Source organism: Micrococcus sp. KRD026 (genome assembly GCF_017168445.1).
Classification (GTDB): Bacteria; Actinomycetota; Actinomycetes; order Actinomycetales; family Micrococcaceae; genus Micrococcus; species Micrococcus luteus.
Genome location: NZ_JABFBA010000031.1, coordinates 1 through 56079, shown reverse-complemented (window position 1 = coordinate 56079; position 56079 = coordinate 1). Strand labels below are relative to the sequence as shown.

Here is a 56079-nt window from a genome sequence, read left to right as displayed (position 1 = left end):
GGGTGCCGATCGCGCGCAGCCGCGCGTCGACCTCCGTGTCCACACGGGAGACGAAGAAGGAGGCCACCGAGTGGAGGCGGCGGACGTCGTGCCCGTTCGCCCGGGCCTTCTCCAGGCCGGTGAGCCAGGCGTTGAGCACCCGGCGGTAGCGGGGCAGGGAGAAGATCAGGGTCACGTTCACGCTGATGCCCGCGCCGAGCACGTCCGCGATGGCGGACAGGCCCTCCACGGTCGCGGGGATCTTCACCATGAGGTTGGGACGGTCGACGGCCGCCGCCAGCTCGCGGGCCTGCGCCACGGTGCCGGCGGCGTCGCGGGCCAGGCGCGGATCGACCTCAAGGGAGACGAAGCCGTCCGCCCCGCCGGTGCGCTCGTGGACGGGCGCGAGCACGTCGGCGGCGCGGCGCACGTCCTCGGTCGTCAGGGCGACGACGGCCTCGTCCACCGAGGCGCCGGCCGCGGCGAGGTCGCGCAGCTGTCCCTGGTAGGCGCCCGCGTCCGCGAGGGCGACCGCGAAGATGGACGGGTTCGTGGTGACGCCGGTGACCGAGCGGGTGGCGATCAGCTCTTCGAGCGTGCCCTCGTCCAGCCGCGTGCGGGAGAGGTCGTCGAGCCAGATCGACACACCGGCCTGGGCCAGCGCGGCGGTGTTCGGGTTCTGCGGGGTGCTCATGGTCTGCGGGTGCCTTCCCTTCGGGGTGGACGTGCTCGGGGCGCCGTGGGCGCCGGGCCTCAGAGGAGGCCGCGGGTCACCTCGGCGACGTGCTCGCCAGTGAATCCGTACTTCTCCATCAGGCGGGCGCCGTCGGCCGACTCGCCGTAGTGCTCGAGGCTCACGCGGGCGCCCGGGGAGGAGGCCGTCACCGTGTGCTCGAACCACGGCATCGCGATGCCGGCCTCGACGGAGACGCGGACCGGGGCGTCGGGGCCGTCGGGCAGGACCTCGGCCCGGTAGGCCTCGTCCTGCTCGGCGAACCACTCGAGGCAGGGGGCGGAGACGACGCGGGTCGGGACGCCGTCGGCCTGCAGCAGCGCGCGGGCCCGCACGGCCACGGAGACCTCGGAGCCGGTCGCGATCAGCAGCGCGCGGGCCGGCGTCGGCGCGCCGTCGGCATCCGTGGCGTCGATGAGGACGTAGGCGCCGCGGGCCACGCCCGAGGCGGGGGCGAAGCCGTCCGTGTCCCGGGGGAGCACGGGCAGGCTCTGCCGGGACAGGACGAGCCCGGCCGGGCGGTCCCGGTGCTCGAGCACCGTCCGCCACGCCCACGCGGTCTCGTTGGCGTCGGCCGGGCGGACGACGTCGAGCCCGGGGATGGCCCGCAGGGCGGCCAGGTGCTCCACCGGCTGGTGCGTGGGGCCGTCCTCGCCGAGGCCGATGGAGTCGTGCGTCCACACGTACGTGCTCGGGGTGCCCATGAGGGCGGCCAGGCGGACGGCGGGGCGCATGTAGTCGGAGAACGTCAGGAACGTGCCCACGTACGCGCGGGTCAGGCCGCCGATCGTGATGCCGTTGACGATCGCCCCGGCCGCGAACTCGCGGACGCCGAAGTGCAGGGTGCGGCCGTACTCGTGGCCCTGCCACGTGGCGGTGGAGCGGCGGGCCGGGATGAAGGAGGGCTCGCCCTTCATGGTGGTGTTGTTCGACCCGGCGAGGTCGGCCGAGCCGCCCCAGAGCTCGGGCATGACCGGCGCGAGGGCCGTGAGCACCTCTCCGGAGGCCGCGCGCGTGGCCAGGCCCTTCTCGTCCGCGTCCCAGGACGGGAACGCGTCCGCGAAGCCAGCGGGCAGCTCTCGTCCGGCCAGTCGGTCGTACAGCCGCGCGTTCTCCGGGTTCGCCTCGCGCCAGGCCTGGAACGCCACCTCCCAGCCGCGGCGGTACTCTGCCGAGCGCTCGGCGATGGACCGGGCGCGGGCCAGGAGCTCGGGGTCGACGTCGAAGGTCTTGGTCGGGTCCAGCCCGAGGCTCTCCTTGAGGCCGGCGACCTCGTCCGTGCCGAGCTTGGAGCCGTGGATGCCGCCGGTGTTCTGCTTCGTGGGGGAGGGCCAGCCGATCACGGTGCGCAGCTTGATCAGCGAGGGCCGGCCGGTCTCGGCCTTGGCCGCGACGAGGGCGTCGTACAGGGCCTCCACGTCCTCCGTGTACTCGGTCACGGCGTGGCCCTGGGCGCCGTTGGTCCAGTCGACCTCCTGCACGTGCCAGCCGTAGGCCTCGTAGCGGCGGACCACGTCCTCGGTGAACGCGATGTCCGTGTCGTCCTCGATCGAGATGCGGTTCGCGTCGTAGACGACGACCAGGTTCCCGAGCTCCTGGTGCCCGGCCAGCGAGGAGGCCTCGGCGGCGACGCCCTCCTGGATGTCCCCGTCGGAGGCGAGCACGAACACGTGGTGGTCGAACGGGGAGGTGCCGGGGGCGGCGTCGGGGTCCATCAGCCCGCGCACGCGGCGCTGCTCGTACGCGAAGCCGACGCCCATCGCCAGGCCCTGGCCCAGCGGACCCGTGGTCACCTCGACGCCGTGGGTGTGGCCGTACTCCGGGTGGCCCGGGGTCCTGGATCCCTCGGTGCGCAGCCCCTGGATGTCCTCGATCTCGAGCCCGGCGCCCGCGGCGAACAACTGCAGGTACTGGATGAGCGAGGCGTGGCCCGCGGAGAGGATGAAGCGATCCCGGCCCTCCCAGCGGTCGTCCGTGGGGTCCAGGTGCATGACGTTCTGGTACAGCTGCCACGCCACGGGGGCCAGCGAGATCGCGGTGCCGGGGTGGCCGTGCCCGGCCTTCTCCACGGCGTCCGCCGAGAGCGCCTTGAGCGTGTCCACCATCCGGCGGTCCTGCTCCGAGTAGACGAACCCGCGGGCCGGGGCCACCCGGTCCAGGGTCGGGGGGGTGGACGGCTGCGCGGCGTCGGTCACGGGTTCTCTCCTGGCGGATCGGGAGCGTCGGGGTGCGGCCCCGGCCGACGCCGGGGCGTCGCGGCGCGGGGCCGTCGTCCCAGCCTAGCCGCGCGACGGCGGGGCGGGCCCGACCGGGCGCCTCATGACATGCTTCGCCCCCGGGCGAACAGCCGTTGACACGAGTAGACTGGGTCAAGGCCTGACCGCAGGCGGACCGCCCGAGTGGCCGATCCGAACCCCGGGACGGGCACGCCCACCGTCCCCTCACCGTGAGAAGCAGATGTCATCCTCCCTGGAGTCGCCGTCCGCCGCCCGCGTCGCCGCCGCCGAGCCCGGCGTCGTCGACCGGTCCCCGCTGCCCCTGCGCCGCAAGGTCCGGGCGTACGTCGAGCTGACGAAGCCCCGGGTGATCGAGCTGCTGCTGGTGACCACGCTGCCGACCATGATCTTCGCGCAGCGCGGCTTCCCGGACGTGCTCACCATGATCGCCACGCTCGTCGGCGGTGCGCTCGCCGCCGGCGCCTCCGGCACCTTCAACTGCTACATCGACCGCGACATCGACCGGGTCATGAAGCGCACCGAGAACCGGCCGCTCGTCACCGGCGAGGTCACCCCCCGCGAGGCCCTCGTGTTCGCGTGGGTGCAGACGGTCGTGTCCATCCTGATCCTCGGGTTCGGCGCCAACTGGCTGGCGGCCGGCCTGGGTGTGGCCGCCATCTTCTTCTACGTGGTCGTGTACTCGCTCGTGCTCAAGCGCCGCACGGAGCAGAACATCGTGTGGGGCGGCATCGCCGGCTGCTTCCCCGTGCTGATCGGCTGGGCGGCCGTGCGCGGGACCGTCGAGTGGCCGGCCATCGTGCTGTTCCTCGTGGTCTTCCTGTGGACGCCCCCGCACTACTGGCCGCTGTCCATGAAGTACAAGCGCGACTACCAGCAGGCCGACGTGCCGATGCTCGGCGCCATCGCCTCCGCGCGCCACGTCTCCAACCAGGTCGTGCTCTACGCGTGGGCCACCGTGGCCTGCTCCCTCCTGCTCGTGCCGATGGGCTGGGCCGGCATCGTCTACACCGCGGTCGCGCTCGTCGTCGGCGGCTGGTTCATCTGGGAGTCCCACGTGCTGCAGGTGCAGGCCCAGCGCGAGGACTTCGAGGACCGCAAGGCCATGAAGGTCTTCCACCTCTCCATCACCTACCTGACGCTGCTGTTCATCGCCCTGGCCGTGGACCCGTTCGTGGGTGCGCCGCTGATGCACTTCGGCGCCTGAGCGCCGGTCCGCCCCCAGCGCTCCCCGGGACGCCGACGACGACGGCCCCGCACCAGCCGGTGCGGGGCCGTTCGCGTGCGCGGGGCGTCAGCCCGCGGCGACGGTGCGCGCGGGCGTGGCGGTCTCGACCGCGGCACCGGGTCCGGCCGTGACGTAGCGGGCGACCTGCCGGTCCCAGGCCTCCGTCGCCGACGCCACGAGCAGTGCCGAGCCGAGCATGTGCAGCAGGACCACACCGATCGGCAGGCCCGTGAAGTGCTGGGTGTAGCCCACGGCGGCCTGGAACACGAGGGCGAGCAGGAGCCGCAGCACGGCGGCGCGCTGCAGGCGGGAGGCGCCGGCCGCGCGGCGCACCGTGAAGAACAGGACCAGGGCGGCCGCCAGGAGCAGGTACACCGGGATCACGTGGATCCGGGTGACCAGCAGCGGGTCGAACTCGTGGCGCGGCGAGCCGGGGTCGCCGGAGTGCGGGCCCGTGCCGGTCACCACGGTGCCCAGGTACACGGCGGCCCACGTCAGCGCGAACGCCGCCCAGGCGGCGGCACGGGACCGGACGGTGGTGGCGCCGTCCACGAGGGGCACGCCCGCCCGGCCGGCGCGGCGCTCGGCGGCGATGCGCACCACGAGCAGGGTCGCCACGGCGACCATGATCGAGGACACGATGAAGTGACCGGCCACCCACCACGGGTTCAGATTCGTCAGGACCACGACGCCGCCCACGAGGGCCTGCGCGGGGATGCCGGCCAGCAGGCCCACGGAGAGCCAGAAGGGGCTCCGGTGGGTGCCGCGCAGGTTCCACAGGGACAGGAACATGGCGGCGGCGATGACCACCAGGACGAACGTCAGCGTCCGGTTGCCGAATTCGATGTAGCCGTGGATGCCCATCTCTGGGGTGTTGGTGAGGGACTCGGGTGAGCACTTGGGCCACGTGGGGCAGCCCAGGCCGGAGCCGGTGAGGCGCACGGCGCCGCCGGTGACGATGATGCCGATCTCGGACGCCAGGGACGCCACGGCGAGGGCCATGGTGGCCTTCGTGAGGCGCTGCGGCAGGCGGGCGGCGAGCCCGGCCGGGGCGGTCCCGGCCGCGGGGGTGGTGGTGGACACGGTGTCCTTCCGATCGTTCGATGCAGGGGGACGGGGAACGGCTCAGGGCCGCCAGCGGAACCAGCGGAGCGCGGCCGCGACGGCCACGGCGCCCCACAGGGTGAGCACGAGCAGGGGGACGGGCGACCAGGCCCCGTCCAGGAGGGCGGCCCGCAGGGCCGTGCCCAGCGCGCCGGAGGGGAGCAGGTCCACGCCGGGCACCCGCGCGGGGAACACCGTGCCGCCGACGGCGCCGAACAGCACCCACAGCAGGTTGGCGACGGCGAGGGTCGCCTCCGGCCGGGCCGTGCCGGCGAGCAGCAGCCCGAGGGCCGTGAAGGCGGCGGCCCCCAGCGCGAGGGCGACGAGGGCCGGCAGGATCCCCTCGGGGTCCGGACGCCAGCCGAGCGCCAGGCCGACGCCGCCGATCACGCTCACCTGCACCAGCAGGAGGGCCACCACCGCCAGGGCCTTGCCGGCGACGAGGCCGAGCGTGCCCAGCGGGGTGGTGGCCAGGGCGGCGAGCACGTCGTAGCGACGCTCGAAGCCCGTGGCGATCGCGGTGGCCGTGAACGCGGAGCTGATCACGGCCAGGGCGAGCACGCCGGGCACGGCCACGTCCAGGCCCGAGCGGCCGGGGGCGTCCAGCAGGCCGGTGACGTGCACGCCCACGAGCGCGAGCAGGGGCAGCACCACGGTGACGAGCAGCTGCTCGCCGTTGCGCAGCGCGGTGCCGGTCTCGTAGCCGGCCTGACGCAGGACGCGGGCGGCCAGCGGGGCGGCGCCGGCGTGGGCTCCGGTGCCGGCCGGGGCGCGGTGGTCGACGACGGGCGTGCTCATGCGGCGGTCTCCCGGAGGATCTGCTCGAGGCGCAGTCCGGCGCGCTCGAATCGGGTGGGCATCAGGGCGTGCTCCCGCCAGCTCGCGGCGAGGACGGCCAGGTCGTCCGGGCCGCGGACGCCGGCCACGCGCAGGCGGGCGGACTCGTCGAGGCCGGCCGCGCGCAGCGGCGCGGGCAGGGTGTCGGCCCAGGCGCGGACGGCGTCGGGGGAGGCGTCGCCGAAGTCCACGTCGACGACGTCGCCCTCGGCCACGCGCGTGAGCTCGGCCAGCGAGCCGGAGCGCACCACGCGGCCGGCGCGCAGGATGGCGACGTCGTCCGCGAGCCGCTCGGCGTCGTCGAGCAGGTGCGTGGTCAGCAGCACGGCGGCGCCGCGGTCGGTCTGTTCACGCACGACGTCGTGCACGACGGGCCGGGTCTCCGGGTCGAGGCCCGCGGTGGGCTCGTCGAGGAACAGCATGTCCGGCCGGCCGACGAGGGCGGCCGCGAGCGCGACGCGCTGGCGCTGGCCACCGGAGAGGCGGCGCAGGGGGCGGCCGGCGACCTCGGCGATCAGCAGGCGCTCCAGCAGCGGCTCGACGGGCAGCGGGTCGCGGTACAGGGACGCCACGTGGCCGACGAAGCGGCGGGCGGGGATCGCGGGCGGCAGGCCGCCCTCCTGCCACATCACGCCGATGCGGGCGCGCAGGTCGGCGGAGGCCCGCCACGGGTCTGCGCCGAACACGCGCACGGTGCCGGCGTCGGGCCGGTCCATGCCGTGGCAGAGGCCGAGGGTGGTGGACTTGCCGGCCCCGTTGGGGCCGAGCAGCACCGTGACGGCGCCGGCACGGGCAGTGAGGTCGACGCCCCGCAGGACGGGGGTGCGGGACCGGCCGCGGCCGAGGCTCCGGTGGACGTCGCTCAGGCGCAGGACGGGCTCGTCGCGCGGCACGGGATCCGGGGTCAGGGGAGGTCGGGGCACTGTGCCAGTCTAGTCCTCGGGCCCTGCGACCCCGGCTCGTGGGGCCGGGGGTGCCCGGGCCTGCGGCGGGTTCCGCCGTGGGCGTCATCAAGCCAGGTGAGCCTCACTTGAACCGTTCCAGATCAATAGGTCATGATGGCGTGGTGTATTCGGATCAGTCTGCGTCGCCCCCCGCTCCGGCCCCGGCCGAGGGCACGCGCGAGCGTGTGCTGCAGCTGGTCCTGACGCGTGGACCCGTGAGCGCGGCCGAGATCGGCCGCGAGCTGGAGCTGACCGCGGCCGCCGTGCGCCGCCATCTGGACGCGCTCGAGGAGGACTCGCTCGTCGAGGTCAAGCGGGTCACCGCGGCCCGCGGCGCGGGACGGCCCTCCCGCCGCTACGTGGTCACCTCGCACGCGCAGGAGCACCTGCCCAAGGACCACCTCGCCGTCGCCCTGGACACCCTGGCCCGCCTCGAGGAGCTCGGCGGGGAGGAGGAGGTGCGCCGCACCGCGCGCCACGCCTTCCGCGAGATCGAGGAGCGCTTCACGGCCGCCGTCGACGGCCGGGAGACCGCGCTGCAGGACCGCACCCGGATCCTCGCGCGGGTCCTCGACGAGGCCGGCTACGCCGGCACGCTGCGCCACTTCGGCGCGGGCCTGGCGCCCACCCTCCGCGCGGACCAGGTCTGCCAGGGGCACTGCCCGTTCCAGGGAATTCCCGCGCGCCATCCGGAGTTCTGTGAAGAGGAGACCGCGCTGTTCGCCCGCCTGCTCGAGGTGGACGTGCGCCGGCTCTCGACCCTCGCCGCCGGCGCCCACGTGTGCACCACACATGTGCCGCTGGGCCGCGACTGAGCCGCGCGGGCCTCGCCCCGGCTCCCGCCGACCACCCGACCGACCCCGACCGCAGTGACTAGTGAGAGAGGCTGAGATGACCGACCAGATCGTCCAGCGGGACTCCGCGGAGACCGCCGACCCCGGCGTGATCCAGGAGATCCTCGACAAGAACCCCGAGCTCAACGCCATCGGCGCCTACCAGTACGGCTGGGCCGACTCCGACGCGGCCGGCGAGAAGGCCGTCCGCGGTCTGAACGAGGACGTCGTGCGCGACATCTCCGGCAAGAAGGACGAGCCGGAGTGGATGCGTGACCTGCGCCTCAAGGCCCTCAAGTACTTCGAGCGCAAGCCGATGCCGGCGTGGGGCCCGGACCTGTCCGGCATCGACTTCGACAACATCAAGTACTTCGTGCGCTCCACCGAGGGCCAGGCCAAGACCTGGGAGGACCTGCCCGAGGACATCCGCAACACCTACGAGCGCCTGGGCATCCCCGAGGCCGAGCGCGAGCGTCTCGTGGCCGGCGTCGCCGCCCAGTACGAGTCCGAGGTCGTCTACCACCAGATCCGCGAGGACCTGGAGGAGCAGGGCGTCGTGTTCCTCGACACCGACACCGCGCTCAAGGAGCACCCGGAGATCTTCGAGGAGTACTTCGGCAGCGTGATCCCGGTCGGCGACAACAAGTTCGCCTCCCTGAACACGGCCGTGTGGTCCGGCGGCTCCTTCGTGTACGTGCCCAAGGGCGTGCACGTGGAGATCCCGCTGCAGGCCTACTTCCGCATCAACACGGAGAACATGGGCCAGTTCGAGCGGACGCTGATCATCGCGGACGAGGACTCGTACGTGCACTACATCGAGGGCTGCACCGCCCCGATCTACCAGTCCGACTCGCTGCACTCTGCCGTCGTCGAGATCGTGGTGAAGAAGAACGCCCGCGTGCGCTACACCACCATCCAGAACTGGTCCACGAACGTGTACAACCTCGTGACCAAGCGCGCCGTGGTCGAGGCCGGCGGCACCATGGAGTGGATCGACGGCAACATCGGCTCCAAGGTGACCATGAAGTACCCGGCCGTGTACCTGACCGGCGAGCACGCCACCGGCGAGACCCTCTCCGTCGCGTTCGCGGGCAAGGACCAGCACCAGGACACCGGCTCCAAGATGGTGCACATGGCCCCGCACACGAACTCCTCGATCGTGTCCAAGTCCGTGGCCCGCAGCGGCGGCCGCGCCGCCTACCGCGGCCTGGTGCAGATCGCCGAGGGCGCGAACGGCTCCGCCAACTCGGTGGTGTGCGACGCCCTGCTCGTCGACACGGTCTCCCGCTCCGACACGTACCCGTACATCGACATCCGCGAGGACGACGTGACCCTCGGCCACGAGGCGACCGTCTCGAAGGTGTCCGAGGAGCAGCTCTTCTACCTCATGAGCCGTGGCATGTCCGAGGACGAGGCCATGGCCATGATCGTGCGCGGCTTCATCGAGCCGATCGCCCGCGAGCTGCCCATGGAGTACGCGCTCGAGCTCAACAAGCTGATCGAACTGCAGATGGAAGGATCGGTGGGCTGACATGACCGACACCGTGGAGAACACCCAGCGGACCATGATCCCGGGCATGGGCGAGGAGGGCGAGAAGCTCACTGCCGCGCAGAACCCGGCCGCCCGGGCCGGGGGCCGGGAGCGCAACGCCGCGGGCTCGCGCGCCGATCGCCTCAGCTCCTTCGAGCTGTCCGACTTCCCCGTGCTCACGGGGCGCGAGGAGGACTGGCGCTTCACCCCGCTCAAGCGCCTGGGCGGGCTGCACCTGCCCGAGGGCGACGACGCGCGCCTGACCGGTGCCGCGCCCGCCGTGACCGTGGCCGAGCAGGCCGGCGTCACGGTGGAGACCGTGGCCCGCGACGACGCCCGCGTCGGCTCCGTCCTGACCCCGGACGACCGCGTGTCCGCCGCGGCCTGGAACTCGGTCTCCGAGGCCACCGTCGTGACGATCTCCGGCGAGGTCGCCGAGCCGGTGCGCATCGACGTCGTCGGCTCCTCCGCCGACCCGGCCGCGATGCACCTGACCGTGCTCGTGGAGGAGAACGCGCAGGCCGACGTCGTGATCGCCCACCGCGGCACCGCCGTGCTGGCCCAGAACGTCGAGTTCGACGTGCGCCGCGACGCCCGCCTGAACGTGGTCGCGCTGCAGGCCTGGGAGGCCGACGCCGTGCACGTCTCGGCCCAGCAGGCCTCGGTCGCCACGAACGCGCACTTCAAGCACGTGGCCGTGTCCTACGGCGGCGGCGTGGTGCGGCTGACCCCGACCGCGCGGTTCGCCGCCGAGCGCGGCGAGGCCGAGATGTACGGCCTGTACTTCGCCGACGCCGGTCAGCACCTCGAGAACCGCCTGTTCGTGGACCACAACCAGCCGGACTGCGTCTCGAACGTGCTCTACAAGGGCGCCCTGCAGGGCACGGACGCGCGCACCGTGTGGGTGGGCGACGTGCTGATCCGCAAGGAGGCCGAGGGCACGGACACGTACGAGAAGAACCAGAACCTGCTGCTCTCCGACGGGGCGCGCGCGGACTCGGTGCCGAACCTGGAGATCGAGACCGGCGTGATCGAGGGGGCGGGCCACGCGTCCGCGACCGGCCGCTTCGACGAGACCCAGCTGTTCTACCTGATGGCCCGCGGCATCTCCGAGACCGAGGCCCGCCGCCTGATCGTGCGCGGCTTCCTCAACGAGATCATCCAGAAGATCGGCATCGGCGACGTCGAGGACGAGCTGACCGCCGTCATGGAGGACGAGCTGCGCATCGCGCAGCTCTGACCGACGCCCCGCAGACCCCACCGCCTTCCACCCGAGGAGAACCACCATGGCAACCCTGCAGATCACCGACCTGCACGTGCAGATCGAGACCGAGAACGGCCCCAAGGAGATCCTGAAGGGCCTCTCCCTGACCATCGAGACGGGCGAGACCCACGCGATCATGGGCCCGAACGGCTCCGGCAAGTCCACCCTGGCCTCGACCATCGCCGGCCACCCGCGCTACGAGGTCACCTCCGGCTCCATCACCCTCGACGGCGAGGATGTGCTGGAGATGAGCGTCGACGAGCGCGCGCAGGCCGGCCTCTTCCTGGCCATGCAGTACCCCGTGGAGATCCCGGGCGTCACCATGACCAACTTCCTGCGCACCGCCAAGACCGCGCTCGACGGCCAGGCCCCCTCGCTGCGCACCTGGACCAAGGACGTCAAGGGCGCCTTCGAGGCCCTGCAGATCGACCCGGCGTTCATGAACCGCAACGTCAACGAGGGCTTCTCCGGCGGCGAGAAGAAGCGCGCCGAGATCCTCCAGCTCGAGCTGTTCAAGCCCAAGTTCGCGATCCTCGACGAGACCGACTCCGGCCTCGACGTCGACGCGCTGCGCATCGTCTCCGAGGGCGTCAACCGCGCCCAGGCGCAGAACGAGATGGGCACCCTGCTGATCACCCACTACACGCGGATCCTCAACTACATCAAGCCGGACCACGTGCACGTGCTGGTGGACGGCCGCGTCGCCGAGTCCGGCGGCCCGGAGCTCGCCGAGCAGCTCGAGGCCGAGGGCTACGCCCGCTTCGAGAAGGCCGCGGCGGGGGCCTGAGATGACGGAGACCACGAACCAGGCGCCCACGGAGGACATCCGTGAGGCCCTCAAGGACGTGATCGACCCGGAGCTGGGCGTCAACGTCGTGGACCTGGGCCTGCTCTACGGGCTGCACTACGCCGACGACGGCGCGCTGCTCGTGGACATGACCCTGACCACCGCGGCCTGCCCGCTCACGGACGAAATCGAGGACCAGGTCTCCCGCGCGATCGGCACCATGGTGGACGAGTGGCGGCTGAACTGGGTCTGGATGCCCCCGTGGGGCCCCGAGCGGATCACCGAGGACGGCCGCGACCAGATGCGCGCCCTCGGCTTCAACATCTGATCCGGTCCGGACGACGACGGCGGCCCGTCACCTTCGCGCAGAAGGTGACGGGCCGCCGTCGTGGTGGGGGAGTGCGGACGGGCCGGCAGGCGCCCCGGCGCTCCCGGCTCAGATGTCCAGGGAGGAGGCCCGGAACGTGTCGCACTGGCGGATGTCGGGCTCCTGCTGGGAGCTCTGGTAGCCGCGCATGAACCAGGCCATGCGCTGCTCCGAGGTGCCGTGCGTGAACGCCTCGGGGTCCACCCGGCCGGTGTGGGTGGACTGGATGCGGTCATCGCCCACGGCGGAGGCCGCGTCGATGGCCTGGCGCAGCTGGTCCTGCGAGATCGGCTTCAGGAACGGCGCGCCGGACTCGGGGTCCACGGTGGAGGCGGCGTGCCCGGCCCACATGCCGGCGAAGCAGTCGGCCTGCAGCTCTGCGCGCACGGCGCCGGAGGTGGGGCCGGTGGTCCCGTCCTTGGAGTGCTGCAGGTAGCCGGTCACCTGCTGAACGTGGTGGCCGTACTCGTGCGCCACGATGTACTCCTCCGCCAGCGGTCCGCCCTCGGCGCCGAAATCGGTCTGCAGCGTCTCGAAGAACGCGGTGTCGAAGTACATGGACTCGTCCGCCGGGCAGTAGAACGGGCCCGTGGCCGAGGAGGCGCTGCCGCAGCCGGTGCTCACGCCGCCCTGGAACAGGGTCAGCTGCGGCTGGCGCCACTGGATGTCCGAGAACTGCGCGAGGTACTCGCCCCAGAACTCGTCCGCGGCCTCGGTGGTCGCGATGACGCGGCAGTCCGTGTTCTGGTTGGCGTCCGCACCGCTGGCGCACTCCTCGTCCGAGAGGGGCTGGCTCTGGCCGCCCGAGCCCGTCTGCTGCTGGTACTGGCTCTGGCCGACGGACCCGCCGCCCGTGTCGATCCCGAGCTGCTCGGCCAGCCCGGGGGCGAAGATCGCGAGCAGCAACGCGAGCAGGCCGCCGCCACCGCCGATGGCGATGCCCCGGCCCCCCAGCCCCCAGCCCGCCGCCACCGCCCGATCGGGCCCGGCCGGCGTCGATCTGCACGTTCTCGTTGAAGCTCATGGGGCCAGAGTGTAGACGGACTAGACTGGCCCGGCACCGCACTGGCCCCCGCCCGTCGAGATCGGCCGGCCCCGCCGGTGCACCCCTGTCCTTCCCTCGACCCCTGGAGTCTGACACCCCCATGCTGACCGTCACCGATGTCGAACTGCGCGTGGGCGCCCGTCTCCTCATGGACGAGGTGAACTTCCGCGTGGACAAGGGGGACAAGGTCGGCCTCGTGGGGCGCAACGGCGCCGGCAAGACGACGCTGACCAAGGTCCTGGCCGGCGGCGGGCAGCCCACGGCGGGCACGGTGACCCGGACCGGGCGCATCGGCTACCTGCCCCAGGACCCCAAGGTCGAGGACATGGACCAGTCCGGCCGCGACCGCATCCTCTCCGCCCGCGACCTGGACCAGACGATCCGCCGCATGCGTGAGGCCGAGGCCGGGATGGCCGCCGTCGACGACGCCGAGCGGGAGCGGGCGATGAACCGCTACTCCCGTCTGGAGGCGGAGTTCGAGGCCCGCGGCGGCTACGCGGCCGAGTCCGAGGCCGCCCGGATCACGTCCAACCTCGGCCTGCCGGACCGCGTCCTGGACCAGCCGCTGCACACCCTCTCCGGCGGCCAGCGCCGCCGCGTGGAGCTCGCCCGCATCCTCTTCTCCGACGCGGACATCATGCTGCTGGACGAGCCCACCAACCACCTCGACCACGACTCGATCGTGTGGCTGCGCGACTACCTGAAGACCTACTCCGGCGGCCTCCTGATGATCTCGCACGACGTGGAGCTCATGGAGATGACCGTGAACAAGGTCCTCTACCTGGACGCGAACCGGCAGACCATGGACGTCTACAACATGACGTGGAAGAACTACCTCGCCCAGCGCCAGCAGGACGAGGCGCGCCGCCGCCGGGAGTTCGCCAACGCGGAGAAGAAGGCCTCGGCCCTCATGGCCCAGGCCGAGAAGATGCGTGCCAAGGCGACCAAGGCCACCGCCGCGCAGAACATGATCAAGCGCGCCGAGCGGCTCATGCGCGGCGTCGAGGGCGAGCGCGCGGTCGACCGCGTGGCCGCGATCCGCTTCCCCACCCCGCAGGCCTCCGGCAAGACGCCGCTGCGCGCCGAGAACCTCTCCAAGTCCTACGGCTCGCTCGAGATCTTCACGGGAGTGGACCTGGCGATCGACCGCGGCTCGCGCGTGGTGATCCTGGGCTACAACGGCGCCGGCAAGACGACGCTGCTGCGCATGCTCGCCGGGGAGGAGACCCCGGACACCGGCGAGGTCCAGGCGGGCCACGGGCTCAAGCTGGGCTACTTCGCCCAGGAGCACGACACCCTGGACCAGGACGCGTCGGTCCTGGACAACATGCGCCACGCCGCCCCGCAGCTCGGCGACACCCAGGCGCGCACGCTGCTCGGATCGTTCCTCTTCCAGGGCGACGACGTCGACAAGCCCGCCCGCGTCCTCTCCGGTGGCGAGAAGACCCGCCTGGCGCTGGCCACGCTCGTGGCCTCGAGCGCGAACGTGCTGCTGCTGGACGAGCCCACGAACAACCTCGACCCCGCCAGCCGTGAGGAGATCCTCCATGCGCTGCGCCAGTACGAGGGTGCCGTGGTGCTCGTGACCCACGACGAGGGCGCCGTCGAGGCGCTCGACCCCGAGCGCGTGGTGCTGCTGCCGGACGGGGTCGAGGACCTCTGGAACGACGACTACAGGGACCTCATCACCCTCGCCTGAGTGCGCGGGCCGCCGAGGCGGAGGGCGGGCTCAGTCGAAGAGCGCGTCCTCGGCCTCCTCGTCCGTAAGCCGCCCGTCGCGCCGCCGCCGGGCCGGCTTGGCGCGGGGGACCCGGTGCGCGGAGAGCAGCCCGTCGTCCGCGGCGTCGTCGAGGGCGTCGGCCCGGTCGTTGCGGGCGCGCATCCACGCGGAGTACCCCCACACCCCGAAGCCCATGGCCGCGAACAGGTACCACTGGATCGCGTAGGACAGGTGCGGGCCCTCGTCCAGGGTGGGCTCGACGAGCTTCTGCGGCATCGACTCCACCGCCGGGTCCTCCGTGACCATGATCCCGTAGGCCGTCCCGGCCACGGGCCCGCCCACGGTGTCGGCGATCTCGGCGAGGTCGATCGAGGGCACCTGGCCGTCCGGGGCGTCGCGGTCCAGGGCCGGCTCCCCGGGCTTGACCCGCACCACGACCTCGGCGTGGCCGGCGGGCGGGGCCGGCACGGCGTCCGGCTGACCCGGGCTGTTGCCCACCGGGAGCCAGCCGCGGTCCACCACGACGACGGGGCCCTCGTCCGTCCGGAACGGCACGAGCACCTCGTAGCCGGGCTGGCCGGCGCGGGGACGGTTGCGGACGATGAGCGTCTCGTCGACGAGGTACTCGCCGGTCAGTGTCACAGGCGTCCACTCGTCCTCGGTCTGGAACGCGGTGAACAGCCGGGAGGCCTCGGCGAACGGGACCGGGTCGTCGTCGTAGTTCTCCAGGACGCGGTTGACGCGGTGCTGGACCTCCACGCGGCGGTCCCACTGCCACTGGGCGAGCGCATGGCACAGGAACGCGAAGAGGATGCACAGCACGAAGCCGAGGATCCACGGGCCGGTGGCGAGGAAGCCGAAGCGCAGGGGAGGCAGGCGTTCGGCGTCGCGGGCGGTCGGGGCCGACATGGGTGCGGGGGTGCTCATGGGCGCGGGGGCTCCTGCGGGGTCTCGGGCGTCTCGACCTCGGGCGCCTCCGTGGCGGGCGGGTCGAGTGGGCGGGAGCGCCGCAGGAAGCCGCGGGCGCTCAGGAAGTCGTCCAGGAAGGGTCGATGGTCCGCGCAGGCCAGCCAGGTCTTCACGCGGTCCGGGGCGTGGACGCGCGGGTTGTTCCACTCCAGGGCCCAGGTCGCCTCCGCGGTGCACCCGCGGCGCGAGCAGACCGGCCGCTCGGGCCCGTCCGCTGCGGCGTGCGGGGATCGGGCGGCGGAGGCACCGGCGGCGGGGTCGAGGCGGCCGGACGCGAGGGCGCCCAGCAGGTCCATGCCCGGCTCACCCGGGCCCGCCCCGATCACGCGGCGCCCCGTCCGGGCAGGCCGGGACCGCCGGCGGACGAGGACCCTCGGCCCAGCGCCCGGGGCGCACGGTCGCGCGGGTCGTCCACGAGGTCGCCGGTGAGCACGACCGGCTTGGGCGCCGCCGTGTCGTCGGGGCGGGGGGCCAGGGCGGGTCCCTGGGCGGGCACGGCGCGCAGGGTGCCGGCCTGCTGCGGGCCGGTGTTGTTCACGCGCACGACGGCGACGTAGGGCAGCACGACCGCGCCGAGGATGAACCCGAGCTGCCACCAGCCGTGGGTGAAGAGCGCGGCGACGAAGCAGGCGGTGCGGAGCAGCATCTGGACCAGGTAGACCTTCATGCGCGCCTCCCGGTCCGCGCTGCGGCCGGCGGCGGCGGTGGTGACCCCCTGGACCTCCGGTGTCGTCCCGCGCCCGGCGCGGGCGGGACGGCCGGCTCGGGAGCCGGCGGCGGAGCTGGTCATGGCGCATCCTCCTGGCACGTCGCGCCCTGCGGAGGGCCCCCGCGTGGCCGCGGACGTAGAGTGGTGGTTCACATGCCGGCGCGCCCGCCCTCGGCGGCGTCCCGCAGGACGGCGTCGACGGCGCCGCGCCGGTGCTTCAGTCTAGTCCCGTCCCGTCCGGAAGGTGTTCCCATGGCCGATCAGACCACCACGCCCGCAGCGGACGCGCAGGCCGCCGGCCGCAGCGTCCTCGTCACGGGGGGCAATCGCGGCATCGGCCTGGCCATCGCCCGGGCGTTCGCCGCGCACGGCGACCGGGTGGCCATCACCTCCCGCTCGGGGGAGGGGCCGGAGGGGGTCCTCGCGGTCCGGGCCGACGTGACGGACGCGGCCTCCGTGGACGCGGCCTTCCGCGAGGTCGAGGAGGTCCACGGCCCGGTCGAGGTGCTCGTGGCCAACGCCGGCATTACCCACGACCAGCTGCTGCTGCGCATGTCCGAGGACGACTTCACCTCGGTGATCGACACGAACCTCACCGGCGCCTTCCGCGTGGTGCAGCGCGCCACCAAGGGCATGATGCGCCTGAAGCGCGGACGCATCGTCCTGGTCTCCTCCGTGGTGGGCCTGCTCGGCTCGCCCGGCCAGGTCAACTACGCCGCCTCCAAGTCCGGCCTCGTCGGGATGGCCCGCTCGATCACGCGCGAGCTCGGCGCGCGCGGCGTGACCGCGAACGTCGTGGCCCCCGGCTACATCGACACCGAGATGACGCAGTCCCTCGACGACGAGCTCAAGGCCCAGTACAAGACGTCCATCCCGGCCGGCCGCTTCGCCGCCCCGGAGGAGGTGGCCGGCGTCGTGCGCTGGCTGGCCTCGGACGAGGCCGCGTACATCTCCGGGGCCGTGATCCCCGTGGACGGCGGCCTGGGCATGGGCCACTGACGACCACCGACCGCTGAGCAGACAGGAAGCACAGAACATGACCGAGCAGGACCTGGCCGGACGCGGCGTCGTCGTCACCGGCTCCTCCCGCGGCATCGGAGCCGCCACCGCCGAGCTGCTGGCCGCCCGCGGCGCGGGCGTCGTGGTGAACTACCGCCAGAAGGCGCCGCGCGCGAACAAGGTGGTGCAGAGGATCGAGGACGCCGGCGGCCGCGCCGTGGCCGTGGGCGGCGACGTGACCGTCGCCGAGGATCGGGCCGCGCTGCTGGACGCCGCCGTGGAGCACTTCGGCTCGCTCGACGTGCTCGTGCTCAACGCCTCGGGCGGCATGGAGTCCCAGTTCGGCGAGGACTACGCCCTGAAGCTCAACCGTGACGCCCAGGCCGCGCTGGCCGACGCCGCGCTCGAGCGCATGGGTGCCGGCGGGCAGATCGTGTTCGTGACCTCCCACCAGGCGCACTTCATCGACGAGGTCGCCACGATGGACTCCTACGAGCCCGTGGCCCGCTCCAAGCGCGCCGGCGAGGACGCCCTGCGCGAGCGCATCCCCGCGTTCGCAGAGAAGGGCGTGGGCTTCGTGGTGGTCTCCGGCGACATGATCGAGGGCACCATCACCGCCACCCTGCTCGACCGCGCCGAGCCCGGTGCCATCGAGGCCCGCCGCGAGGCCGCCGGCAAGCTCTACTCCGTGGAGGAGTTCGCCGCCGAGATCGCCTCCCTCGTGGGCCGCGAGGACCTCGAGGTCGGCCACACCGAGCTCGTGGGCGGCGCCGAGGACTTCCTCCAGCAGAACTGAACCGCACCACACCCCTGACGACGAGGGCCGGATCCGTGGGATCCGGCCCTCGTGACCTCCGGGAGCGGACGCCTCAGAGACCGAGGAGCCACCGCAGGGGGGTGAAGGAGGGCACGTCGACGACGACGTCCGCGTGCTCCCGGAGGATCGGCTTCGCGCACAGCGCCACGCCGCAGCCGGCCGCCTCGAGCAGATCGATGTCGTTGGCGCCGTCGCCCACGCCGACGGCCTGCTCGGGGGTGAGCCCCGCGTCCTCGGCCCAGGCGCGCAGCATGGCGGCCTTCGCCGCGCGGTCCACGACGTCGCCGAGCACCTTCCCCGTCAGGTGCCCGTCCCGCACCTCGAGCTCGTTGGCGCAGTAGGCGTGCACGCCCCACGCCTCGGCCAGCGGGGCGAGCACCTGGGTGAAGCCGCCGGAGACCGCGCACACCCGGCCGCCGGCCGCGGTGACGGCCTCGATCAGCGCGAGGGCTCCGTCGGTGGGCCGGATGGCCCGCACCACGTCCGCCACGACGCCCACGGGCAGCCCCGCGAGCGCCTCGACGCGCGCGTGCAGCGAGGCGGCGAAGTCGAGCTCACCGCGCATCGCCCGCTCCGTCACCTCGGCGACCTCGGCCTCGCGGCCGGCGTGGGCGGCGAGCAGCTCGACGACCTCCTGCCGGATCAGCGTGGAGTCCACGTCCGTCACCACGAGGGGCGCCGGCGCGGCGGCGACCGTCGCCGGCACCGTGAGCACGTCCCACCCGGAGCCCGGCTCCGGGGCCGCCGCCCACTCGTCCGCGGCGAAGCGCCAGCCCAGCAGGCCGTCGTCGGTGAGCCGTTCGGCGTCGTCGGGCACGCCGGCCGGGGGCGCGTCCGTGACGAGGAGGGCGGGGTCGGCGGTGACGACGAGGCGGCGCAGGGTGCTCATGCGCGGCATCCTAGGCGGGGGTGCGGGCGCGGCCGGGCGTGCGTCGCATCGGCGACGCGCCGGCCGGCCGGACTAGGCTGGCCCCCATGACCACCCCCGCGCCTCCCGACGACTGGTTCCTCCCGGACGAGGACGCCGTGCTGCAGATGCGCCGCGTGCGCGTGCGCCGCGGCACCACCGACATCCTCGGCCCCCTGGACTGGACGGTCCGCGCGGGGCAGCGGTGGATCGTGATGGGCCCGAACGGCGCCGGCAAGTCGACGCTGCTCCAGCTGGCCGCGGCCCGCCTGCACCCGACCGCCGGCGACGTCGGCGTGCTGGACGAGGTGCTCGGCGCCGTCGACGTGTTCGAGCTGCGCCCGCGCATCGGCCTGTCCTCCGCCCAGCTCGCCGCCCAGGTGCCCGCGAACGAGACCGTGCAGGACGCCGTCGTCACCGCCGCCTACGGGATCACCGGCACGTGGCGCGAGCGGTACGAGACGGAGGATCGCGCCCGCGCGCTCGGCCTCGTGGCGACCTGGGGGCTCTCCCGCCTCGCGCACCGCGCGTTCGGCACCCTCTCCGACGGTGAGCGCAAGCGCGTGCTCATCGCCCGTGCCCTGATGACCGACCCCGAGCTGCTCCTGCTGGACGAGCCCGCCGCGGGCCTGGACCTCGCCGGGCGGGAGGACCTCGTGCGCCAGCTGACGGCGCTCGCCACGGACGAGGACGCGCCCGCGCTGGTCCTCGTCACGCACCACCTCGAGGACGTGCCCCCGGGCTTCACGCATGCACTGCTGCTGCGGGCCGGCGGCGTCGTGGCGGCCGGGCCCATCGAGTCGACGCTCACCGAGGAGCACCTCTCCTCGGCGTTCGGCACGGACCTGAAGGTGACCCGCACCGGCGGTCGGTACACCGCCGTCGCCCGGTGACGGGGCTGCTGACCGCGCAGCTGCTGGGCATGGACCTGTGGCAGGTCCTGCTCGTGCTGCTCGCGGGGTTCTGGGCCGGCACGATCAACTCGGTGATCGGCTCGGGCACGCTCGTCACCTTCCCGACGCTCGTGGCGGTCGGGTTCCCGCCCGTGACGGCCCAGGTCTCCAACGCGATGGGCCTGGTGGCCTCGGGCTTCTCCGGCACGTACGGGTACCGCCGAGAGCTGGCCCAGTCCCGGGCGCTCCTGCCGAAGCTGACCGTCGCGTCCCTGCTCGGCGGGGTCATCGGCGCCGCCCTGCTCACCACGCTGCCCCCGGCCGTGTTCGGCTACGTCGCGCCGGTGCTGCTCGTGGTGGCCCTGACGGTCGTCGTGCTGCAGCCGCGCATCCAGCGGTGGGTCCGGCGTCGGGCGGAGGACCAGGGACCGACCCCCGGCGCGGACTCTCCCGTGCCGGTGGGCCCCGTGACCCCGACACTGTGGACGCTCGTGTTCCTGACCGGCATCTACGGCGGCTACTTCGTGGCCGCCCAGGGCGTCATGCTCATGGCGATCTTCGGCGTGCTGCTGGTGGGCGGCACCCTCGTGCACGCCAACGCGGTGAAGACGTGGCTGTCGCTGGTGGTCAACCTCACCGCCGCGGCGTTCTACCTGGTGTTCGCCTTCGACCGCATCGACTGGCGGGCCGTCCTGTTGATCGCGCTCTCCTCGCTCGTGGGCGGGCTCGTGGGCGCGCGGATCGGGCGGCGCATCTCGCCGACGGCGCTGCGCGTCACCATCGTGATCGTGGGCCTGGCCGGGCTGGTGGTCATGGTGATGCGGCAGGTCTCGGGTGGGTGAGGGCGGGGCCCGCGAGGTGCGCCTGGAGCGGATCGAGGACCTCGCCGACCCCCGCCTGGCCCCCTACACGACCATGACAGACGCGGCCCTGCGCCGTCGCGTCGACGCGGAGCACGGCGTCTTCCTCGCCGAGTCCTCCCAGGTGGTCCGCCGCGCACTGGACGCCGGACACACCCCGCGCTCCTTCCTGCTGGGGGACCGCTACCGCGGTTCCTTCGCGGACGTGCTCGCCGCCCACCCGGACGTCCCGGTCTTCACCGGACCCGACGACGTGCTCGAGGCACTCACCGGCTTCCACCTGCACCGCGGCGCCCTGGCCGCGATGGACCGCCCCGCGCCCCGGCCGCTCGCCGACGTCCTCGCGGGCGCGCGGCGCGTGCTCATCGCCGAGGACCTCGTGGACCACACGAACCTGGGCGCCGTGGTGCGCTCCGCCGTCGCCCTCGGCTGGGACGCCCTGCTGCTCACCCCGCAGGCCGCCGACCCGCTCTACCGGCGCGCCATCCGCGTCTCGATGGGCACGGTGTTCCGCCTGCCGTGGGCGCGCCTGCCCGGTCCGGTCGCCCAGTCGCTGCCCGCGCTGCGGGCGGCCGGGTTCGCGGTGGCCGCCCTCGAGGTGACGGAGCGTGCCGTGGGCCTGGACTCCGCCTGGATCGAGCCGCTGCGCACCGCCGAGCGCCTGGCCCTCGTCCTCGGCCAGGAGGGGCCGGGGGTCCGTCCCGAGACCCTCGCCCAGACCGACGCCGACGTCGTCATCCCCATGCCCGCCGGCGTCGACTCGCTGAACGTGGCGGCGGCCGCGGCGGTCGCGCTGTGGGAGCTGCGCGCGCGCTGACCGGCCCGGGTGCGGTAGAGTGGGCGGCTGGCCCGCCCTCCGGCGGACCCCCTGACCACACCTCTCGCGCCCCTGGTCCCAATCAGGCGGCTGACACGAAGGATGCACCATGAAGTCTGAGATCCACCCGGATTACCGCTACGTCATCTTCAACGACCTCGCCTCCGGTGAGAAGATCCTCACCCGCACCACCGCGAACTCCGACAAGACCGCGGAGTGGACCGATGGCAACACCTACCCGGTGATCGACGTCGAGATCTCGGCCGCCTCGCACCCGTTCTACACGGGCAAGCAGCGCATCATGGACACCGCCGGCCGCGTCGAGCGCTTCAACGCCCGCTTCAAGGGCTTCGGCGGCAAGAAGTGACCGCGGCGGCCTGAGCCGCACGCCCACCACGACGACGGGCCCCGCGCCCCCGGAACGATCCGGGCGGTGCGGGGCCCGTCGCGTCGCCCGTAGGCTGACGGGCATGACGACTCTCCACGGTGAATACAAGGTGATCGGCGGCAAGCTGGTCGCGGCGGACCTGAGCCTCGCGGACGGCCGGATCGCGACCGCGAGCATCAACGGCGACTTCTACCTCGAGCCGGATGAGGCGCTCGAGGACCTCAACGCGGCGGTGGCCGGGCTGTCCGCGGACGCTGAGCACCGCGTCATCCGGGAGGCCGTCGAGCGGGGTCTGCGACCCGAGGCCGAGCTGTTCGGCGTGGACGCCTTCGCGGTGGCCTCGGCCGTGCGTCGGGCCCTCGGCAAGGCGACCACGTGGGGGGACCACGAGTGGGAGGTCATCGGGCCGGAGCCGATGCCGATCGCGCTCACCGTGGCCCTGGACGAGGTGCTCACCCGGCAGGTGGCCGAGGGACGTCGCAAGCCGACCATGCGCCTGTGGCAGTGGAACGAGCCGGCCGTGGTGATCGGCGCCTTCCAGTCGCTCGCCAACGAGGTGGACCCCGAGGGGGCGCGGCGGCACGGCATCAACGTGGTGCGGCGGATCTCCGGCGGCGGCGCGATGTTCATGGAGGCGGACAACTGCGTCACGTACTCGATGCACGTCCCGTCGTCGCTGGTCGACGGGCTGGAGACGGCGGAGTCCTACCCGTTCCTGGACGAGTGGACCATGGACGCGCTCTCCCGACTCGGCGTGCACGCGTTCTACCAGCCGCTCAACGACATCGCCACGGACCAGGGGAAGATCGGCGGCGCCGCGCAGAAGCGGGTGGGCACGGCCGGGCTGCTGCACCACGTGACGATGAGCTACGACATCGACGCGGACAAGATGCTCGAGGTGCTGCGCATCGGCCGGGAGAAGCTGCGCGGCAAGGGCGTGACCTCGGCGAAGAAGCGCGTGGACCCGCTCCGGCGCCAGACCGGCGTCTCCCGCGCCGAGATCTGGGAGACCATGATGACCACCTTCGAGGAGCGCTACGGCGCCCGCCGCGTCGAGCTGGACGAGGCCACCCGTGAGGAGGCCGAGCAGCTGGCCCGCACCAAGTTCGCGACCCCGGAGTGGACCGCGCGGGTGCCCTGAGCCGCCTGACGGCGTCCCGGCACCGTCCGGCACGCTTCCGTCCGGGGGCGGTTTGCGGTGGTATTCGACGTGAATACCGCCCGAAACCGCCCCCGACGCGTCGAGGTGTGGCGGGGCGGCTCTGTCAGGATCGGACCATGACCCCCGACGACGACGCCCCCGTCCGCCTGATCGCCCGCTCCGACGCCCCGGGGCGCCCACGGTCGACCGTGGACGTCCACTGCGCCCTCGAGCTGGAGCTGGCCTCCGGCCGCCGCGTGCCTCTGCTCACGGACCGCGGCTGGACGAGCCGGGCGGCGGCCGCACGCCTGCCCAGGAGGAGACGCGACACTGGGACGCGCTGGCAGCGGTCGCGGCCGAGGCCGGGGTGCCGGTGGGTGCCGCAACGTTGCGCGAGCTGCCGCTGGTGGGGGAGACCTCGCCCGAGCTGGCCGCCCTCGTGGACCGGGCGCACCGCGAGGCCCGCGCCCTGAACCGGCTGCTCGGCGTCCACCCGCTGGCCCTCGGCACGGTCGCGCCGGCCGACGTGCTGGGCGCCGACGCGACCGCCGCGCTGCGGACCGGGCTGGCCGCGGGACTCGGCGTCGCGCCGACGGCGTGGGAGGACCCGGGCGTCGTGCTCGCGCCCGCCGCGGACGCCGACCCGGAGCTGCTGCACGTGGTCCTGCTCCACACGACCGCGGTGGTCGCCGGGCCACCCGCACTCGTGGCCCGCCTCGCGGACGCCGACGTCTCCGACCTGCTCGACGACGCCTCCCTCGGCGCGCACCTGCGCGGCCCGGTGGAGGACGTGTCGGCGGCCTGGCTCCACGCGGCCGACCGGCAGGCGCTGTCTCTCGACCCGGACGGCGGGGCCGCGCACGTGGCGCGCCACGCCGAACTGACGGCCGTGCTGGAGACGCGGCCCGTCGTCGTCGAGCGGGTGGGGATGCGCGACCGGGACGCCCAGCGCGCCGCCGACGCCGTGGGCCTGCGCCGGGTGGGCCGGGAACGCGTGCTCCGCGTTGCCGCGCCCTGAGCTGGAATGGTCACGACACACCGCCTCGCCCGAGGGGAGGCGGCGTGTCGTGACCACTCTGCGCGGGAGGGCTTACCGCTCAGCCCGCCGGCTGCACCGCCTGCACGCGCAGGGACCGCCGCAGGGCGTCCGTGTGCTCCACGACCAGGCGCCGCAGGGCCCCCGGGGCGTCGGGGTGCTCGTCCAGCCAGCGCTGGGCCGCGGCCAGCGTCGGGTGCGACTCCTGCGCGTCGGCGCCGCCGGCCACCGCGTCCTGGCGGCCCGGGAACAGCCCGCCGATCGCGCGCGAGGCCAGCCCGTTGGACCGCGAGGCCCACACCGAGGTCAGGCGCGGCCAGAAGCCGGACTCGTAGGGGGCGAGGAGCTCGACCCCGCCCGCGGCGAAGCCGGCCGCCGTGGCCGAGAGCAGGTCGTTGGACAGCTCCGTGCCGGTGGTCGTGCGGCCGGACATGACCGCCTCCCACGCGGCGGCCTTGACCTCGGCCTCGGGGCGGGCGGCTGCGGCGAGCCGGTGCCACGTGACGGTCTGCGCCGTGCGGCCGGCCTCGAGCTCCGCGTCCAGGCGGTCCTGGTCGGCCCGGCCGGTCGCGGCGAGGGCCTGGAGCACGAGCCAGCGCAGCTCCGCGTCGACCGCCAGGCCCGGCGCGAACGCCGCCGCGTCCTCGCCGAGCAGGGCGGCCTCGAGGGCCGCGGCCATCCCGACGTCGGCCCGCGCCAGCGTCGCCCACGTGCGGGCCGCGGTGCGCTGGCGGTCGGAGCCGGCCTCGAGCGTGCGGGTCTGCTCGGCCAGGACCTCGCCCAGCCGGGACCGCAGCGCGTCACGGTCCTCGGCGCGGGCGTACTGGCCCACGGCCGCGGCGGCCTGCGCCAGCACCTGCGCGTGCACGCCCACGGTCGCGATCCGCGCGGACAGCGTCGCCACCGCGTCCAGGAACCGGGCGACCGGCAGCTCGCCGTCGCGGGTCATCGACCACAGGGCGGCCCACACGGTGGCCTCCGCGAGCGGGTCCGCGATGGGGTGCGTCAGGGCCGCGCGCAGCGAGCCCGCGTCGAGCGCGACGGCGGCGTAGGTGAGGTCCTCGTCGTTGGGCAGCACGAGGCGGACGCCCCCGGGCACCTCGAGGTCCGGCAGGGGCACGGCCGCGCCCTCCGCCCCACCCGGCACATCGGCGGTGACCTGGGCGGTGCGGCGCAGGACGCCGTCCTGCCCGGGCGTGAAGACGCCGACCTTCAGCACGTGCGGGCGGAGGATCGGCCCGCCCGTGACCGGGTCCGCGCCCTCCTGGCGCAGCACCGGGGCGTCGCCGTCGACGTCGACCCGCAGCCGGGGCACGCCGGAGGTGTGCAGCCACGCGTCCGCCCACGCGCGCATGTCCCGCCCCGAGGCGGCCTCGAGGACCGCCATGAAGTCGGCGAGGGAGGCGTTGCCCCACGCGTGGGCGGCGAAGTAGCGATGTGCGGCGTCGAGGAACGCGTCACGGCCCACGTAGGCGGCCAGCTGCTTGAGCACGGAGGCGCCCTTGGCGTAGGTGATCCCGTCGAAGTTCTGACGGGCGGCCTCGAGGTCGACGATGTCCGCGACGATGGGGTGCGTCGTCGGCATCTGGTCCTGCACGTACGCCCAGGCCTTGCGGCGGGACGCGAAGGTCACCCACGCGGTCCGGAAGTCGGTGGCCTCGTCCACGCCGAGGGCGCCCATGTAGTCCGCGAACGACTCCTTGAGCCACAGGTCGTCCCACCAGTGCATCGTCACGAGGTCGCCGAACCACATGTGCGCCATCTCGTGCAGGATCACGTTGGCGCGGCCCTCGTACTGGACCGCGGTGGCCCGCGAGGTGAACACGAAGTCCTCGGTGAAGGTCACGAGGCCCGGGTTCTCCATGGCGCCGAGGTTGTACTCGGGCACGAACGCCTGGTCGTACTTGCCCCACGGGTACGCGACGCCGAAGAGGTCGTGGAAGAACGTCAGCCCCCGCTTCGTCACGTCGAACACGGCCTCGGGGTCGAACGCGTCGGCCATCGTGCGCCGGGTGAACAGCCGCAGCGGCACGGCCTGCGCACCGCTGGCCGGGTGACCGTCCCAGGCGTCCTCCCACTGCGCATAGGGGCCGGCGAGCAGCGTCGTGATGTAGGTGGACTGGGGGAGCGTCGGGGCGAACTCCACCCGGACGACACCGTCCCCGGTCGGCGTCCGGGAGACCTCCGGCCGGTTCGAGGCCAGCACCCAGTCCTCGGGTCCGGTGAGGGAGAAGGTGAAGGCGGCCTTGAGGTCCGGCTGCTCGAAGTCCGGGAACACGCGGCGCGCGTCGGCGGGCTCGTACTGGGTGTAGAGGTAGACCTCGCCGTCGGCGGGGTCCGTGAAGCGGTGCAGGCCCTCGCCCGACCGGGAGTACACGGACCGGCCGACCAGCTCGACCACGTTCTGCGCCGCCAGGTCGGGCAGCAGCACCCGGGCCTCGCCCACGACCTCGGCCACGTCCAGCGCCGTGCCGTTGAGGGTCACCGACTCCACGCCGCCGTGGATCCAGTCCAGGTGGGTCTGCGCGCCGGGCTCGGCGCACGCGAAGCGGATCACGGTGCGGACCGGATAGGTGTCGGCGGCGGCGTCCCGGGCGTCGGAGAGGTCCACGTCCACGACGTAGTCCTGCACCGTGAGCAGGCGGGAGCGGTCCGCGGCCTCCGCGCGGGTGACGTTGGTGGCGTCGAGGTCGGGGGTGGTGTCGGTCAAGGCGAGCCTCCGGTCGGGGATCCAGCGGGGACGGCGACGCGCGGACACACCGGGGCGTGCCCGCGCGTCGGCGGTGGTCCGGGACCGGCGGCCCGGGGCCGCGTCAGTGCGGCGTCGGGACGGGCTGGCCCTTGGAGAGCACCGTCAGCCCGGATTCTGTCACGGTGTAGCCGTTCGCCTCGTCCTCCGCCCGGTCGAAGCCGATGCGCGCGCCCGGGGGCACGACCACGTTCTTGTCCAGGATCGCGTTGCGCACGTGGGCCCCCTCGCCGATCACGACGGAGTCCAGCAGCACCGACTGCTCCACCCACGCCTCGTTGTGCACGCGCACGTCCGTGGAGAGCACGGACTGGGCCACGGTGCCGCCGGAGATGACCACGCCCTGGGAGAGGATCGAGTCGTTCGCCGAGCCGGGGCGGCGGGTGGATGAGCGCACGAGCTTGGCGGGCGGGGAGACGGACTGGCGGGTGTAGAGCGGCCACTCGCGGTTGTAGAGGTTGAACTCCGGCCACGGCTGCACCAGGTCCATGTGCGCGTCGTAGTAGGAGTCCAGGGTGCCGACGTCCCGCCAGTAGTGCTTGCCGGCCGTGCCCCCGGGCACCTCGTTGGCGGTGAAGTCGTACACCCCGGCCTCGCCACGCTCCACGAACAGCGGGATGATGTCCCCGCCCATGTCGTTGTTCGACTCGGGGTTCTCCTCGTCCTGGTTCAGCGCCGCCACGAGGGCGTCGGTGTCGAACACGTAGTTGCCCATCGAGGCCAGGAACTGCGTGGGGTCGTCCGGCAGGCCGGGGGTCGTCTCCGGCTTCTCCACGAACGCCGAGATCCGCGTCCTGTCCTGTGGGTCCGTCTCGATCACCCCGAACGAGGAGGCCAGCTCGAGCGGCTGGCGCACCGCGGCCACGGTCGCCTTGGCGCCCGAGGCGATGTGCTGGTCCACCATCTGCTGGAAGTCCATGTGGTAGACGTGGTCCGCGCCGATGACGACGACGATGTCCGGCCGTGCGTCGTGGATCAGGTTCATGGACTGATAGATGGCGTTCGCGCTGCCCGTGAACCAGTCCTTGCCCCGGCGCTGCTGTGCCGGCACGGAGGCCACGTAGTTGTTCAGCAGCGTGGACATCCGCCACGTCTCGGAGATGTGGCGGTCCAGCGAGTGCGACTTGTACTGCGTCAGCACGACGATCTCGCGGTACCGGCTGTTGACCAGGTTGGACAGCGCGAAGTCGATGAGGCGGTACGTGCCGCCGAACGGGACGGCCGGCTTGGCACGGTCGGCCGTCAGCGGCATCAGGCGCTTGCCCTCACCGCCCGCCAGCACGACCGAGAGGACCTTCTTCTGCACCATCTGCGTCACTCCTCGTGAGCCGGGTCGTCGCGACCCGCACGCGTGCTCGGGGCGTGCGGGGCATCCGTGCCGCCAGACTATCGACCCCCGCCGGGCTGAACTAGGTTGGGGGCGTGCGCATCGACATCGTGAGCAAAGAGTTCCCCCCGTCCATCTACGGCGGTGCCGGCGTCCACGTCGCCGAGCTGACCCGTGTCCTGGCCTCCCGCGCCGACGTCCGCGTGCACGCCTTCGGCGCGCCGCGCGACCCGGACTACCACGGGGCCCGCGTCCTGACGTACCCGAACCCGCCCGGGTTCGACGCCGCCAACGGGGCCGTGCAGACCCTGGCCACCGACCTCACGATCCTCGGCGACCTCGAGGGCGCCGACGTCATCCACTCCCACACCTGGTACGCCAACCTGGCCGGCCACCTCGGCAAGCTCCTGCACCAGACCCCCCACGTCCTCTCCGCGCACTCCCTCGAGCCGCTGCGCCCCTGGAAGGCGGAGCAGCTCGGCGGCGGCTACGCCCTGTCCAGCTGGGCCGAGCGCACGGCGTACCTCGGGGCGGACGCGGTCATCGCGGTCTCGGACGGCATGCGCCGGGACATCCTGGCCTGCTACCCGGACGTGGACCCGGCGAAGGTGCACACGGTCCACAACGGCATCGACACGCAGGTCTGGACCCCGCAGACCGGCACCGCCGCACTGGAGAAGTACGGAATCGACCCGGACAAGCCCTCCGTCGCGTTCGTCGGCCGCATCACGCGCCAGAAGGGCGTGCCCCACCTGCTCCGTGCGGCCCTGCGGCTGCCGGAGGACGTCCAGCTCGTGCTGTGCGTGGGCGCCCCGGACACCGCGGAGCTGGCGCACGAGGTGAACGAGTTGATCTCCGAGCTGCGGCGCACCCGCCAGGGCGTCGTCGTGATCGAGGGGATGATCCCGCGCCACGAGGTGATGGAGATCCTCACGGCCGCCACCGTGTTCGCCTGCCCCTCGGTCTACGAGCCGCTGGGCATCGTCAACCTCGAGGCGATGGCGTGCGGCACCGCCGTCGTCGCCTCCGCCGTGGGCGGCATCCCGGAGGTCGTGCAGGACGGCGAGACCGGCCTGCTCGTCCCCTTCGAGCAGGTCGACGACGGCACGGGGGCGCCCGTGGACGAGGAGAGGTTCGCCGCCGACTTCGCGGCCGCGCTCACCCGCGTCGTGGAGGACCCGGAGCGCGCCCGCGCGATGGGTGAGGCCGGCCGGGCCCGCGCGATCGAGCACTTCTCGTGGGAGACCATCGCGGAGCGCACGATCGAGGTCTACGAGGCCGTGCTGCGCTGAGCCCGCCCGACCACGCACACGGGCCCCCGCCACCGCGAGGTGACGGGGGCCCGTGTGCGTCCGGGGACGGCCACGGTCAGCCGCGGCGACCCCGCGCCGCCTTCTCGCGGGCGCGCACGGCCTTCTCATCCTCCGGCTCCTCGCCGGCGGCCCGGCGGGCCGTGAACCAGGCGTGGGCCTCCTCCTGGCGCTGGGTCTCGGCGTCCGTGGCCACCGCCATGCGCAGGTGCTCGGGCTCGAGGCCGAACGACTCGACGAGCTCGAGGGCGAAGGGGCGCAGCCGCTCGGCCAGCCGGTTGACGTAGCCGCGCAGGGCCCGGGCGCGCTGGCTCGAGACGCGGCCGTGGGCCACGAACCAGCCGAGGTCGTCCTCGATGAGGCGCAGCGCGAACAGGTCGCGCAGCCACGTCAGGACGGTCTTCGTGGTCTCATCCGTGATGCCCTCCAGGGCGCGGGTGAAGGCCTCCCACTGCAGCAGCTCGCCGTGGTTGCGGGCGGCCTCGATGAGCTCGTGCTGGCGCGTGTTGAACGCCTCCGCCTGCGCCGCCTGGCCCTTGCCCCGGGCCCCCGAGAGGGTGCCGGCGATGTCGGCGGTCTTGGCACGGACGCGCTCGGTGAGCAGCTCATGCTGGACGGCGGGGTCCTTGAACCAGTTCGCCGAGCGGCGCTCGGACCCGCCGTCGGCCACGGACTGGACGGCCTTGTGCAGGCCCGCACGGTGGAGGGCGTCCGAGGCCTGATGGACCACGTAGCGGGAGACGGCGCCCACATTGAGACGTCCGAACTCCTTCGAGTAGTCGGTCAGCAGACGCTTGCCCACGAACTGCAGGAGCACCGTGTTGTCGCCCTCGAACGTGACGTACACGTCCAGGTCGGCGCGCATCTGGGCCACCCGGTTCTCGGCGAGGAACCCGGCGCCGCCGCACGCCTCGCGGGCCTCCTGCAGGGTGTCCAGGGCGTGCCACGTGGTCAGCGGCTTCACGGCCGCGGCGAGCGTCTCGAGCTCCTGCCGGTCCACGTCCGTGTCGGAGCGGCCCGAGAAGACGTCGTCGAACTTCTCGACGAGCTCGTTGGAGGCGAAGGCGTCCGCGTAGGCGCGGGCCAGGCGGTCGATGAGGCGGCGCTGGTGGTTCTGGTAGTCCAGCAGCACCTCCTCCCGCTGCGGGTCGGAGGCCTTGAACTGGCGGCGCTGCTCCGCGTAGGCCAGCGCACCGTGCAGGCCGAGGAAGGAGGCCGTGGTGGCGGCGAGGGACAGGGAGACGCGGCCCTGGACGAGCGTGCCGAGCATCGTGAAGAAGCGACGCCCGGGGGAGGCGATGGGCGAGGAGTAGGTGCCGTCCTCGGCCACGTCGCCGTAGCGGTTGAGGAGGTTGGTGCGCGGGATGCGGACCTGAGTGAAGTGCAGACGGCCGTTGTCGATGCCGTTCAGTCCGCCCTTGAGGCCGTCGTCCTCGCCGCCCACGCCGGGCAGGAAGGCGCCCTCCTCGTCCCGGATGGGGACGTAGAAGCAGTGCACGCCGTGGTTGACGCCCCGGGTGATCAGCTGCGCGAAGACCGTGGCCGCCCTGCCGTGCAGCGCGGCGTTGCCGAGGTAGTCCTTCCAGGCGCCCTTGAACGGGGTGTGGATGACGAACTCCTGGGTCGCCTCGTCGTACGTGGCGGTCGTCGCGATCGAGGCGACGTCCGAGCCGTGCCCGATCTCGGTCATGGCGAAGGCGCCCGGGACGCTCAGGTCCATCGCGCCCGGCAGCCACCGGCGGTGGTGCTCCGCGGTGCCCAGGTGCAGGATCGCCGAGCTGAACAGGCCCCACTGCACACCGGCCTTGATCTGCAGGGAGGGGTCGGCGAGCACGAGGTCACCGAAGGCGGCGAGGTTGCCGCCGTGGTTGTCCTCGCCGCCGAACTCGCGCGGGAAGGCGCGGTGGACCGCGTTGCGCTCCACGAGGACGCCCAGCTGCCGCAGGACGCGGGCGCGGTGCTCGTCCATGCCGAGCAGCGGGTCGCGCCACAGGGCGGGATCCTTGACCAGTTCGCGGGATTCGCGGCGCTCCGCGGCCCAGCGGCCGAGGAGGGCCTCCTCGAGGGCCGCGGCGTCGAGGGAGCCGGGCGTCGGCCGCTCGGGCGCGATCTCGGCGACGTCGGAGGGAACCTCGGTGCTGGGCGTCGAGGACTGGGGGGCGAGCTTCTCGTGGACGGTCATGACGATGCTCCTGTTCGTGAGTGGGGGCGGGCGCGGACGGCGTCCGCCGCCGCGGGTTCGAGGGCGGCGCCGGGCGCGGCGCCGATGAGGCCGGTGAGCAGCCAGTCGGCGATGGCGCGGGCCATCGCCTCGACCGGGATGCGACCGGCGGCCGGGGTCCGCAGCCAGGTCTCGGCGGCGGCCCGGACGAGGCCGACGGCGGCGCGCGGCCACAGGGCGAGCGGGTCCGCCGGCGCCGGGGCGTGGCCCCGCGCGGCCATCCCGCGCGCCAGGCCCGACTCGAGCATGGCGTAGACGCGCTCGAGGAACGGGCCCAGCACAGGGGCCTCGGCCGCGGCGGGGGACGGGGCGACGGCGAACGCGTACACCTCGGGCGACGTCGCCGCGACCGTGAGGTACACCTCGACCATGCGACGCAGCGCCTCGGGTTCGGAGACCGGTTCGTCCGCGACCTCGAGCAGGCGGCGCTCCATGTGGGCGGTGACCCGCTCGGACACCGCCAGGCGCAGGCCCTCGCGGTCGCCGAAATAGCGGTAGTAGACGGTCTTGGAGGTGCCCGCGTGGGACGCGATCTCCTCCATCGAGGCGTGTGCGCCCAGGGCGTGCACGGCCGACCGGGCGGCCCGGACCAGTTCCAGACGGCGCTCGGCGCGGTGCCGGTCCCAGCGGACGCTGCGACCGTCCCGGGCGGTGGACGTGACGGGATTCACGAAACCGAGCGTATCAGGTACTGTGGATCACAGTCACCCACCCCGCCGACGTCCGTATCGTCCGTATCGTCCGGGGTGACAACGCCCCCGCCGCGTCGGCGGTGGGCCCGCCGTCGAGAGGACCGTCATGACCCACCACGAGACCCCCGCGTCCGAGACCGCCTCCCGCCCCGCCGTCGCCGGTGGAGCGCTGCGCCCCGCCGTCATCCTGGGCGGCAACCGCATCCCCTTCGCCCGTGCCAACACCGCCTATGCCGAGGTCGGGAACCAGGAGATGCTCACGGCCACGCTCGACGGCCTCGTCGCGCGGTTCGGGCTCCAGGGCGAGCGCCTCGGTCAGGTCACCGCCGGCGCCGTCCTCAAGCACCCGCGCAACTTCAACCTCACCCGCGAGGCCGTCCTGGGCTCCGCGCTCTCCGCCGCGACCCCGGCCGCCGACGTCCAGGTGGCCTGCGCCACCGGCATGGAGGCCCTGGGCACCCTGGCCAACAAGATCCGGCTCGGTCAGCTCGACTCCGCCATCGGCGGCGGCGTGGACTCGATCTCGGACGCACCCGTCTCGCTCTCCGACGGTGCGCGCCGCGTGCTGCTGCAGCTGAACACCGCCAAGACCATGAAGGACCGCCTGCGCGCCCTCGCCCAGCTGCGCCCCGGGCAGCTCGTGCCCGAGCCGGCCGGTGCGGGCGAGCCGCGCACCGGCATGTCCATGGGCGAGCACCAGGCCCTGACCACCCACAAGTGGGGCATCACCCGTCAGACCCAGGACGAGCTCGCCGCGGCCTCCCACCGGAACCTCGGCGCCGCGTACGCCGCCGGGTACATGGACGATCTGGTGACCCCGTTCCACGGCCTGGCCCGCGACAACAACCTCCGCCCCGACTCCACGCCGGAGAAGCTGGCCGGCCTGAAGCCCGCGTTCGGTCGCCAGCTGGGGGACGAGGCGACCATGACGGCCGCCAACTCCACCCCGCTCACCGACGGCGCCTCCGCGGTGCTGCTCTCCTCCGAGGAGTGGGCCGCCGAGCGCGGGCTTCCCGTGCTCGCCGAGTTCGTGGACATGGAGAACGCCGCCGTGGACTTCGTCGACGGGCACGAGGGCCTGCTCATGGCCCCGGCCTACGCCGTCCCGCGCCTGCTGGCCCGGCACGGGCTCACCCTCGACGACCTCGACTTCGTGGAGATCCACGAGGCGTTCGCCGGCACCGTCCTGTCCACCCTCGCCGCCTGGGAGGACGAGGAGTACTGCCGCGAGCGCCTCGGGCTGCCGGGTGCGCTGGGCTCGGTGGACCGCGCCCGGCTCAACGTGCACGGCTCCTCGTTGGCGGCGGGTCACCCCTTCGCCGCGACCGGCGGCCGCATCGTCGCCCTGCTGGCCAAGATGCTGCACGAGAAGGGGGAGGGCTCCCTCGGCCTCATCTCCGTCTGTGCCGCCGGCGGCCAGGGCATCGTCGCCCTGCTCCGCGGCCGCTGAGCCCCGACCGACCCGACCCGAGAGGACCGACCATGACCGACCGTTACGGCACCTTCGTCGCCTCGCCCCTGGGCCGCCGCCTCACCGGCGCCCTGGGCCTGCCTCAGCCCGTCGAGCTGCGCCGGCACACCCCCGGCGACCCCGTGCTGCCCGGCTCCGTTCTCGTCCTGGGCGCGACCCCCGCAGCCGCGGACGCCCGCACCCTCTTGGCCTCGTGGGGCCTCGAGGTCGCCGACGCCCCCCGGGAGGGCGCCCGCCACGCGGCGATCGTCGCGTGCTTCGACGGGGTCGCCACGCCCGCGGACCTCGGCGCGGTGGCGCTGGAGATCGGCGGCGCGCTGCGCTCGCTGGGCTCCTCCTCGCGCGTGGTGACCGTGTTCGAGGACCCCGAGGCCGCCACGGACCCGACCCTGCGCGCCGCCCGCCAGGGCGTGACGGGCCTGACCCGCTCCATCGCGCACGAGATGCGTCGCGGCGGCACGGCCAACGGCCTGGTCCTGGGCGAGGGTGTGCCGCTCACCGCCCCCGGTGCGGCCGGCGCGCTGGCGTTCCTGCTCTCCGGCCGTGCGGCGTACGTCTCCGGCCAGTTCGTGCCCGTCGCCACCGCCGACGGCGCGGTCCCCGCCGACGCGGCGCGCCCGCTGGCCGGCAAGGTGGCCGTGGTCACGGGTGCCGCCCGCGGCATCGGCGCCGCTATCGTTCGGACGCTCGCCCGCGACGGGGCCGTCGTCGTCGGTGTGGACGTCCCGGCGGCGGGCGAGGCGCTGGCCGAGGTTGTGAACGAGGTGGGCGGCACCGCGCTGGCCCTGGACATCACGGCGCCGGACGCCGGCGCGCGCATCCTCGAGCACTGCCGCACCCGGCACGGCCGGATGGACGCGGTGGTGCACAACGCCGGGATCACCCGGGACCGGATGCTGGCCAACATGGACGCCGCACGCTGGGACTCCGTCCTCGCCGTGAACACCACGGCCCAGCTGGCCATGAACGAGGCGTTCCTCGCCGAGGACGCCCGGGACGTGGCGGGTCAGGGGCTGCGCATCGTGGGCCTGGCCTCCATCTCCGGCATCGCGGGCAACCGCGGCCAGACGAACTACGCGGCCTCGAAGGCCGGGGTCATCGGCCTGACCGCGGCGTCCGCCCCGGTCCTCGCGGCCCGCGGGGGCACGATCAACGCGGTGGCCCCGGGCTTCATCGAGACCGAGATGACCGCGAAGATCCCGCTCGCCACGCGCGAGGTGGGCCGGCGGCTCAACGCGCTGCAGCAGGGCGGCCTGCCGCAGGACGTGGCCGAGACGGTGGCCTGGCTCGCCTCGGACGCCGCCGGCGGCACCAACGGGGCCACGCTGCGGGTCTGCGGCCAGTCGAAGCTGGGGGCGTGAGGATGCAGACCACGCAGCTGTCCGCCCCGCCCTCCCTCGGCCGGCTCTACGTCCGGGCCGCCGGGCGGGCCGCCACGGACGCCGTCGTCCGTCGGCGCCGTCCCCGCGAGCTCCCGGACCGTCAGGTGGTCGTGACCGGCCACCGCATCCCGGCCGAGGCCGTGACCGCGTGGCGCGGGGCCGTCGGGTCCGCCAATCCGGCGGACCTGCCCTCGGTCCTGGTGCACACCCAGGTGTTCGGCGCGGCCATGGAGCTGATGGCCGACCCCGAGTTCCCGCTGCCCCTGCCCGGGCTGGTGCACCTGAGCAACACCGTCCTGCACCACCGGCCCGTCGCGGCGGAGACCGCCCTGCGCGTCACCGCACGTGCGGTGGGTCTCGTCCCGCACCACGCGGGCACCGCCGTGGACGTCGTCGTGACCGTCGAGGGGCCCGGCGACGACGGCGAGGAGGCACTGCTGTGGGAGGGCGTCTCCCGGTACCTCGCCAAGGGCGTCCACCTCTCCGGCCTGCGTCCCGAGCGGCCCGCCCGCCCGGACTTCGTGCCCCCGACGCCGACCGCCCAGTGGCGCTTCGGGACGGGGGCCGGACGCCGGTACGCGGGCGTCTCCGGGGACTGGAACCCGATCCACCTGACGGGCGTCTCGGCTCGACTGTTCGGCATGAAGGGCGCGATCGCCCACGGGATGTTCCTGGCCGCCCGGATGCTCGAGGGCCGTGAGCCGGCCGGCGCCGGGTTCCGCTGGCACATCGACTTCGAGGCGCCCGTCGTGCTGCCGACCACCGTGGCCGTCCGCTACGAGCCCGGGCCCGACGGCGGCACGCGCGTGTGGGGCTGGGATGCGCGGCGCCGGCGCCCGCACTTCTCCGGGGAGATCACTCCGCTCGAGCCCTGACGGCCGGGCCGACGCGTCGGCCCGCCGGGACCACCCGTCCCGGCGGGCCGGTGAGCGCGGCGGCTCAGGCGTCCAGCCCGGGCGACCGCCGCGGCACGGCGGTGACGGCCTCGAGCAGCCCGTCCGCGTAGGCCTCCCACGAGTGACCGGCGGCGTGGCGCACGGCGCCGGTCCCCAGTGCCGCCCAGGCGTCACGATCCGCCAGGATCTCGGCCAGGGCATCGGCCCACGCCTCGGGGGTGCCCGCCGTCACGTGGCGGCCGGACACGCCGTCGAGGACCGCGTAGACCAGTCCGCCGACCCGGTGCGCCAGCACGGGCGTGCCGCAGGCCTGTGCCTCGAGGGCGACCAGGCCGTAGGTCTCGGACGCGCTCGGCATCGCCACGACGTCCGCCGCCCGGAACTGGGCGGCCAGGGCGGGCGCGGGCACCGGCCCGGAGAACGTCACCAGGTCGGCGACCCCCTCCCGCGCGGCCAGGCCCGCCAGGTCCAGCTCGTCGTCCCCCGAAGCGGCCCCGTTCACGTGCAGGCGCACCCCCGGGTCGGCGCCCGCGCCACCGGCCCGCTCGCGCAGCACCCCGAGGGCGGCCACGAGCAGGTGCGGGCCCTTGTGCCGCTGCACGCGGCCGGCGAACAGGACGCGCAGGGCCCCGTCGTCCTCCGGGGCGCCCGGCCACTGCGCGGCGCCCTCCGGCGTGAACGTCTCGAGGTCGGCCCCGGGGGGCAGCACCCGGGTGCGGGCGCGGGGCACGTCCAGCAGCTCGCGCAGGTCGGCGACCTCGGCGGCGGAGTTGACCACGAGCAGGTCGGCCCGCTCGGCGACCTCGCGCTCGGCCTCGATCCGCGCGGCCGGCTCGCGCAGCTCGGGGTCCTCGAGCATCTTCGCCGCCGCCGTGGTGTGCATGGTCTGCAGGTACGGGGCGTGCGCCGCCCGCGCCAGCGCCGCGGCGGTGGACCCGGAGAGCCAGTAGTGGCCGTGCACGAACGCGACGGGCGGGGCATCCGCGCCACCGAGGACGGGACCGCCCGGCACGGCGTCCGAGGCGAGCCAGTCCAGGGCCGCGCGGGTGAACTCGGCGCCGAGTCCCGCCAGCTCCTCCTTGGGCACGGGAGCGGACGGCCCGGCGGCGAGGTCCACGACCGTGACCGGCGGGGCCTGCCCGCCGGCGTCCAGCATCCGGACCCGTGCGCCATCCGCTCCCACCGGCTCCTCCGCCCGGGTCAGCAGGATCATCCGCACGCCCCGGCGGGCCAGGGCCACGGCGGCCTGCCGCACGTAGACGTTCATGCCGCCGGCGTCGCCGCGGCCGGGCTGGGCCAGGGGGGAGGTGTGCAGGCTGACCCCGATCCCCACCGGCACGGACGCCCGCAGTTCGGCGTCCACGGCGTCGAACAGCCGGGCCGCCGACGCCGAGTCCGCCAGGTCCTCGACGGAGACCATCCGTCCGGCGCCGTCGCCGAGCGGCACAGTCCAGTTCGGGTACTGGTCCTGGAGGGTGCCGGGCTGGTTCTGGATGCGCCGCTCGCCCACGGCGTCCACGAGCGCCACGCTGTGCAGGGCCGAGGGCGCCTGCGCGAGCAGGCGGTGCAGGGCCACGATCTGGCGTTCGCGCACCTCGGGGCCGGCGTCGGGGACGTCCACGTCCGCCTCGGCGAGCAGCCCGCGCCGGGCCGCGGCGGCGAGGAACGCGCGCACCTCCTCCGCCGACCGGCGGCGTTCCTGGGCGACGTCCACGGTGTAGAGGCCCAGCCGTTCGCGCAGGTCCACCTGGACGCCCTCGAGGTAACCGGCCGTGGGCGGCAGGTCGTGCGTGTTCACCGCCGCCATGGCCAGCCGCCGGTAGCGCTCCGGCGGGGTGGGCTCGCCGTCCTCCTGTTCGAACCACAGGATCGACGTGCCGAGCACGCCGGCCTCGGCCAGGCGGCGCTGCACCCACGGCTCGAACGTGCCGAGGTCCTCGCCCACCACGACGACGCCGGCCCGCTCGGCCTCGAGCGTGAGCACGGCGAGCATCGCCTCGTGGTCGTATTCGACGTACGCGCCCTGGGTGGCACCGGCGCCCTCCGGGATCCACCACAGGCGGAACAGCCCCAGGACGTGGTCCATCCGGATGCCGCCCGCGCCGCGCAGCACGGTGCGCAGCATGTCCCGGAACGCGGCGTAGCCGGTCTCGGCCAGGCGGCGCGGATGCCAGGGGTGCTGCGACCAGTCCTGGCCCAGCTGGTTGAACAGCTCGGGCGGCGCGCCGACGGACATGGTCGGCACCAGCACGTCCCCGAGCATCCACGCGTCCGCGGTCTCGCGGGTCGCCCCGACTGCCAGGTCCACCATGACGCCCATGCGCATGCCGGCCGCCCGGGCCCGCTCCTGCACGCCGGCGAGCTGCTCGGCGGCGATCCACTGCACCCAGCGGTGCAGGTCGACGTCGGTCGCGCGTTCGACGCGGACCCGCTCCGCCTCGACCCCGCCCGGCGCCCAGGCCGGGTCGGCGAGATCGGGTCCGGTGCCGTCGCCGTCCAGCCGCAGGACGGACCAGAGGGCGAAGTCGTCCAGGCCCGGGCCGGCCTCGGCGCGGAACCGTGCGTAGGCGGCCTCGCGCTCGGGGGAGCGGGGCACCTCGTGCACGCGGCGCAGCGCGGGCCACAGGACGGCGGCGACGGCGGCCCGATCGATCCGGCCGGTGCGCTCCAGCTCCGCCTGGACGCGGGCGCCGGCCGACCGCAGCTCCGCCTGCTCCGCGGCGGGCAGGTCGGCGAACTCGGGGATCGAGGGCACGTGCACGACCAGCGCCGAGAGGAACCGACGGGAGACGGGGGAGTAGGGGGAGTCCGCCGGATGGGGGCCGGGCTCGATCGCGTGCAGGGGGTGCAGCAGCAGGAAGTCGGCACCGTGCCGGGCGACGATCTCGGCCAGGGACGCCATGTCCGCCGCGTCGCCGATGCCCCACGAGTCCGCGGAGGTCACCGAGTAGCCCTGCGCGGCCGCGCCCCAGCCGCGGCGCTCGAGGAAGGGACGCGCCGTGCTCAGCCGGGTCGGGGCGCAGACCAGGACCGCGGAGGCGGTGGAGCCGGAGCCGCTGGTCACCTCCAGCCGGTGCCAGCCCGGGGCGAGGTCGGCGGGGATCTGAACGTGGACGCGCTCGCGTTCGACGCCGTCCACGAGGCGGACCTCGGACACCGGCTCGCTCACGCTCACCTCGAGGGTCCGCCCGTCCTCCGTGCGCACGCGGGCCACGACCGGCTCGCCCGCGGCCACGTGGCACGGCACGGACAGGCGGTGACCGGACCGGGCGGCCACGGTGGGCGGGAGCACGTCCCGCCAGGGGGCCGTCTCCGCCTCCTCCACCGCCTCGGCCAGGGCGGCGACCCCGTCCGGACGGACCGACACCCCGAGGGCGGCGAGCACCTTCACGAGGGCCTCGTCCGGCACGGTCTGGGCCGAGCCGTCCTGCCCGACGTACTCGGGCTGCACCCCGTGGGCTCGCGCGAGCCGATGCAGCAGTGCGGGGGCTTCCAGGGCCATCGGGTCCTCCATGCCGTCGTGCGGTTCCACCGACGGCGCCTGCCGTCGCACGGACACCACTCTAGAGGGGACGCCGGTCCGGGGAACACGCAGGGCCCCGGTCGTGACGACCGGGGCCCTGCTGCTCGACGAGCGGTGCGCGAGGGGGGACTTGAACCCCCACGTCCTTGCGGACACAGCGACCTCAACGCTGCGCGTCTACCAATTCCGCCACTCGCGCTCATCGGTGGAACCCTGGGAGAGGCTCCGTCGCCCACCGCGTTCCGGTCCTGTCCGGTCCGTCCCGCTCCGGGCAACTCGAGAAAGATAGCACGGGTTCGGGCTAGGCTCAAAACCATGGTCGAGAACATCGTGAACCCCGCCCGCTCGCGCCCCGAGGACCGCGTCGTGGAGATCTGCCGCGACCTCATCCGGATCGACACGACCAACCGCGGGGGCAACGTCTCCGTCGGTGAGCCCGAGGCCGCGGAGTACTGCGCCCGGCTCATGGCCGAGGCGGGGATGACCCCCCGCTTCTTCGAGTCGGCGCCGGGCCGGGTCTCCGTCGTCGGGCATCTGCCGGGCTGGGATCCGGAGGCGCCGGGGCTCGTCATCCACGGGCACACGGACGTGGTCCCCGCCGAGGCGGACGAGTGGAGCGTGGACCCGTTCGGCGCCGAGCTCAAGGACGGCATGATCTGGGGGCGCGGCGCCGTGGACATGAAGGGCATGGACGCCATGGTGCTCGCGGTGCTGCTGCACCTGGCCCGCACGGGCCGCCGGCCGCGGCGCCCCCTGACGGTCGCGTTCTTCGCCGACGAGGAGGCCGGCGGCGTCTACGGCGCACGCTGGGTCGTGGACCACCACCCCGAGGTGTTCGACGGGTGCACCGAGGCGATCTCCGAGGTGGGCGGCTTCTCCACCGAGGTGCACGGCTCGCGCGCCTACCTCGTGCAGACCGCGGAGAAGGGGCTCGCCTGGCTCAACCTCACCGCGGAGGGCGCCCCCGGGCACGGCTCGGCCCCGCACCCGGACAACGCGGTCACCCGGCTGGCCGGCGCCATGACCCGCATCGGCGGGCACGAGTGGCCGCTCGTGTACACCAAGACCACGCGCGCGCTGCTCGAACAGGTGGCGGAGATCATGGGCGTCGACTTCGACGAGGCGGACCCGACGCCGCAGCTCGACGCGCTCGGGCAGGCCCGGTCCTGGGTGGCCGGCACCCTGCGCACCTCGTCCAACCCGACGGGGCTGACCGCCGGCTACAAGCACAACGTCATCCCGTCCTCGGCCACCGGCACCGTGGACGTCCGCCTGATCCCCGGGGAGGAGGAGTCCGCCCTCGCCACGATCGCCGAGCTCGCCGGCCCCGAGGTGACCATCGCACCCGAGCACCGGGACGTCGCCCTGGAGACCCCCTTCTCCGGGGACCTGGTGGAGCTGATGATCGCCTCGCTGCAGGCGGAGGACCCCGAGGCCCAGGTGCTGCCGTTCATGCTCGGCGGGGGCACGGACAACAAGTCCCTCTCCCGGCTGGGCATCACCGGCTACGGCTTCGCGCCCATGCGCCTGCCCGCCGACCTGGCCTTCACGTCCCTGTTCCACGCCATCGACGAGCGGGTGCCCGTGGACGCGCTCGAGTTCGGCTGCCGGGTGCTCGAGCGGATGCTGGAGCCGCGCTGATCCGGGCCGCGGGCGGCGACGACGGCCGGGGCGGCGTCGTCGCGCCCGCGCCTCAGAGGGTCTGCAGGGTCGAGGCCACGCGCATCACCCGGCGGCGCATCCAATAGCGGCGCGCCCCGTCGCGGTAGTGCACGGAGCGCTGCAGCTCCCATTGGCCGTACTCCGCGTGCTCCACGAGGCGCCGTCGGGCGTCGGCGAGGGACTCGTGGGCGGCGACCGTCATCACCAGGTACTCCCACTTCTGTCCGCGGGAGATCGCGTCGAGGGTCGAGGACATCAGCTGTTCACGCACCCGCCCATCCTGGCAGACGGACTCGGGTCCGGCGGCCGGTCCCGCACGGCCCACCCCTGGCCGCGCCACCGGCCACCGGGTTACCGTTCACCCATGAGCTCTGACGCCCGCATGGCCCTCGAGGCCCTCACCACCGCCCTGAACGAACACCTCGTGGCCGCGCAGAACAAGCGGGGCGAGGACGACCCCGCCGTCGAAGCCGCGTTCTTCGCCGTGGCCGACGCCTTCGAGGCCTACGAGGACGCCCTGTACGCGGACACCGAGGAGGTCACCCCGCTCGACCTCTTCGACGACGAGGACGACGACGACTGACCGTCCTGCTCGTGACGGACCGCACGGCCCCGGGTTCCCACCCGGGGCCGTCGCGTACAGTGACCCTCCGTGACGTGGATCGAAGCCATCATCCTGGGCCTGGTGCAGGGCCTCACGGAGTTCCTGCCCATCTCCTCCTCCGCCCACATCCGCATCGTGGGCGAGTTCCTGCCCTCCGCGACCGACCCGGGGGCGGCCTTCACGGCCATCACGCAGCTCGGCACGGAGCTGGCGGTCCTCATCTACTTCTGGCGCGACATCACCCGCATCATCGGCCGGTGGTGCGCCGCGGTCACGGGGCGGATCCCGCACTCGGACCCCGATGCGCGCATGGGCTGGCTGATCATCGTGGGCTCGATCCCGATCGCGGTCCTGGGCCTGCTGCTGGAGGACTGGATCGACACGGAGTTCCGGTCGCTGTGGATCACGGCGACCATGCTCATCGTGTTCGGCGTCCTGCTCGCCCTGGCGGACCGGCTCGGCCGTCAGACCAAGCCGCTCGAGAAGCTCACCGTGCGGGACGGCGTCCTCTACGGCCTGGCCCAGGCCCTCGCGCTGATCCCGGGCGTCTCGCGCTCCGGCGGCACCATCGCGGCCGGCCTGGCCATGGGCTACACCCGGCCCGCCGCCACCCGCTACGCGTTCCTGCTGGCGGTGCCCGCCGTGTTCGCCTCCGGCCTGTACAAGCTGTACACCTCGCTCACCGATCCCGGCACGCAGGGCCCGTACGGCATGGGGGAGACGCTGGTCGCGACCGCGATCGCCTTCGTGGTGGCCTACGCGGTCATCGCCTGGCTCATGCGCTTCATCAGCACCAACTCGTACCTGCCGTTCGTCTGGTACCGCATCCTCCTGGGCGGCGTCCTGTTCGCCCTGCTGGGCGCGGGCGTCATCAGCGCCTGAGCCCGCTCCCGCCGCCGGGCATGGCGGCCCGGCACCGCCGAACCACCCCGATCTGAGGAGTCCCGTGAAGTCCTGGAGCACCCCCGCCCCGCCCGCCGTGCCGAGCCGCCCCGACCGGCTGCGGCTGCACGACACCGCCACGGGACGGACTCGGCATCCGGGCAACGACGCGCAGCGCGCCTCGCTGTACGTCTGCGGGATCACCCCGTACGACGCGACGCATCTCGGCCACGCGAGCACCTATGTGGCCTTCGACCTGCTGCACCGCTACTGGCGCGCGGCCGGTCTCGAGGTCGCCTACGTCCAGAACGTGACCGACGTGGACGACCCCCTGCTCGAGCGGGCCGAGGCGACCGGCGTCGACTGGCGCGCGCTCGCCGAGGAGCAGACCGACCTGTTCCGTGCGGACATGGCCGCCCTCGAGGTGCTCGCCCCGGACCACTACGTCGGCGCGACCGAGGCGGTGGGCCTGGTGGTGGACGCCGTCGAGACGATGCTGGCGGCGGGCCGGGCCTACCGCGTGCCGGGCGGCGACGGCGAGCCCGACGGGGACGTCTACTTCGACGTCCGCGCGGCCCAGTCCGCGACCGACTGGCGTCTCGGCCAGGTCTCCGCGATGGGCCTGGACGAGATGGCCGCGGTGTTCCCGGAGCGGGGAGGCGATCCCGACCGCCCCGGCAAGCGCGACCCGCTGGACCCGCTGCTGTGGCGCGTGCACCGCGAGGGCGAGCCGGCCTGGGACGGGCGGTCGCTCGGCTCCGGCCGGCCCGGCTGGCACATCGAGTGCTCCGTGATCTCCCGGGCCCACCTGCCGGCGCCGTTCACGGTGCAGGGCGGCGGCTCCGACCTGCGGTTCCCGCATCACGAGTTCTCCGCCGCGCACGCCACCGCCGTCGACGGCCTGCCGCTCGCGCACACCTACGCGCACACCGGCATGGTGGCCCTGGACGGCGAGAAGATGTCCAAGTCCCTCGGCAACCTCGAACTCGTCTCCCGCCTGCGGGCGCGGGGCGTCGAGCCGGTGGCCGTCCGGGCGGCCATCCTCGCGCACCACTACCGGTCGGACTGGGAGTGGTCCGAGCAGGTGCTCGCCGACGCCCAGGCGCGGGTGGCCCGCTGGCGCGCCGCCCTGGACGGACCGCATGCCGCCGCCGGCGTCGCCGTGCTGGACGCGGTCCACGCGGCGCTCTCGGACGACCTCGACGCCCCCCGCGCGCTGGAGGCCCTCGACGCATGGGCGGCCGGCACCCTGCCCGGCCTGGCCGAGGCAGCCGCCGACCCGGTGCCGGTGGTCGACGTCGTGGCGGCGCTGCTGGGTCTGCGCCTGCGCTGACCCCGCCGGGCGCGGCCGGGCGTCAGCGTCCGCCGCGCCCGCGCAGGTAGCGCTCGAACTCCCGCGCGATCGACTCGCCCGAGGCCTCCGGCAGCTGCTGGGTGTCCTGGGCCTCCTCGAGCTGCCGGACGTAGGCGGCGACGTCGGGGTCCTCGGCGGCCAGCTCGTCCACGCCGCGCTGCCAGGCCCTCGCGTCGTCCTCCAGCCCGCGCGTGGAGACGCTCACGTGCAGCAGGTCCTCGACCGCCTCGACCAGCCCGAGCAGCGTCTTGGGGGAGGGCGCCTGGGCCACGTAGTGGGGCACCGTCCCCCACAGTGAGAGGCTCGGCAGGCCGCGGCGCGCGGCCTCGTCCGCGATGACGCCGATGATCCCGGTGGGCCCCTCGTAGACCGGACGGTCCGCGCCGACGGCCACCCGCACGTCCACGAGCGGCGAGGTCGGGCGGGCGCGCAGGGGCCGGGTGTGGGGCACGTCCGCCAGCAGCGCGCCCAGCGTCACGACGGCGTCCACGTCGTGCGCGTCGGCCGCGGTGAACAGCTCCTCGAGGAACGCACGCCACCGCACGTTCGGCTCCACGCCGACGGCGAGGAGCACGCGCACCCCGTCCGGCGGGGCGGCCTCGCCCGCGACGGGCCGGCCCTCCCGGTCCAGGAACGCCTCGTGCAGGGTGACGGCCGGCCAGTCCAGCGTGCCCAGCCCGTCGGCGTCGCGCCGGACCAGGGGCCGGGTGACCTGGTAGTCGTAGAACTCGCCGTCGCACACCCGTCCCGCGTCCGCCGCGTCCCACTGCTCCCGCAGCGCGCCCAGGGCCCCGGTCGCGGCCTCCCCGGCGTCGTTCCAGCCCTCGAAGGCCAGCAGCAGGACCGTGGGGGCCCGCCGCCCGGCCTCGAGCGCGTCCACGGTCGCCGTCAGGTGGGTCCGCAGCGGGCCCAGGGCGTCGTCCGGCTGGTCCTCGGAGGTAGCGTCGGTCATGGCGGCCAGCCTAGACACGGCCCGACGACGGGGTCACGGCCCGCGACCCGCCCGGCACGCCCCGGCGGCGGCGCTCGATAGGATGCACTCCATGTCCCGCCACCCCGCGCCCGCCCCGGACGACCGTGCCCGCCGCCTGCCGCGCGCCGTCCTGTGGGACATGGACGGCACCCTCGTGGACACCGAGCCCCTGTGGAACGCCGTCCAGCGCCGGCTGGTGGTCGAGCACGGCGGCACCTGGTCGGAGGACCTGGCCGCCTCCCTCGTGGGACGCCCCCTGGACGAGGGAGCGCGCCGCCTGCAGGAGGCCGGGCTGGACCTGCCCGTGCAGCGGATCATCGACCTGACGATGCACGAGGTCGTCCAGGGGGTCGTCAGCGGGGTGCCGTGGCGGCCGGGCGCCCGGGAGCTGCTCGTCGCGCTCGCCGAGGCCGGCGTGCCGGGCGCCCTCGTGACGATGTCCCATGCCCCACTGGCCCGCGCACTGGCCGAGCGGGCGCCGGCGGGCACGCTGGACGTCGTCGTCTCGGGGGACATGGTCTCCCGGGGCAAGCCCGACCCGGAGGCGTACCGGCTGGGCCTGCAGCTGCTGGCCGAGCGGACACCGGGGCTGACGGCCGCCGACTGTGTGGCGGTCGAGGACTCCCCGGTGGGCGTCGGCGCGGCCATGGCCGCGGGCCTGCCCACGGTCGGCGTGCCCAGCGTGCTGCCGCTGCCGGCGGGGCTTGCGACCGTCGAGTGGACGACGCTCGCCGGCCGCACGCCGGCCGACCTCGCCGCGGTCCGTCAGATCGCCGCCGCGCGCGGGCCCGGAGGGGACGGGGCCGAATGAGCGGGCCCGCCTCCGTCCGGCTGGGCACGATCGCCGGCGCGCCGGTGCGTCTATCCTGGTCCTGGCTCCTGATCGCAGCGGCCATCACCCTCGCGTTCGGCCCGCAGATCCAGCGCGCGCTGCCCTCGCTCGGCGGCGGCGCCTACGGGGTGGCCCTGGGGTACGCCGTGCTCCTGGCGCTCTCCGTCCTGGTCCACGAGGCCGCCCACGCCCTCACCGGCCGCGCCTTCGGCCAGCGCACCGAGGAGATCGCGCTCACCCTGTGGGGCGGGCACACCCAGTTCCGCAGCCCGTCCGCCCGGCCGCTGGACACGGTGCTCACCGCGATGGCAGGCCCCGCCGCGAACCTCGTGCTCGCGGGCCTCGCCCACCTGGCGGCCCGCGCCGTGGCCGGCCCGTCCGTCCCCGCCCTGCTGCTCGAGGTCACGGTGTGGGCCAACCTCCTCCTGGCCGCGTTCAACGCGCTGCCGGGCACCCCGCTCGACGGCGGCCGCATGGTCGAGTCCGCCGTCTGGGCCGCCACCGGCTCCCGGGCCCGTGGCGTCGAGGCGGCCGGCTGGGCCGGGCGCGTCGTCGCGGTGGGCGTCCTCGCGGCCGTGCTCGGCCCCCCGATCCTCGCGGGCCGCGCGCCGGACCTGTTCGTCGTCGTCCTGGCGGCCTGGGTCGCCCTCACCCTGTGGCGGGGCGCGGACGACGCCGTGCGCCACGGGCGCTGGAGCCGCCGGCTGGAGACCCTGCGGCTCGAACAGGTCGAGGCGCCCGCCGTCGCCCTGCCCGAGCACCTCAGCGTCGCCGAGGCCCTGGCCCAGGCGGACGACGGCCGCCGCGCCGTCGTGGCCGTGGACGGGGCCGGTCGGCCCCGCGGCGTGCTGGACCTCGCGGCCGCGGCGGGCCTCACCCCGGAGCGCCGCACGACCACCGCCCTGGCCGCGGTCGCCGTCGCGCTGGCCCCGGGGGCAGTCCTCGTCCGCGACGACGTCCCCGCCGCCGGTCCCGACCTGGCCGCCCGCCTGGCCGACCCCCAGACCCCCGTGTGGGTGCTGACCGACGCGCACGGCCTCGTGCGCTCCGTGGTGCCCCGCGAGACGATCCTCGCCGCCGTCGACGCGACGCGGCGTCCCTGAACCGAAGGAGCCCCCCATGACCGAACCCACCGGCGTGAGCGCGCGCCGCGGCCCCCTGCGGGCCGGCCAGCGCGTGCAGATCAAGGACGCGAAGGGCCGCCTCAACACGATCACCCTGCTGCCCGGCGGGGAGTTCCACAGCTACCAGGGCGTGCTGCGGCACGACGACCTGATCGGCGGCTTCGAGGGCGTCGTGGTCGAGAACTCGGCCGGCCAGCCGTACCAGGTGCTGCGCCCCCTGCTGAACGACTTCGTCCTGTCCATGCCCCGCGGCGCCACGGTGGTCTACCCGAAGGACGCGGCGCAGATCGTGCAGCAGGCGGACATCTTCCCGGGCGCCGTCGTGGTCGAGGCCGGCGTGGGCTCCGGCGCCCTGTCCATGTCCCTGCTGCGCGCCGTGGGCGACCACGGGCGCCTGCACTCCTACGAGCGCCGCCCGGAGTTCGCGGACGTCGCCCGGGCCAATGTGGAGGCCTTCTTCGGCGCCGAGCACCCCGCCTGGTCGGTGCACCTCGGCGACGCGCAGGAGGAGATGCCCAAGGTCCACGAGCCGGGCTCCGTGGACCGGGTGGTCCTGGACATGCTGGCCCCCTGGGAGTGCCTCGACGCCGTCGCCGAGGTCCTGGCCCCCGGCGGTGTGTGGCTGAACTACGTGGCCACCGCCACCCAGCTCTCCCGCGTGGCCGAGGCCATCCGGGACTCGGGCCGCTTCACGCAGGTCGAGGCCAACGAGACCCTCGTGCGCGGCTGGCACCTGGACGGGCTCGCCGTGCGCCCCGACCACCGCATGGTCGCGCACACCGGCTTCCTCCTCACGGCCCGCCGCCTGGCCTCGGGCGAGGAGGCGCTGCGCCTGAAGAAGCGCTCCAAGGTCTCCGAGTTCAGAGCCGAGGACGTCGAGGCCTGGCAGCCGGCCGACGAGGCCCGGTGGACGCCCGAGGCCCTCGGCGAACGGCCGATCACAGACAAGAAGGCGCGCAAGGCGGCGAAGGAGGCCCGCCTCATGGCCGCGCGGTCACGCGCCGCCGAGCAGGGCGTGGACGCGTACGGTGGGAGGACCCCGACCGGGGAGCAGGACTGAGTGGACGGAGCACCGGTGGACCACCACGCGCAATCAGGCACGGAGCACGCCGAGCAGCGCCTCGCCGAGGCACGGGAGCTGCTGCGGCAATCCCAGGCCGAGGCCGAACGGCTGCGGCACCAGCTGCAGTCCGCCCAGCGGCACGCCGCCGGCCTGAGCGAACGCCGTCGGGCCGCCGAGGCCCAGACGCAGACGGCCGCCCGCAACAACCGGCGCATGGTCGAGCTGCTCGAGGCCACGCGCGCCGAGATCACGACGCTCAAGGAGAACCTGGACGCCGTCACGCATCCGCCGTTCACCTTCGCCACCCTCGAGGCCGTCCACGCCCCGCGCGAGCCCGAGGAGGGCGTGGAGACCGGCGCCGTGGTGCGCGGGGGAGCGGACGTCGTGCAGAACGGCCGGCGGCTGCGCGTGACGGTCTCCCCGCTGCTCGACGCCGCCCGCCTCACCCCCGGCGCCCAGGTGCTGCTGGACGAGTCCAGCTCGATCGTCGGCGTCGCCCCGGGCACGGGGTCGGGTCAGCTGCTGCGCGTCAAGGAGGCGCTGCCCGACGGCGGCCTCGTCCTGGCCGGCACGGCGGACGAGGAGCGCGTGGTGCGGCGCGCGCCCGCGCTGGAGGGCGTCGACCTGCGCCACGGGGACGCCGTCACCGTGGACGCCCGCGTCGAATGGGCGCTGCGGCGGGTCGAGCTGTCCGAGGTGGACGAGGTGCTGCTGGAAGAGGTCCCGGACGTCACATTCGAGGACATCGGCGGCCTCGGCCCGCAGATCGACCGGATCCGCGAGGCCGTCGAGATCCCGTTCCTGCACCCCGAGGTCTACCGCGAGCACGGCCTGCGCGCCCCCAAGGGGATCATGCTGTACGGCCCGCCCGGCACCGGCAAGACCATGCTCGCCAAGGCCGTGGCCAACGCCCTCTCGGCCCGCAGCGCGGACGGCGAGCGCTCGTTCTTCCTCAACGTCAAGGGACCCGAGCTGCTGAACAAGTACGTGGGCGAGACCGAGCGGCAGATCCGCGTCATCTTCGACCGGGCCCGCGAGAAGGCCGACGCCGGCTTCCCCGTGGTCATCTTCTTCGACGAGATGGAGTCGCTGTTCCGCACGCGCGGCTCCGGCGTCTCCTCGGACGTGGAGACCACGATCGTCCCGCAGCTGCTCACCGAGATCGACGGCGTCGAGGCCCTCGAGAACGTGATCGTCATCGGGGCCTCCAACCGCGAGGACATGATCGACCCGGCCGTGCTCCGCCCCGGCCGGTTGGACGTGAAGATCCGGGTGGACCGTCCCGACGCCGCCGGCGCCGCGGAGATCATGGCCAAGCACCTCACCGCGGACGTGCCCCTGCACGCCGACGACGTCGCGGCGGCCGGCTCCGCGGACGCGGCCCGCGCGACGCTCATCGCCCGGACGGTCGCCGCCCTCTACGACCGCGGCGCGGACACCGCGCTGGCGGAGCTGACGGACGTGTCCGGCACGACCCACGCCCTGCACCTGGCCGACCTCGTCTCGGGCGCCGTGGTGGCCGACGTCGTGGACCGCGCCAAGCGGCACGCGGTGCGCGACTACCTGGCCGCCGGCCAGGCCCCGGCCGCGCTCGGCGTCCGCGAGGGCCACCTGCGCGAGGCCGTGGCCGCGGTGCTGGAGGACCAGACGGACCTGCTGGCCACGGTCGCGCCTGCCGAGTGGGCGCGCACCTCCGGCTGGCGCGGTCCTCGGCTGCGCTCGCTGCGCATGGTCCGGGGGGTCGAGGCATGAGCGCGTTCGGCCGCGGGGCCGCGGACGGCTTCGCCCGGGCCGCCGCCGTCGACGTCGGCCCGACCCCCGCCTTCGAGGGCCAGCGCCGGCTGTTCCACGGCGCGGCGGTGCCCCCGAACGGGAGGGACGCCGCCGGCTGGGGCGTGCACCGCGTGATGGGCACGGAGACCGAGTTCGGCATCCACGCGCCGGCCAACCCGGGGGCGCACCACAGCGTGCTCTCGGTCGAGCTCGTGAACGCGTACGCGGACCTGGTCACCCGGTCCGGCTCGGCGGTGGCCGGCACGGAGTGGGACTACACGGGGGAGTCGCCGCTCGTGGACGCCCGCGGCTGGCGGCTGCCGCGTTCGGCGGCGCACCCCTCGCAGCTGACCGACGAGGCGCTCGTGGGCCCGGACGGGGAGCCCGTGCACCTGCTCCTGTCCACCGTGCTGGCCAACGGTGCGCGCTGGTACGTGGACCACGCCCACCCGGAGTACTCGTCGCCGGAGACGACCACCCCGCGGGACGCCATGGTGTGGGACGCCGCCGGGGACCTGGTCGCGCAGGCGGCGGCCGAGCACATCGGCCAGGCCGAGGGCGCCCCGGAGGTGCTGGTCTACAAGAACAACGTGGACGGCAAGGGCCAGTCCTACGGCGCGCACGAGAACTACCTCGTGGCCCGGTCCCTCGACTTCGAGGAGCTCACCGCCGTCCTGCTGCCGTTCTTCGCGGCGCGGCAGGTGCTCGTGGGCGCGGGCCGCGTGGGGCTCGGCCCGGCGGGGGAGCGGCCGGGCTTCCAGCTGTCGCAGCGGGCCGACTACTTCGAGGAGCCCGTGGGGCTGGAGACCACGATCCACCGGCCGATCGTCAACACGCGGGACGAGCCGCACGCCCGTCCCGAGGCCTACCGCCGGCTCCACGTGATCATCGGCGACGCGACGCTGAGCCAGCACGCCACGTGGCTGCGGATGGGCATGACCGCGCTCGTCCTCGCGATGGCCGAGGCCGGGACGGCGCCCCGGCTCACCCTGGACGACCCGGTGGCCGCGTTGCAGACGATCAGCCACGACCCGGGTCTGCGGGCCACGGTGCCGCTGCTCGAACGCACCGCGGACGGCCCCGTGCGCCGGCACTGGACCGGGCTGCAGATCCTGCGGTCCTACCTGGACGCGGCCCGCGCCCACTGCGCCGCCTTCGGGGTGACGGATCCGCAGACGCGCGAGGTGCTGGAGGCCTGGGCCATCGACCTCGACGACGCCACCGCGGATCCGCTGTCCCTGAGCGACCGCGCCGACTGGGCGGCCAAGCTGCGCGTCCTCGAGGGCCTGCGGGCCCGCACGGGCGCGGACTGGACCGACCCCCGCCTCGCGATGGTGGACCTGCAGTACGCCGACCTGCGCCCGGCCCGCTCCCTGCACCGCCGCCTCGTGGCCGCCGGCGCCCTCCGGACGCTCGCCGATGAGGCGGAGATCCGTGCCGCCGTCGCCACGCCGCCGCGGGCCACCCGCGCGTGGACCCGCGGCAACCTCGTGGGCCGCCACGGTGACCGCGTGGCCGGCGCCGCGTGGGAGACGCTGCTGCTGCGCGGGGCGGGGGAGCGGGTGCACCGGCTGCACCTGGCCGAGCCGCTGGTCGGCGCCGCCGTGGACCTGCCCGGCTGGTGGGAGGACGCCGCCGCGCCCCGGCCCGACGACGAGGCGCTCGTGGCCACGCTGGCGCCGCTGTTCGGCGCACGGGCCTGAGGCGGGGGCGGGCGCTCAGCCCGTGACGGCCGCGCGCACGCGGCCCAGCAGGGCGTCCGCCCGCGCGACGAGACGGTCCGCCCGGTCGACGTCGGTGCGCACGATGCCCTCCAGGCCCTCGTCGCGGAGGGGGCCCAGGTTGGTCTCGAGGGTCACCGCGGCGGCGGTGAGGCCGCCCCGGACGCAGCCGAGCGCCGCACCGACGTCGGAGAGCACGTTCGGGTTCGCCGCGTCCAGCACACGCTCGGCCAGGTCCAGCGCACGCTCGGCGACGTCGACGATCCCGCGGGGCGGCTGGACGGCCTCGGCCAGGGCGGCCTGGATCGCGGCCGAGCGCCGGGCCCGGTCCTCCAGGGTGTCGCGGGGCAGCCCGAACGCCTCGGCCACGGCGCCGAAGCCCCGCTCGTCGCCGTCGGCGAGGCCGAGGCACGCCGCGATCAGGCCCTCCGATGCCCGGGCGTCCTCCTCGGCCGCGCTGAACCGGGCCGCCATGGCCAGCAGTCCGGCGCCCTCGGCGACCGCGAGCGCGCCCGTCGCGCCGCCGCCGGGGGTGGGCTCGCCGGAGGCGAGGCGCCCCAGATAGCTCTCGATGCTCTCGTCGCGGATCATGCCCCCACGGTGCCAGACCGGGCCCGACCGTGGCCCGCCCTCAGGCGCGCTCCCAGGAGGCGACCGGCCCCGGGACGATCGTGAACAGCGGGTGCACGTCGGGGACGGGCGTGTCCGACCACCGTTCGAGCCAGGCGGGGCTGCGCGCGGCCAGCTTGGCGCACAGGTGACGCCACTCCAGGTCGCGCTGGCCCGTGGTGGCCGGGATCGGTGCGAGACCGGCGGGCGGGATGCGCACCGCGCCGTCGGGGGCGGGGCACGGCCGGTCGATCCGGGAGTGGTCGAAGCGATAGCCGCGCGCCGTGGCCTCGGCCTCGAGGCCGGAGAGGAACGCACCGATCGCGCCGGACGGGTCCGGGTGCTCCCGGAACCTCAGCAGCTGCGGGTGGTCCCGATACCCGCGCGTGCGGCCGGCCAGGACGGCCTGCGCGAGCAGGGCCTCGCGCCAGGCGCCCGTCAGGCCCTGACGGTCGAGGTGGCGGGGGTGAAGGGTCCACAGGCGCATGCCCCCATCCTGCCAGCGCGGGGCAACCCGGGGGCGTGGGGCTGAAACGTGGCCCGCGCGTGGGGCAGGATGGGTGGACGCGGACGGAGCACACCGACCCGCGTCGACGCACGAGGAGGCCACCATGTCCCAGGAGCAGATCCGCCCACGCCCGTCCGGCGGCGACGACGAGACCGGCGCCGCGGCGGGCCAGGCGCACGTGAAGCCCGCGGCCCAGGACCAGCGCCTGGACAGCCTGCTGGACGAGATCGACTCGGTGCTGGAGTCCAACGCCGAGGAGTTCGTCAAGGGCTTCGTCCAGAAGGGCGGCCAGTGACCGACGCGGACCGCGCCCGCCGGATCTTCGGCCTGGAGACGGAGTACGGCGTCCAGCACTGGAACCCGGAGGGGCGCGCGCTCAGCCCCGAAGAGGTCGTCCGCTACCTCTTCCGGCCCGTCGTCGAGTGGGGGCGGTCCTCGAACGTGTTCGTGGCCAACGGCTCCCGGCTCTATCTCGACGTCGGCTCCCACCCCGAGTACGCGACCGCCGAGTGCTCGACGCTCGACGAGCTCATCGCCTCGGACGGGGCGGGGGACCTGCTGCTGCACGACCTCGTGGTCCAGGCCGAGGAGCGCATGGCCACGGACGGGGTCGGCGGCCGGATCCACCTCTACCGCAACAACGCCGACTCCTCGGGCAGTTCCTACGGCTCCCACGAGAACTACCTGCTGCGCCGGCGCACCGAGTACCGGCGGCTCACCGAGGCGCTCGTCCCGTTCCTCGTCTCCCGGCAGATCCTCGTGGGCGCGGGCCGCGTCGTGCCCGCCGGCACGTGGCCCGAGGGCGAGGGCCCGGCCCACTTCGCGTTCTCCCAGCGCGCCGACTTCGTGCAGGACGGCGTGTCCTCCTCCACCACGCGGTCCCGGCCGATCATCAACACGCGGGACGAGCCGCACGCGGACGCCTCCGAGTACCGGCGCCTCCACGTGATCGTGGGGGACACGAACCTCTCCGAGCACACCCACCTGCTGCGCTTCGGCGCCACCGACCTGCTGCTGCGGATGATCGAGGCGGGCTTCCCGCTCGGGGACCGCGTCGTCGCCCACCCCACCCGTGCGGTGCGGCAGATCTCCCACGACCTCACCGGCACGGCCCGCATCGCGCTCCGGGAGGGGGAGGCCTCCGCGCTCGAGCTGCAGGAGCACTACCTCGAGCGGGCCCGCACCTTCGTCGCCGCGGAGGGCGCCCACCACGACCGGGTGGGGGAGGTCCTCACCCTGTGGGGCGAGGTGCTCGACGCCGTCCGCACCGGTGACCGGTCCCGCATCGAGGACCGCATCGACTGGGCGATCAAGCTGCGCCTGCTGGAGGACTACCGGGCGCGCCACGACCTGGGCTGGGACGCGCCCCGCCTCGCCCAGCTGGACCTGGCCTTCCACGACATCGACCCCGACCGGGGGCTGTTCCGCCTGCTGCTCCGGCGCGGCGCCGTCGCCCGCCTGCTGCCCGAGGACGCCGCCCGGTCCGCCGTCGAGACCGCCCCGCCCACCACCCGGGCCCGCGTGCGCGCGGACTTCGTGGCCCGCGCCCGGGAGCGCGGCCTGGACTACGCCGTCGACTGGACGACCCTGAAGCTCACCGACCATCCGCTGCACGCGATCGTGACGAAGGACCCGTTCGACACGTCGTCGGCCGCCGTCGACCGGCTGTTCGGGCGAATCGCCTGACAGCGCACGCCCAGGACGCGCCGTTAGGGTGACCCGCATGAGTTCGTTCGAGACCCCCCAGCCCCCGACGGCCCGCCGCCGTCGCCGCCTGCTGCCGCTGCTGTCCCTCGGCGCCGCGGGCCTGATGCTGGCCACCGCCTGCGCCACCGGCGACGACGGCGCGGACCAGCCCCACAGCGACACCGCGTCGGCCTCCACGTCGGCCGCCCCCGAGCGGGCGGCCGTCGGCGAGGGCCAGGGGGAGCCGGACGCCCTGACGGGTGTCACCTTCACGGAGGGCGACGGCGGGGCGCCGACGGTCGAGATCGACGGGGAGATCGACACCGACCAGCCCACCACGCGCGTGCTGACCGCCGGCGAGGGGGAGCAGGTGCAGGAGGGCGACGTCCTGAAGATGTCGATCGCCGTCGTCGATCCGGCCAGCGGCGAGGTGGTCGCCGAGAACTTCAGCGGCGAACCGGAGGCCGTGCCCGTGGACGACCAGCTCAAGTCCATGAACCCGGAGATCCACGAGATGCTGGTGGGCAGCGGCGCCGGCACGATCGTCGCCGCGTACAGCCCCGAGTACGACGTCTCCGTCCCGCAGACCGAGAGCGCGTCGCCGAGCGCCTCCCCCTCCACCCAGACGCAGCCCGCCCAGCTGTTCGTCTACAAGATCGACGCCATCCTGCCGAAGCAGGCCGAGGGCGAGGAGGTGACCGAGCGGGACGAGCGCCTGCCCGACGTCACCGTGGACGAGCAGAGCGGTCGGCCGAGCATCGCGAAGCCCGACGGCGAGGCGCCCCAGGAGCTGGTGGTCCAGCCCCTGATCGAGGGCGAGGGCCACGAGGTCGGGGCGGACGACACCGTGACCGTGCAGTACGAGGGCGTGACGTGGTCCGACGGCGAGGTCTTCGACTCGTCCTGGGAGACGGGCCAGGCGATCACGTTCTCCCTCAACCGGGTCATCGAGGGCTGGAAGGAGGGTCTGGCCGGCCAGAAGGTGGGCTCGCGCGTCCTCCTGTCGATCCCGGCCGAGAAGGCCTACGGTGAGCAGGGCAGCCCGCCGGACATCGGCGAGAACGAGCCCCTGCTGTTCGTGGTGGACATCCTGGACGCCCAGGCGTCCGCCACCCCGTCGGCCAACTGACCCCGTCCACGAGAACCCCAGAGGAGAGCACCGTGTCCTTCGGACAGCGCGACTACGACCGCACCAAGCCCGAGATCGACTTCCCGGGCGAGACCCCGCCCACCGAGCTCGTGGTGGAGGACCTGATCGAGGGCTCCGGCCCGGCCGTCGAGGCCGGCTCCCGCGTGCAGGTCCACTACGTGGGCGTGGCCTGGTCCACCGGCGAGGAGTTCGACGCCTCGTGGAACCGCGGCACCCCGCTGCCCCTGACCGTCGGCGTCGGCCAGGTCATCGCCGGCTGGGACCAGGGCCTGCTCGGCATGAAGGTCGGCGGCCGCCGCCGCCTCGAGATCCCGCCGCACCTGGGCTACGGCGCCCGCGGCGCCGGCTCCGCGATCGGGCCGAACGAGACGCTCATCTTCGTCTGCGACCTCGTCTCGGTCGACTGACCCCGGGCCCCGTGACCC

At 74.2% G+C, this 56079-nt stretch carries 51 protein-coding genes and 1 tRNA gene (1 of these 52 only partly in view); 32 read left to right on the top strand and 20 right to left on the bottom strand.

Going from position 1 to position 56079, the window contains the following annotated elements:
• Both tal and tkt read right to left on the bottom strand, forming a co-directional pair.
• Positions 1-673, bottom strand: the 5' portion of a protein-coding gene (gene tal / locus J1M40_RS11355) for a transaldolase (protein WP_063189246.1). 446 nt of this gene lie to the left of the window's left edge; only the first 673 of its 1119 coding nucleotides appear in the window; its start codon is at positions 671-673; the stop codon falls past the left edge of the window.
• A gap of 59 nt (positions 674-732) precedes the next feature.
• Complete coding sequence (gene tkt / locus J1M40_RS11350) at positions 733-2907, bottom strand: transketolase (RefSeq protein ID WP_036315272.1); 2175 nt, start codon at positions 2905-2907, stop codon at positions 733-735.
• Between the two features lie 262 nt (positions 2908-3169).
• Here tkt and J1M40_RS11345 point away from each other — a divergent pair, with 262 nt between their 5' ends.
• Positions 3170-4153, top strand: a complete 984-nt coding sequence (locus J1M40_RS11345; protein ID WP_036315269.1) for a heme o synthase — start codon at positions 3170-3172, stop codon at positions 4151-4153.
• Between the two features lie 87 nt (positions 4154-4240).
• On the opposite strand, the gene J1M40_RS11340 is transcribed toward J1M40_RS11345, so the two are convergent.
• The 3 genes from J1M40_RS11340 to J1M40_RS11330 are packed head-to-tail and all read right to left on the bottom strand — an operon-like array spanning position 4241 to position 7038.
• The gene (locus J1M40_RS11340) at positions 4241-5257 is read right to left on the bottom strand and encodes a heme A synthase (protein WP_069941296.1); all 1017 of its coding nucleotides are present in this window, start codon (positions 5255-5257) and stop codon (positions 4241-4243) included.
• A 42-nt stretch (positions 5258-5299) separates the two neighbouring features.
• Complete coding sequence (locus tag J1M40_RS11335) at positions 5300-6076, bottom strand: ABC transporter permease (RefSeq protein WP_036315265.1); 777 nt, start codon at positions 6074-6076, stop codon at positions 5300-5302.
• On the bottom strand, positions 6073-7038 hold the full coding sequence (locus J1M40_RS11330; protein ID WP_223247537.1) for an ABC transporter ATP-binding protein: 966 nt from the start codon (positions 7036-7038) through the stop codon (positions 6073-6075). Before J1M40_RS11330 ends, J1M40_RS11335 begins: the two co-directional genes overlap by 4 nt.
• Before the next feature lie 50 nt (positions 7039-7088).
• Between J1M40_RS11330 and J1M40_RS11325 the strand changes: the two genes are divergently transcribed.
• The 5 genes from J1M40_RS11325 (at position 7089) to J1M40_RS11305 (ending at position 11802) form a co-directional block, all read left to right on the top strand.
• Positions 7089-7874, top strand: a complete 786-nt coding sequence (locus J1M40_RS11325) for a metalloregulator ArsR/SmtB family transcription factor (RefSeq protein ID WP_306452712.1) — start codon at positions 7089-7091, stop codon at positions 7872-7874.
• 76 nt (positions 7875-7950) lie between these two features.
• Positions 7951-9423, top strand: coding sequence for a Fe-S cluster assembly protein SufB (gene sufB, locus J1M40_RS11320; RefSeq protein WP_063189240.1), 1473 nt, complete (start codon positions 7951-7953; stop codon positions 9421-9423).
• Position 9424: 1 nt separating this feature from the next.
• A complete protein-coding gene (sufD, locus tag J1M40_RS11315; RefSeq protein WP_036382717.1) occupies positions 9425-10663 on the top strand; it encodes a Fe-S cluster assembly protein SufD in 1239 nt (412 codons plus the stop codon).
• A gap of 46 nt (positions 10664-10709) precedes the next feature.
• Positions 10710-11474: a Fe-S cluster assembly ATPase SufC gene (sufC, locus tag J1M40_RS11310; RefSeq protein WP_069941297.1), complete on the top strand. Its 765-nt coding sequence runs from the start codon at positions 10710-10712 to the stop codon at positions 11472-11474.
• A gap of 1 nt (position 11475) precedes the next feature.
• Positions 11476-11802 (top strand): metal-sulfur cluster assembly factor, encoded by a 327-nt coding sequence (locus J1M40_RS11305; RefSeq protein WP_002855327.1) that lies wholly within the window; start codon positions 11476-11478, stop codon positions 11800-11802.
• 108 nt (positions 11803-11910) lie between these two features.
• Here J1M40_RS11305 and J1M40_RS11300 read toward each other — a convergent pair whose 3' ends face one another.
• Complete coding sequence (locus tag J1M40_RS11300) at positions 11911-12813, bottom strand: neutral zinc metallopeptidase (RefSeq protein WP_342356905.1); 903 nt, start codon at positions 12811-12813, stop codon at positions 11911-11913.
• Positions 12814-12986: 173 nt separating this feature from the next.
• On the opposite strand from J1M40_RS11300, the gene abc-f reads away from it, so the two are divergent.
• Positions 12987-14585, top strand: a complete 1599-nt coding sequence (gene abc-f, locus J1M40_RS11295) for a ribosomal protection-like ABC-F family protein (protein ID WP_036315246.1) — start codon at positions 12987-12989, stop codon at positions 14583-14585.
• Between the two features lie 30 nt (positions 14586-14615).
• Here the strand turns inward: abc-f and J1M40_RS11290 are convergent, their stop codons facing one another.
• Genes J1M40_RS11290 through J1M40_RS11280 form a run of 3 tightly spaced genes read right to left on the bottom strand, consistent with a single transcriptional unit; the run spans position 14616 to position 16365 of the window.
• Positions 14616-15533: an SURF1 family protein gene (locus J1M40_RS11290; protein WP_036315243.1), complete on the bottom strand. Its 918-nt coding sequence runs from the start codon at positions 15531-15533 to the stop codon at positions 14616-14618.
• Positions 15530-15871 carry a hypothetical protein gene (locus J1M40_RS11285; protein WP_152743496.1) on the bottom strand — a complete coding sequence of 114 codons (342 nt, stop codon included), beginning with the start codon at positions 15869-15871 and terminating at the stop codon, positions 15530-15532. Before J1M40_RS11285 ends, J1M40_RS11290 begins: the two co-directional genes overlap by 4 nt.
• Positions 15872-15897: 26 nt before the next feature.
• Entirely contained in the window at positions 15898-16365 is a 468-nt protein-coding gene (locus J1M40_RS11280) for a DUF3099 domain-containing protein (RefSeq protein ID WP_036315237.1), read from the bottom strand.
• Positions 16366-16536: 171 nt separating this feature from the next.
• Between J1M40_RS11280 and J1M40_RS11275 the strand changes: the two genes are divergently transcribed.
• Together J1M40_RS11275 and J1M40_RS11270 are read left to right on the top strand one after the other, a co-directional pair.
• On the top strand, positions 16537-17283 hold the full coding sequence (locus tag J1M40_RS11275; protein WP_036315234.1) for a beta-ketoacyl-ACP reductase: 747 nt from the start codon (positions 16537-16539) through the stop codon (positions 17281-17283).
• 37 nt (positions 17284-17320) lie between these two features.
• On the top strand, positions 17321-18079 hold the full coding sequence (locus J1M40_RS11270) for an SDR family oxidoreductase (protein ID WP_036315231.1): 759 nt from the start codon (positions 17321-17323) through the stop codon (positions 18077-18079).
• A gap of 73 nt (positions 18080-18152) precedes the next feature.
• Here J1M40_RS11270 and serB read toward each other — a convergent pair whose 3' ends face one another.
• Complete coding sequence (gene serB / locus J1M40_RS11265) at positions 18153-18989, bottom strand: phosphoserine phosphatase SerB (RefSeq protein ID WP_036315229.1); 837 nt, start codon at positions 18987-18989, stop codon at positions 18153-18155.
• 86 nt (positions 18990-19075) lie between these two features.
• Here serB and J1M40_RS11260 point away from each other — a divergent pair, with 86 nt between their 5' ends.
• From J1M40_RS11260 to J1M40_RS11235, 6 genes are all read left to right on the top strand, one after another.
• On the top strand, positions 19076-19900 hold the full coding sequence (locus J1M40_RS11260) for an ABC transporter ATP-binding protein (RefSeq protein ID WP_051995263.1): 825 nt from the start codon (positions 19076-19078) through the stop codon (positions 19898-19900).
• Positions 19897-20742, top strand: coding sequence for a sulfite exporter TauE/SafE family protein (locus J1M40_RS11255; protein WP_036315227.1), 846 nt, complete (start codon positions 19897-19899; stop codon positions 20740-20742). The genes J1M40_RS11260 and J1M40_RS11255 overlap by 4 nt, the downstream gene beginning before the upstream one ends.
• Complete coding sequence (locus J1M40_RS11250; protein WP_051995262.1) at positions 20735-21577, top strand: RNA methyltransferase; 843 nt, start codon at positions 20735-20737, stop codon at positions 21575-21577. Before J1M40_RS11255 ends, J1M40_RS11250 begins: the two co-directional genes overlap by 8 nt.
• A gap of 109 nt (positions 21578-21686) precedes the next feature.
• A complete protein-coding gene (locus tag J1M40_RS11245) occupies positions 21687-21944 on the top strand; it encodes a type B 50S ribosomal protein L31 (protein ID WP_002855042.1) in 258 nt (85 codons plus the stop codon).
• Positions 21945-22047: 103 nt separating this feature from the next.
• Positions 22048-23106 carry a biotin/lipoate A/B protein ligase family protein gene (locus tag J1M40_RS11240; RefSeq protein WP_036383370.1) on the top strand — a complete coding sequence of 353 codons (1059 nt, stop codon included), beginning with the start codon at positions 22048-22050 and terminating at the stop codon, positions 23104-23106.
• A 373-nt stretch (positions 23107-23479) separates the two neighbouring features.
• Positions 23480-24124, top strand: coding sequence for a hypothetical protein (locus tag J1M40_RS11235; RefSeq protein ID WP_223247538.1), 645 nt, complete (start codon positions 23480-23482; stop codon positions 24122-24124).
• Between the two features lie 79 nt (positions 24125-24203).
• Here J1M40_RS11235 and pepN read toward each other — a convergent pair whose 3' ends face one another.
• Positions 24204-26852 carry an aminopeptidase N gene (gene pepN / locus J1M40_RS11230; RefSeq protein WP_069941299.1) on the bottom strand — a complete coding sequence of 883 codons (2649 nt, stop codon included), beginning with the start codon at positions 26850-26852 and terminating at the stop codon, positions 24204-24206.
• A 103-nt stretch (positions 26853-26955) separates the two neighbouring features.
• Positions 26956-28200, bottom strand: coding sequence for a glucose-1-phosphate adenylyltransferase (gene glgC, locus J1M40_RS11225; protein WP_069941300.1), 1245 nt, complete (start codon positions 28198-28200; stop codon positions 26956-26958).
• Positions 28201-28313: 113 nt separating this feature from the next.
• Between glgC and glgA the strand changes: the two genes are divergently transcribed.
• Positions 28314-29510 (top strand): glycogen synthase, encoded by a 1197-nt coding sequence (gene glgA, locus J1M40_RS11220; RefSeq protein WP_044658928.1) that lies wholly within the window; start codon positions 28314-28316, stop codon positions 29508-29510.
• Positions 29511-29586: 76 nt separating this feature from the next.
• Here glgA and J1M40_RS11215 read toward each other — a convergent pair whose 3' ends face one another.
• Both J1M40_RS11215 and J1M40_RS11210 read right to left on the bottom strand, forming a co-directional pair.
• Complete coding sequence (locus J1M40_RS11215) at positions 29587-31710, bottom strand: acyl-CoA dehydrogenase (RefSeq protein WP_069941301.1); 2124 nt, start codon at positions 31708-31710, stop codon at positions 29587-29589.
• On the bottom strand, positions 31707-32420 hold the full coding sequence (locus J1M40_RS11210; RefSeq protein WP_036315211.1) for a TetR/AcrR family transcriptional regulator: 714 nt from the start codon (positions 32418-32420) through the stop codon (positions 31707-31709). Before J1M40_RS11210 ends, J1M40_RS11215 begins: the two co-directional genes overlap by 4 nt.
• Before the next feature lie 127 nt (positions 32421-32547).
• Here J1M40_RS11210 and J1M40_RS11205 point away from each other — a divergent pair, with 127 nt between their 5' ends.
• Genes J1M40_RS11205 through J1M40_RS11195 form a run of 3 tightly spaced genes read left to right on the top strand, consistent with a single transcriptional unit; the run spans position 32548 to position 36169 of the window.
• A complete protein-coding gene (locus J1M40_RS11205; protein ID WP_069941302.1) occupies positions 32548-33891 on the top strand; it encodes an acetyl-CoA C-acetyltransferase in 1344 nt (447 codons plus the stop codon).
• Positions 33892-33923: 32 nt separating this feature from the next.
• Positions 33924-35273 carry a 3-oxoacyl-ACP reductase gene (locus J1M40_RS11200; RefSeq protein WP_060974152.1) on the top strand — a complete coding sequence of 450 codons (1350 nt, stop codon included), beginning with the start codon at positions 33924-33926 and terminating at the stop codon, positions 35271-35273.
• A 2-nt stretch (positions 35274-35275) separates the two neighbouring features.
• Entirely contained in the window at positions 35276-36169 is an 894-nt protein-coding gene (locus tag J1M40_RS11195; protein WP_036315203.1) for a MaoC/PaaZ C-terminal domain-containing protein, read from the top strand.
• A gap of 64 nt (positions 36170-36233) precedes the next feature.
• Here J1M40_RS11195 and malQ read toward each other — a convergent pair whose 3' ends face one another.
• On the bottom strand, positions 36234-39722 hold the full coding sequence (gene malQ, locus J1M40_RS11190) for a 4-alpha-glucanotransferase (RefSeq protein ID WP_223247539.1): 3489 nt from the start codon (positions 39720-39722) through the stop codon (positions 36234-36236).
• 106 nt (positions 39723-39828) lie between these two features.
• Positions 39829-39912 (bottom strand) — tRNA-Leu (locus J1M40_RS11185).
• Between the two features lie 116 nt (positions 39913-40028).
• On the opposite strand from J1M40_RS11185, the gene J1M40_RS11180 reads away from it, so the two are divergent.
• Entirely contained in the window at positions 40029-41354 is a 1326-nt protein-coding gene (locus tag J1M40_RS11180) for a M20/M25/M40 family metallo-hydrolase (protein ID WP_036336862.1), read from the top strand.
• Between the two features lie 52 nt (positions 41355-41406).
• Here J1M40_RS11180 and J1M40_RS11175 read toward each other — a convergent pair whose 3' ends face one another.
• On the bottom strand, positions 41407-41646 hold the full coding sequence (locus J1M40_RS11175; RefSeq protein WP_036315193.1) for a DUF5703 family protein: 240 nt from the start codon (positions 41644-41646) through the stop codon (positions 41407-41409).
• Positions 41647-41739: 93 nt separating this feature from the next.
• Here J1M40_RS11175 and J1M40_RS11170 point away from each other — a divergent pair, with 93 nt between their 5' ends.
• The 3 genes from J1M40_RS11170 to mshC all read left to right on the top strand — a co-directional run bounded on the left by J1M40_RS11170 (position 41740) and on the right by mshC (position 44194).
• Positions 41740-41958, top strand: coding sequence for a hypothetical protein (locus tag J1M40_RS11170; protein WP_036315190.1), 219 nt, complete (start codon positions 41740-41742; stop codon positions 41956-41958).
• A gap of 69 nt (positions 41959-42027) precedes the next feature.
• On the top strand, positions 42028-42861 hold the full coding sequence (locus tag J1M40_RS11165) for an undecaprenyl-diphosphate phosphatase (protein ID WP_036315183.1): 834 nt from the start codon (positions 42028-42030) through the stop codon (positions 42859-42861).
• 64 nt (positions 42862-42925) lie between these two features.
• On the top strand, positions 42926-44194 hold the full coding sequence (mshC, locus tag J1M40_RS11160; RefSeq protein WP_036384808.1) for a cysteine--1-D-myo-inosityl 2-amino-2-deoxy-alpha-D-glucopyranoside ligase: 1269 nt from the start codon (positions 42926-42928) through the stop codon (positions 44192-44194).
• Between the two features lie 22 nt (positions 44195-44216).
• On the opposite strand, the gene J1M40_RS11155 is transcribed toward mshC, so the two are convergent.
• On the bottom strand, positions 44217-45167 hold the full coding sequence (locus J1M40_RS11155) for a proteasome assembly chaperone family protein (protein WP_078025541.1): 951 nt from the start codon (positions 45165-45167) through the stop codon (positions 44217-44219).
• 91 nt (positions 45168-45258) lie between these two features.
• On the opposite strand from J1M40_RS11155, the gene J1M40_RS11150 reads away from it, so the two are divergent.
• From J1M40_RS11150 to dop, 5 genes are read left to right on the top strand one after another with little or no spacing between them, the layout of a single operon-like run.
• A complete protein-coding gene (locus J1M40_RS11150; protein ID WP_052001033.1) occupies positions 45259-45999 on the top strand; it encodes an HAD family phosphatase in 741 nt (246 codons plus the stop codon).
• A complete protein-coding gene (locus tag J1M40_RS11145; RefSeq protein ID WP_036336867.1) occupies positions 45996-47123 on the top strand; it encodes a site-2 protease family protein in 1128 nt (375 codons plus the stop codon). The genes J1M40_RS11150 and J1M40_RS11145 overlap by 4 nt, the downstream gene beginning before the upstream one ends.
• 16 nt (positions 47124-47139) lie before the next feature.
• Positions 47140-48204, top strand: coding sequence for a tRNA (adenine-N1)-methyltransferase (locus tag J1M40_RS11140; protein ID WP_020627227.1), 1065 nt, complete (start codon positions 47140-47142; stop codon positions 48202-48204).
• Positions 48205-49959, top strand: coding sequence for a proteasome ATPase (gene arc, locus J1M40_RS11135; protein ID WP_036336869.1), 1755 nt, complete (start codon positions 48205-48207; stop codon positions 49957-49959).
• Positions 49956-51683, top strand: coding sequence for a depupylase/deamidase Dop (dop, locus tag J1M40_RS11130; RefSeq protein WP_036336871.1), 1728 nt, complete (start codon positions 49956-49958; stop codon positions 51681-51683). The genes arc and dop overlap by 4 nt, the downstream gene beginning before the upstream one ends.
• 15 nt (positions 51684-51698) lie before the next feature.
• Here dop and J1M40_RS11125 read toward each other — a convergent pair whose 3' ends face one another.
• Complete coding sequence (locus tag J1M40_RS11125; protein ID WP_036336873.1) at positions 51699-52292, bottom strand: cyclodeaminase/cyclohydrolase family protein; 594 nt, start codon at positions 52290-52292, stop codon at positions 51699-51701.
• Between the two features lie 40 nt (positions 52293-52332).
• Positions 52333-52797: a pyrimidine dimer DNA glycosylase/endonuclease V gene (locus J1M40_RS11120; protein WP_036336875.1), complete on the bottom strand. Its 465-nt coding sequence runs from the start codon at positions 52795-52797 to the stop codon at positions 52333-52335.
• A gap of 124 nt (positions 52798-52921) precedes the next feature.
• On the opposite strand from J1M40_RS11120, the gene J1M40_RS11115 reads away from it, so the two are divergent.
• Genes J1M40_RS11115 through J1M40_RS11100 form a run of 4 tightly spaced genes read left to right on the top strand, consistent with a single transcriptional unit; the run spans position 52922 to position 56061 of the window.
• Positions 52922-53113 (top strand): ubiquitin-like protein Pup, encoded by a 192-nt coding sequence (locus tag J1M40_RS11115; protein WP_036336876.1) that lies wholly within the window; start codon positions 52922-52924, stop codon positions 53111-53113.
• Positions 53110-54504 carry a Pup--protein ligase gene (pafA, locus tag J1M40_RS11110; protein WP_036336878.1) on the top strand — a complete coding sequence of 465 codons (1395 nt, stop codon included), beginning with the start codon at positions 53110-53112 and terminating at the stop codon, positions 54502-54504. The genes J1M40_RS11115 and pafA overlap by 4 nt, the downstream gene beginning before the upstream one ends.
• 37 nt (positions 54505-54541) lie before the next feature.
• Positions 54542-55633, top strand: a complete 1092-nt coding sequence (locus J1M40_RS11105; protein WP_036336886.1) for an FKBP-type peptidyl-prolyl cis-trans isomerase — start codon at positions 54542-54544, stop codon at positions 55631-55633.
• A gap of 32 nt (positions 55634-55665) precedes the next feature.
• The gene (locus J1M40_RS11100) at positions 55666-56061 is read left to right on the top strand and encodes an FKBP-type peptidyl-prolyl cis-trans isomerase (RefSeq protein WP_010078659.1); all 396 of its coding nucleotides are present in this window, start codon (positions 55666-55668) and stop codon (positions 56059-56061) included.
• Positions 56062-56079 lie beyond the last annotated feature (18 nt).

What these genes read in the sequence shown, in the direction of transcription:
- J1M40_RS11345 (WP_036315269.1), top strand. Translation starts at nt 3,170, where the DNA reads ATGTCATCCTCCCTGGAGTCGCCGTCCGCCGCCCGCGTCGCCGCCGCC.
- J1M40_RS11335 (WP_036315265.1), bottom strand. Translation starts at nt 6,076, where the DNA reads ATGAGCACGCCCGTCGTCGACCACCGCGCCCCGGCCGGCACCGGAGCC.
- sufB (WP_063189240.1), top strand. Translation starts at nt 7,951, where the DNA reads ATGACCGACCAGATCGTCCAGCGGGACTCCGCGGAGACCGCCGACCCC.
- sufD (WP_036382717.1), top strand. Translation starts at nt 9,425, where the DNA reads ATGACCGACACCGTGGAGAACACCCAGCGGACCATGATCCCGGGCATG.
- sufC (WP_069941297.1), top strand. Translation starts at nt 10,710, where the DNA reads ATGGCAACCCTGCAGATCACCGACCTGCACGTGCAGATCGAGACCGAG.
- J1M40_RS11305 (WP_002855327.1), top strand. Translation starts at nt 11,476, where the DNA reads ATGACGGAGACCACGAACCAGGCGCCCACGGAGGACATCCGTGAGGCC.
- abc-f (WP_036315246.1), top strand. Translation starts at nt 12,987, where the DNA reads ATGCTGACCGTCACCGATGTCGAACTGCGCGTGGGCGCCCGTCTCCTC.
- J1M40_RS11290 (WP_036315243.1), bottom strand. Translation starts at nt 15,533, where the DNA reads ATGAGCACCCCCGCACCCATGTCGGCCCCGACCGCCCGCGACGCCGAA.
- J1M40_RS11285 (WP_152743496.1), bottom strand. Translation starts at nt 15,871, where the DNA reads ATGGACCTGCTGGGCGCCCTCGCGTCCGGCCGCCTCGACCCCGCCGCC.
- J1M40_RS11280 (WP_036315237.1), bottom strand. Translation starts at nt 16,365, where the DNA reads ATGACCAGCTCCGCCGCCGGCTCCCGAGCCGGCCGTCCCGCCCGCGCC.
- J1M40_RS11275 (WP_036315234.1), top strand. Translation starts at nt 16,537, where the DNA reads ATGGCCGATCAGACCACCACGCCCGCAGCGGACGCGCAGGCCGCCGGC.
- J1M40_RS11270 (WP_036315231.1), top strand. Translation starts at nt 17,321, where the DNA reads ATGACCGAGCAGGACCTGGCCGGACGCGGCGTCGTCGTCACCGGCTCC.
- serB (WP_036315229.1), bottom strand. Translation starts at nt 18,989, where the DNA reads ATGAGCACCCTGCGCCGCCTCGTCGTCACCGCCGACCCCGCCCTCCTC.
- J1M40_RS11260 (WP_051995263.1), top strand. Translation starts at nt 19,076, where the DNA reads ATGACCACCCCCGCGCCTCCCGACGACTGGTTCCTCCCGGACGAGGAC.
- J1M40_RS11245 (WP_002855042.1), top strand. Translation starts at nt 21,687, where the DNA reads ATGAAGTCTGAGATCCACCCGGATTACCGCTACGTCATCTTCAACGAC.
- J1M40_RS11240 (WP_036383370.1), top strand. Translation starts at nt 22,048, where the DNA reads ATGACGACTCTCCACGGTGAATACAAGGTGATCGGCGGCAAGCTGGTC.
- glgC (WP_069941300.1), bottom strand. Translation starts at nt 28,200, where the DNA reads ATGGTGCAGAAGAAGGTCCTCTCGGTCGTGCTGGCGGGCGGTGAGGGC.
- J1M40_RS11215 (WP_069941301.1), bottom strand. Translation starts at nt 31,710, where the DNA reads ATGACCGTCCACGAGAAGCTCGCCCCCCAGTCCTCGACGCCCAGCACC.
- J1M40_RS11205 (WP_069941302.1), top strand. Translation starts at nt 32,548, where the DNA reads ATGACCCACCACGAGACCCCCGCGTCCGAGACCGCCTCCCGCCCCGCC.
- J1M40_RS11200 (WP_060974152.1), top strand. Translation starts at nt 33,924, where the DNA reads ATGACCGACCGTTACGGCACCTTCGTCGCCTCGCCCCTGGGCCGCCGC.
- J1M40_RS11195 (WP_036315203.1), top strand. Translation starts at nt 35,276, where the DNA reads ATGCAGACCACGCAGCTGTCCGCCCCGCCCTCCCTCGGCCGGCTCTAC.
- J1M40_RS11180 (WP_036336862.1), top strand. Translation starts at nt 40,029, where the DNA reads ATGGTCGAGAACATCGTGAACCCCGCCCGCTCGCGCCCCGAGGACCGC.
- J1M40_RS11170 (WP_036315190.1), top strand. Translation starts at nt 41,740, where the DNA reads ATGAGCTCTGACGCCCGCATGGCCCTCGAGGCCCTCACCACCGCCCTG.
- J1M40_RS11155 (WP_078025541.1), bottom strand. Translation starts at nt 45,167, where the DNA reads ATGACCGACGCTACCTCCGAGGACCAGCCGGACGACGCCCTGGGCCCG.
- J1M40_RS11150 (WP_052001033.1), top strand. Translation starts at nt 45,259, where the DNA reads ATGTCCCGCCACCCCGCGCCCGCCCCGGACGACCGTGCCCGCCGCCTG.
- J1M40_RS11145 (WP_036336867.1), top strand. Translation starts at nt 45,996, where the DNA reads ATGAGCGGGCCCGCCTCCGTCCGGCTGGGCACGATCGCCGGCGCGCCG.
- J1M40_RS11140 (WP_020627227.1), top strand. Translation starts at nt 47,140, where the DNA reads ATGACCGAACCCACCGGCGTGAGCGCGCGCCGCGGCCCCCTGCGGGCC.
- dop (WP_036336871.1), top strand. Translation starts at nt 49,956, where the DNA reads ATGAGCGCGTTCGGCCGCGGGGCCGCGGACGGCTTCGCCCGGGCCGCC.
- J1M40_RS11125 (WP_036336873.1), bottom strand. Translation starts at nt 52,292, where the DNA reads ATGATCCGCGACGAGAGCATCGAGAGCTATCTGGGGCGCCTCGCCTCC.
- J1M40_RS11120 (WP_036336875.1), bottom strand. Translation starts at nt 52,797, where the DNA reads ATGCGCCTGTGGACCCTTCACCCCCGCCACCTCGACCGTCAGGGCCTG.
- J1M40_RS11115 (WP_036336876.1), top strand. Translation starts at nt 52,922, where the DNA reads ATGTCCCAGGAGCAGATCCGCCCACGCCCGTCCGGCGGCGACGACGAG.
- J1M40_RS11105 (WP_036336886.1), top strand. Translation starts at nt 54,542, where the DNA reads ATGAGTTCGTTCGAGACCCCCCAGCCCCCGACGGCCCGCCGCCGTCGC.